The 57671-nt window shown below is 41.4% G+C and carries 39 protein-coding genes and 2 pseudogenes (1 of these 41 running past the window's edge); 20 read left to right on the plus strand and 21 right to left on the minus strand.

Annotated features, from left to right (window positions below; translation table 11 throughout):
* Positions 1-95: 95 nt before the first annotated feature.
* Positions 96-308: pseudogene (locus tag V7K56_RS20395) on the minus strand (Uma2 family endonuclease); the annotation flags it as partial.
* A gap of 161 nt (positions 309-469) precedes the next feature.
* Positions 470-721, minus strand: a complete 252-nt coding sequence (locus V7K56_RS20400) for a Uma2 family endonuclease (protein WP_442940117.1) — start codon at positions 719-721, stop codon at positions 470-472.
* Between the two features lie 118 nt (positions 722-839).
* Between V7K56_RS20400 and V7K56_RS20405 the strand changes: the two genes are divergently transcribed.
* Both V7K56_RS20405 and V7K56_RS20410 read left to right on the plus strand, forming a co-directional pair.
* Positions 840-2183 (plus strand): adenylosuccinate synthase, encoded by a 1344-nt coding sequence (locus tag V7K56_RS20405; RefSeq protein ID WP_334912994.1) that lies wholly within the window; start codon positions 840-842, stop codon positions 2181-2183.
* Between the two features lie 80 nt (positions 2184-2263).
* Positions 2264-2881 (plus strand): 50S ribosomal protein L25/general stress protein Ctc, encoded by a 618-nt coding sequence (locus V7K56_RS20410; protein WP_334912996.1) that lies wholly within the window; start codon positions 2264-2266, stop codon positions 2879-2881.
* A gap of 727 nt (positions 2882-3608) precedes the next feature.
* Here the strand turns inward: V7K56_RS20410 and V7K56_RS20415 are convergent.
* The 4 genes from V7K56_RS20415 to V7K56_RS20430 form a co-directional block, all read right to left on the minus strand.
* A complete protein-coding gene (locus V7K56_RS20415) occupies positions 3609-4250 on the minus strand; it encodes an HD domain-containing protein (protein ID WP_334912998.1) in 642 nt (213 codons plus the stop codon).
* Between the two features lie 231 nt (positions 4251-4481).
* A complete protein-coding gene (locus V7K56_RS20420) occupies positions 4482-4919 on the minus strand; it encodes a 2TM domain-containing protein (RefSeq protein WP_334913000.1) in 438 nt (145 codons plus the stop codon).
* Positions 4920-4928: 9 nt separating this feature from the next.
* Positions 4929-5357: a DUF6220 domain-containing protein gene (locus V7K56_RS20425; RefSeq protein WP_334913002.1), complete on the minus strand. Its 429-nt coding sequence runs from the start codon at positions 5355-5357 to the stop codon at positions 4929-4931.
* A gap of 10 nt (positions 5358-5367) precedes the next feature.
* Entirely contained in the window at positions 5368-6030 is a 663-nt protein-coding gene (locus tag V7K56_RS20430) for a DJ-1/PfpI family protein (RefSeq protein ID WP_334913004.1), read from the minus strand.
* A 103-nt stretch (positions 6031-6133) separates the two neighbouring features.
* On the opposite strand from V7K56_RS20430, the gene V7K56_RS20435 reads away from it, so the two are divergent.
* The 3 genes from V7K56_RS20435 to V7K56_RS20445 all read left to right on the plus strand — a co-directional run bounded on the left by V7K56_RS20435 (position 6134) and on the right by V7K56_RS20445 (position 9074).
* Positions 6134-6610, plus strand: a complete 477-nt coding sequence (locus V7K56_RS20435; RefSeq protein WP_334913006.1) for a hypothetical protein — start codon at positions 6134-6136, stop codon at positions 6608-6610.
* A 290-nt stretch (positions 6611-6900) separates the two neighbouring features.
* Entirely contained in the window at positions 6901-8430 is a 1530-nt protein-coding gene (locus tag V7K56_RS20440; protein ID WP_334913008.1) for a bifunctional aminoglycoside phosphotransferase/ATP-binding protein, read from the plus strand.
* A 137-nt stretch (positions 8431-8567) separates the two neighbouring features.
* On the plus strand, positions 8568-9074 hold the full coding sequence (locus V7K56_RS20445; RefSeq protein ID WP_334913009.1) for a hypothetical protein: 507 nt from the start codon (positions 8568-8570) through the stop codon (positions 9072-9074).
* Positions 9075-9142: 68 nt separating this feature from the next.
* Here V7K56_RS20445 and V7K56_RS20450 read toward each other — a convergent pair whose 3' ends face one another.
* From V7K56_RS20450 to V7K56_RS20460, 3 genes are all read right to left on the minus strand, one after another.
* Entirely contained in the window at positions 9143-13612 is a 4470-nt protein-coding gene (locus tag V7K56_RS20450; protein WP_334913011.1) for an NACHT and WD40 repeat domain-containing protein, read from the minus strand.
* Positions 13613-13776: 164 nt separating this feature from the next.
* A complete protein-coding gene (locus V7K56_RS20455; RefSeq protein ID WP_334913013.1) occupies positions 13777-14784 on the minus strand; it encodes an SPFH domain-containing protein in 1008 nt (335 codons plus the stop codon).
* A gap of 173 nt (positions 14785-14957) precedes the next feature.
* Positions 14958-15392: an NfeD family protein gene (locus V7K56_RS20460; protein ID WP_334913015.1), complete on the minus strand. Its 435-nt coding sequence runs from the start codon at positions 15390-15392 to the stop codon at positions 14958-14960.
* A 255-nt stretch (positions 15393-15647) separates the two neighbouring features.
* On the opposite strand from V7K56_RS20460, the gene V7K56_RS20465 reads away from it, so the two are divergent.
* Complete coding sequence (locus tag V7K56_RS20465; protein WP_334913017.1) at positions 15648-17807, plus strand: protein phosphatase 2C domain-containing protein; 2160 nt, start codon at positions 15648-15650, stop codon at positions 17805-17807.
* A 528-nt stretch (positions 17808-18335) separates the two neighbouring features.
* Here the strand turns inward: V7K56_RS20465 and V7K56_RS20470 are convergent.
* Positions 18336-22070, minus strand: a complete 3735-nt coding sequence (locus V7K56_RS20470; RefSeq protein ID WP_334913019.1) for an EAL domain-containing protein — start codon at positions 22068-22070, stop codon at positions 18336-18338.
* A gap of 462 nt (positions 22071-22532) precedes the next feature.
* On the opposite strand from V7K56_RS20470, the gene V7K56_RS20475 reads away from it, so the two are divergent.
* From V7K56_RS20475 to V7K56_RS20500, 6 genes are all read left to right on the plus strand, one after another.
* Positions 22533-23426, plus strand: a complete 894-nt coding sequence (locus V7K56_RS20475; protein ID WP_334913022.1) for an NmrA family NAD(P)-binding protein — start codon at positions 22533-22535, stop codon at positions 23424-23426.
* 15 nt (positions 23427-23441) lie between these two features.
* Entirely contained in the window at positions 23442-24362 is a 921-nt protein-coding gene (locus V7K56_RS20480) for a helix-turn-helix domain-containing protein (RefSeq protein WP_334913024.1), read from the plus strand.
* 116 nt (positions 24363-24478) lie between these two features.
* The gene (locus tag V7K56_RS20485; RefSeq protein WP_334913026.1) at positions 24479-24625 is read left to right on the plus strand and encodes a hypothetical protein; all 147 of its coding nucleotides are present in this window, start codon (positions 24479-24481) and stop codon (positions 24623-24625) included.
* Positions 24626-24756: 131 nt separating this feature from the next.
* The gene (locus tag V7K56_RS20490) at positions 24757-26430 is read left to right on the plus strand and encodes a DUF1565 domain-containing protein (RefSeq protein ID WP_334913028.1); all 1674 of its coding nucleotides are present in this window, start codon (positions 24757-24759) and stop codon (positions 26428-26430) included.
* A gap of 419 nt (positions 26431-26849) precedes the next feature.
* The gene (argZ, locus tag V7K56_RS20495; protein ID WP_334913030.1) at positions 26850-28961 is read left to right on the plus strand and encodes a bifunctional arginine dihydrolase/ornithine cyclodeaminase; all 2112 of its coding nucleotides are present in this window, start codon (positions 26850-26852) and stop codon (positions 28959-28961) included.
* A 33-nt stretch (positions 28962-28994) separates the two neighbouring features.
* On the plus strand, positions 28995-29519 hold the full coding sequence (locus tag V7K56_RS20500; protein WP_334913032.1) for a DUF2085 domain-containing protein: 525 nt from the start codon (positions 28995-28997) through the stop codon (positions 29517-29519).
* A 328-nt stretch (positions 29520-29847) separates the two neighbouring features.
* On the opposite strand, the gene V7K56_RS20505 is transcribed toward V7K56_RS20500, so the two are convergent.
* The 3 genes from V7K56_RS20505 to V7K56_RS20515 form a co-directional block, all read right to left on the minus strand.
* Entirely contained in the window at positions 29848-31536 is a 1689-nt protein-coding gene (locus V7K56_RS20505) for a B12-binding domain-containing radical SAM protein (RefSeq protein ID WP_334913033.1), read from the minus strand.
* A 101-nt stretch (positions 31537-31637) separates the two neighbouring features.
* The gene (locus tag V7K56_RS20510) at positions 31638-33899 is read right to left on the minus strand and encodes a pentapeptide repeat-containing protein (RefSeq protein WP_334913035.1); all 2262 of its coding nucleotides are present in this window, start codon (positions 33897-33899) and stop codon (positions 31638-31640) included.
* Entirely contained in the window at positions 33872-35257 is a 1386-nt protein-coding gene (locus V7K56_RS20515; RefSeq protein ID WP_334913037.1) for an NB-ARC domain-containing protein, read from the minus strand. The genes V7K56_RS20510 and V7K56_RS20515 overlap by 28 nt, the downstream gene beginning before the upstream one ends.
* Before the next feature lie 473 nt (positions 35258-35730).
* Between V7K56_RS20515 and V7K56_RS20520 the strand changes: the two genes are divergently transcribed.
* From V7K56_RS20520 to V7K56_RS20535, 4 genes are all read left to right on the plus strand, one after another.
* On the plus strand, positions 35731-36132 hold the full coding sequence (locus tag V7K56_RS20520) for a hypothetical protein (RefSeq protein WP_334913039.1): 402 nt from the start codon (positions 35731-35733) through the stop codon (positions 36130-36132).
* Between the two features lie 245 nt (positions 36133-36377).
* A complete protein-coding gene (locus V7K56_RS20525; RefSeq protein ID WP_334913041.1) occupies positions 36378-36617 on the plus strand; it encodes a hypothetical protein in 240 nt (79 codons plus the stop codon).
* The gene (locus V7K56_RS20530) at positions 36614-36892 is read left to right on the plus strand and encodes a hypothetical protein (protein ID WP_334913044.1); all 279 of its coding nucleotides are present in this window, start codon (positions 36614-36616) and stop codon (positions 36890-36892) included. The genes V7K56_RS20525 and V7K56_RS20530 overlap by 4 nt, the downstream gene beginning before the upstream one ends.
* 405 nt (positions 36893-37297) lie before the next feature.
* On the plus strand, positions 37298-38575 hold the full coding sequence (locus tag V7K56_RS20535) for an FAD-dependent oxidoreductase (RefSeq protein ID WP_334913046.1): 1278 nt from the start codon (positions 37298-37300) through the stop codon (positions 38573-38575).
* Positions 38576-38824: 249 nt separating this feature from the next.
* On the opposite strand, the gene V7K56_RS20540 is transcribed toward V7K56_RS20535, so the two are convergent.
* The 8 genes from V7K56_RS20540 to V7K56_RS20575 all read right to left on the minus strand — a co-directional run bounded on the left by V7K56_RS20540 (position 38825) and on the right by V7K56_RS20575 (position 47770).
* Positions 38825-39091 carry a hypothetical protein gene (locus V7K56_RS20540; protein ID WP_334913047.1) on the minus strand — a complete coding sequence of 89 codons (267 nt, stop codon included), beginning with the start codon at positions 39089-39091 and terminating at the stop codon, positions 38825-38827.
* Between the two features lie 87 nt (positions 39092-39178).
* On the minus strand, positions 39179-40459 hold the full coding sequence (locus tag V7K56_RS20545) for a glycosyltransferase (RefSeq protein ID WP_334913049.1): 1281 nt from the start codon (positions 40457-40459) through the stop codon (positions 39179-39181).
* A 411-nt stretch (positions 40460-40870) separates the two neighbouring features.
* The gene (locus V7K56_RS20550; RefSeq protein WP_334913051.1) at positions 40871-42130 is read right to left on the minus strand and encodes a glycosyltransferase; all 1260 of its coding nucleotides are present in this window, start codon (positions 42128-42130) and stop codon (positions 40871-40873) included.
* Positions 42131-42344: 214 nt separating this feature from the next.
* Positions 42345-42812, minus strand: coding sequence for a DUF2141 domain-containing protein (locus V7K56_RS20555; protein ID WP_334913053.1), 468 nt, complete (start codon positions 42810-42812; stop codon positions 42345-42347).
* A 77-nt stretch (positions 42813-42889) separates the two neighbouring features.
* Positions 42890-43873, minus strand: a complete 984-nt coding sequence (locus tag V7K56_RS20560; RefSeq protein WP_334913054.1) for a glycosyltransferase family 2 protein — start codon at positions 43871-43873, stop codon at positions 42890-42892.
* 221 nt (positions 43874-44094) lie between these two features.
* Positions 44095-45102: an NAD-dependent epimerase/dehydratase family protein gene (locus tag V7K56_RS20565; RefSeq protein WP_334913056.1), complete on the minus strand. Its 1008-nt coding sequence runs from the start codon at positions 45100-45102 to the stop codon at positions 44095-44097.
* Between the two features lie 206 nt (positions 45103-45308).
* Positions 45309-46487, minus strand: a complete 1179-nt coding sequence (gene devC / locus V7K56_RS20570; RefSeq protein WP_334913058.1) for an ABC transporter permease DevC — start codon at positions 46485-46487, stop codon at positions 45309-45311.
* A 74-nt stretch (positions 46488-46561) separates the two neighbouring features.
* On the minus strand, positions 46562-47770 hold the full coding sequence (locus V7K56_RS20575; protein ID WP_334913060.1) for an ABC exporter membrane fusion protein: 1209 nt from the start codon (positions 47768-47770) through the stop codon (positions 46562-46564).
* Positions 47771-49178: 1408 nt separating this feature from the next.
* Here V7K56_RS20575 and V7K56_RS20580 point away from each other — a divergent pair.
* From V7K56_RS20580 to V7K56_RS20595, 4 genes and pseudogenes are all read left to right on the plus strand, one after another.
* A pseudogene (locus V7K56_RS20580) lies at positions 49179-49440 on the plus strand (hypothetical protein).
* 391 nt (positions 49441-49831) lie between these two features.
* Entirely contained in the window at positions 49832-55285 is a 5454-nt protein-coding gene (locus V7K56_RS20585; protein WP_334913061.1) for a beta-ketoacyl synthase N-terminal-like domain-containing protein, read from the plus strand.
* 118 nt (positions 55286-55403) lie between these two features.
* A complete protein-coding gene (locus V7K56_RS20590; protein WP_334913063.1) occupies positions 55404-57131 on the plus strand; it encodes an SDR family NAD(P)-dependent oxidoreductase in 1728 nt (575 codons plus the stop codon).
* A 146-nt stretch (positions 57132-57277) separates the two neighbouring features.
* Positions 57278-57671: the 5' end (the start) of a PfaB family protein gene (locus tag V7K56_RS20595; protein ID WP_334913065.1), read on the plus strand. Its footprint extends 4358 nt past the window's final position; only the first 394 of its 4752 coding nucleotides appear in the window; the start codon lies at positions 57278-57280; the stop codon falls past the right edge of the window.

The following is a 57671-nucleotide window of genomic DNA, read 5'->3' on the forward strand; positions in this document are numbered from 1 at the left end:
CCTCAACAGTCGGTCTTGCTTCAGCGCACCTTCAATATTCAGCATCATCCTTCCCTACCACTGCTGTCTATTCTCTCTTATTTCCCGACAAGTCTCATATATTCGCCCATCTTGGCTTGCGTCTGGCTCAAGCTATCAGATGGAGACATTAGCTCTAAAACAAAATCAGGAGCTATGGGAGGAAATTTCTCGCGCTGTTCGCGACTGAGTGCATTCCATCTTTCTAACTGTATCCAGGATACATCGGGGGAACGGTCTGGGCCGTTGGGAAGTTTAAAGCAAGTGGAAGAATCGAATACTTCTCCTAGTGGGACTTAGGCAAAAAACACCGATAAAATGACCTCAAACGTATATCTCAAAGGGTTTTGACATTGTTTTGCTTGGTTTGTTAATATATCTGGGTTTCAGGCGTTTTCGGACATTTGGTGTATTTCCCTTACCCCGCAAGGGTTTGAGGTTTATTTATTCCTCAAAAATGTTTAAGTCCCGCTAGTTGGGTTTGTTCGTTCCATAAGACAAATCGGGTAGTAAGTTTGGCATTGCATTTTCCAGTTTCTCCTCCTGTTGGTGGCATTACAATTAATTCTCCCTTGGCGTTGCGCTCAAATTTGACATCAGGATTATCCCGACACAGTTGGTAAAATTGGTCATTGGTAAGTTTGATAACGTTATTAAAGTTGATGGTAATCGCTGTCATAGCAGGGTGACATGATAGATCCACAATGTAATTTGCTGTAGGGGCGCACGTCTGTACGCTCTTACTACAATTAGCTTGACATGATTCAAGCAATATGTTAATAATAATAGTTTGTGGAAACTTTACTTCTTAAGATAAGCTCTTGGCTAACGTCATTGTCATAGGTGCCCAATGGGGCGATGAAGGAAAAGGTAAAATAACTGACTTACTCAGCCGTTCCGCAGATGTTGTCGTGCGTTACCAAGGGGGTGTCAATGCTGGACACACGATTGTAGTTAAAGGTCAGACCTTTAAACTGCACTTGATTCCCTCTGGGATTTTGTATCCAAATACCGATTGCATTATCGGTTGTGGCACAGTCATCGATCCACAGATTTTGATCGCAGAACTCGACCAACTAAAAGAGTTAAATATTTCCACTGACCACCTGCTGATATCTGAGACAGCCCACGTAACGATGCCTTATCATCGATTGATTGACCAAGCATCTGAAGAACGACGGGGAAGCTATAAGATCGGCACAACAGGTCGGGGCATTGGGCCGACTTATGCTGACAAATCTGAACGTACAGGCATTCGAGTTTTAGACTTGATGGAGCCGGATGGGCTACGCGAGCAGTTAGAGTGGACGATTAATTATAAAAACGTCATTTTAGAAAAGCTTTACAACTTGCCGCCTCTAGATCCACAAGAGGTGATTGAACAGTATTTGGGCTACGCAGAACGCTTGCGACCTTACGTTGTTGATACATCGTTGAAAATATCTGATGCGATTTGGCGACGGCGCAATATTTTGTTTGAAGGCGCACAAGGTACGCTCCTAGACTTAGATCATGGAACTTATCCCTATGTCACCTCCTCTAACCCAGTGGCGGGTGGGGCTTGTGTTGGTACTGGGGCAGGGCCGACAATGATTGACCGGGTAATCGGGGTGTCGAAAGCCTATACAACCCGTGTGGGAGAGGGGCCATTTCCCACTGAATTGGATGGAAAGTTAGGAGAACTATTGTGCGATCGCGGTGCGGAATTTGGCACAACCACCGGACGCAAACGGCGCTGTGGCTGGTTTGATGCCGTCATCGGTCGCTATGCCGTGCGGATTAATGGCATGGATTGTATGGCGCTGACCAAACTGGATGTTCTCGATGAATTAGAGGAAATTCAAGTTTGTGTCGCATATAACATAGATGGTCAACGCAGCGAACACTTCCCCAGAAGTTCTCGTCAATTTGCTAGATGTCGCCCCATCTACAAAACCTTACCGGGGTGGAAAGTGTCAACAACCCACTGCCGCACCCTGGAAGACTTACCAAAAGCAGCATTGGACTATCTAAAATTCTTAGCCGAATTGATGGAAGTTCCGATCGCGATCGTCTCACTAGGAGCCAGCCGCGATCAAACCATAATCGTAGAAGACCCCATCCACGGGCCCAAACGCGCTTTATTGCACCCTGACGGCACACCTGCTACCCTACTTAGTGCTTAGTGAGTGCTGTTAGCGGTAGCGGGGCGTTTAGCCCGTGCTGAGTACTAGGATTTAATGACAACTGACAAAGGACAACTTTTATGGCTATTACAGTCGAATCTCAAAAACGTCCAGAAGGCAGCAAGCCAAAAGCTTTGCGCCGTTCTGGACTCATACCTGCCAATTTGTATGGTCATAAGGGTACAGAATCCATTTCTTTTACCATTGATGCCAAGACTGTTGAGCGCTTGCTCAAGAGAGCTTCCGTCAATAATACCTTGATTGATTTAAACATTACCGATGCACCTTGGCGCGGTAAAACCTTACTGCGGGAACTTCAGATTCACCCCGCAAAAGGTACGCCTTACCACCTCAGCTTTTTTGCAGTTGCTGGTCACGGCGACACCACTGTAGAAGTACCACTGCGTTTTGTGGGAAGTGCTGTTGGTGTTAAACAAGAAGGTGGTTTTTTAGACACTGTTATCACTGAGTTGCAAGTGAGCTGTGCGCCAGAAAACATCCCGGAAATAATTGAAATTGATGTCTCTAACCTGAAAATTGGAGATAGCTTGCGTGTTCACGAGTTAGTCTTGCCTCAAGGTGTCACAGTTCTTGGTGATACGGAGCGAGTTGTAGTTAGCGTCTCGCAGCCTCAAATCAGCGCTGCTGCTGAAGATGAGGCTGAGTTAGAGAGTGAAACAGCCTCTGAAGCTACGTAAGTGTGTAATAATTTTTGATGATAGCCAGGGGGAAACTCCTGGTTTTTTTGTATTTGAACCCGCACAGAGAAGTTTGAGCGGCGGCTTCCGCCGATCAAAACTTCGGTAGGCGCAGAGAGCGCAGAGCAAAGAGATGACAGAAGTATAGCAAAGCGCTGAGTAGTGTAGTGGCTTCACCTGAGCGATCGCCTTCTGTTACCTGTGCGTAAGTCCTAAGTCTTTCTGCTTCTTGGGATCGCAAATTTTGAGTCTGTCCCCAGGTGGGTTGATATCATGTCCGCCTAATTAGTTATAATTCGCGCATCTGTGCAAAAACCAGAAAATCCTCTTTCTCCCTGCTCCCAGCAAGAACTGCGGTCTTAATGATAAGTTTTTAACCGGACACGATATGAGCCATCAACATTACTGTTAAAGGCGTCAGACAAACATCCAAAGCTAAAAAACTGGCGTTGCTGAATCAGAGTATGAATTGACATTTTTGATATAACTAAACAACGATTCTTTGCGCCTTTGCGTCTTTGCGTGAGACTAATTCATACTTTCAATCAGCAACGCCAAAAAACTGGTGAGAATTTTTTTCATAAAATAGCGCAGAGGTAGCTGTTTTTAATTGGGTGTTAGCAAAAGTTGTCGTTAGCAACATCAAAGTATTTGGTCAAGTCTGGGATTGCTACCCTACAAGAACGCTAAGAGCAAACGGAGCGATCGCAAGAACCCCTCGAGATCATCACTCAGCAAATGGGCTGCGATCAAGCATCTCGTTCCAACTGGGTGAGATAAATCCATGTACGCAACTACGACCGACTTCTGCTAACCAGGTTAATGCAGCCGTCTGAGGTTTTCGTTTGACTTGATTAGTTAATAATTCGGTCATCGCTGTATTGAAGCCGAGCCGAGGGTATGCTTCAATCACTTGCTCTACGGTTTCTGAAGCAATGTCAGTAATCCTGATTCCCAAAACATCTGCACTTGCCCCCAAATGTACCAGCGCAATTTCTGGCTGTTTCCGGGAGGCAATACCCACAGAGGTGTGAAGCGCAATTGCGTCCCAAACCACTTCCGCTTTCTCGTCAGACAAACCATGTTTTAAAGCAAAGGCTCGTGCCGCATCCGCTCCATCCACTTCAAATCGTTGTTCCCCCTCAAAGCGATCGCTCAACCCCAAGTCGTGCATCACAGCACCCAGGTAGAGCAACTCCCGATCACACTTTACCCCGTCGCGTTGACCGAGCAAATCACCGAACAGAAATGTTCGAATGCAGTGATGGCACAAAAAGCTTGGAGACACTTCTGCAACCAGTTGTGTGGCTTTGTTGCATATCTCACTGTCGGGAATTGAGTGATTCGTTAAGGGACTAATTAAGGACATATTTGCTTCCTTGAGTAACGAAAAAACAGGTTCAACATCAGCATTAATGATCGGCTTTGTTGCATGAATAGGAAAAAATGGTAAATTTTACACCAATTCTCTAAAATAAGGCAACAGATCTGACCATGAAGACAAAGGCGAAGTATAAAGTTCGCAATTGGAACTTGTATGATTGAGCACTCAAACAACGAGGCAGTATCAGCTTCTAGTCTCTGGGCGTGAGACACGATTTTACTTGTGCTTCCAGCTTTGGAAGACTCGCCTATTGGCTTGACCTTGTGGTTGGTAGAAGAATCTCCACGTATCCAAACCACGAACCATCCCCCAAAGAATCAAAACGTATAATGACCAAGGAACACTGAACCCGGTTAAGAAGTTTATTGCGACCAAACAGGCATTGATAATGATATATCTACTCGTTCTAGCTCGCAGTCTTGAGCGTTGACTGGCATCAAACTTTCGACGGTTCTCGGTTGCTTCTTGCTGATTGAGCCACTTGTTTTCTGCAAGTTCAAGGGTTTCGGGAAGAATCTGGAGTTCTTGTACAATTTCTAGCAACTGAGCGTAAGATAACTCAGTTTCTGAAGTATAGTGCTGCGCCACCGCAATGTTCAAAATTTGTTGCACCTCTTCCTGGCTATACAAGCGGGTTAGGAATTGTGACATCATTTCTACCTCTCAAATCTTCTCAGTTTGAGAATGGACGGGGGACAAAGCGCGCGATATATGATGCACCAGGCTTGAGGAGACATAGAACAATGTGAATCCAATCAGCGGATGAAGCACTTCTAGATGGAGGGGAGTCTTAAGATGAATGCTGGCAAATTGCAGTCCCAGCAGCACAGGTAGACTCACAGCAAGCGATCGAATTCTAGTTGAGACTGGCAGCATCAACGCTCCACCCAGCAACAGTAACGACAGCCCGCTGTACCCCCGCACCAGCCACACATGAATTGTCCACCAAGCAGGATCAGTGAAATAGGCAATCCCAACCGTTATCACCTGAGCAACCAAGCAAAGGTTAAAGACGATTGCAGTTCCATAAAAACAGATTCCTAGCCAATCAAAAGACCTGCGATCGCGATCAATTTCTGAAATTGTAGTCATAGCGAGTTGCCTATTTTACTTTTAAACCCATCGTCCCCATTGCATAGGCAATCGCCTGATTGACCAACTCAGATCCCGCTTTTTCAGGTGAACCAACATCGAATGGCGGAGCGGGATCGTACTCCATTAGTAGTTGAGTGATTTTGGCAGTTTCCTCGCCGTAGAGGGCTTTGGCAAGCACTAGACCAAAATCAATACCTGCTGTCACTCCTCCACCCGTGATCCGATTGCGGTCAATCACGACTCGCTCCGTTCCAACCTCAACACCCAAAAGAGCTAACTGTTGGCGTGCCATCCAGTGTGTTGCAGCGCGATAGCCGTAGAGCAGTCCTGCCTTTGCCAGAAACTCAGACCCACCGCAGACAGAGGTAACAAATTTGGCGCTGCTTCCTTGCTGACGGAGAAAGTCTAGCACTTGCAGGTCGTCTACAACTGCTTGCTGTCCCATGCCGCCGCCGATACAAATCACGTCCAGTAGCGGGCAATCTGCAAAGGTGGTGTCGGGCACGATCGTCATGCCATCATCGGTTTGGATCGGGTCTAGCGTTTTCCAGATGCGATGAATTTGGACATGGGGTAGCCCACTGAAAACTTGCTGGGGCCCAACAATATCTAACGCAGTCATGCCGGGATACATAACCAAGCCAATGATGTGCTTTTGCAAATTAGACATGAATCAATTCTCCGATTAACGCTTGCCATGAAATCTATCTTTATACTAGAAGTGGCAACCGACTACGCCTAGTACTCGATCGAGTACTCTATGAGGCACAACAATGACTTCTTTGGAGCTTTTGTTTGAAGCTATTTACCAGATCGAGGATGAAGCTGACCTGCGATCGCTAGTCAATGAGATAGTCATAGTATCCTGGGTATTAATTGTGATATTTTGGTTAGCTCGTTGGCAAGGCATCGCAGATGCACAACGAGACGCTGGTCAAAACTCCACCTTACCTGTTGTAGCCTTAATTACACCTGAAGAAAAGTTTGCTATGGGACGCAAACTTGATGATATATTTGCAGATCCATCTTTGAAAGGTTATCGCATTATTGGCGTTGGCGTAGCCCGCCGGAGGCATCGAGGTCTATTCGACGACTTGCGAGGCAGAGAAGATAATGATATCAGCAATACACAGCAGCCAAGGGTTTGGCGCTTAATCCTAGAACGTGGCGGCTGGATTTATTTATTTCGAGCATTACCCTCAAACGCAAAACCGAACGCTCCGAATTCAAAATTCAAAATTCAAAATTAATGATCCCCATAAATAAATTTAGGGGCTTGGGCTTGTATACTTTTCGTTTTCGGTCAGGGGGGATTACTTCGCCATAGCTCGTAATGACGAAATTACGTTATTTTTGCGTAAGTCCTGATCATTCTCAATTGACCAATGACCAATGACTAATGACAGTCTTCACAGAAAGTAGCGCAATATGTAAGCGCATTAGCTTATCAGCACTCAATTGGTAAATTGTGTAATAATTCTTGATGATAGCCAGAGGGAAACTCCTGGTTTTTTTGTATTTGAACCCGCAGAGCAAAGAGATGACAGAAGTAACTCTTCCAGCTTTTATTGAACAAATGTTGCAACCGGGATTTTATCCCCATCCGGTAACAGAACCCATTCAACTAATTCAAACTCACATTTCTTATGTGCTGTTGACTGGAGATTACGCCTATAAACTGAAAAAAACTGTGAATCTTGGCTTTTTGGACTTTTCTACCTTAGATAAGCGGCAGCATTTTTGTCAGGAAGAGTTACGGTTAAATCAGCGGGGTGCTGGTGAACTGTATTTAGAAGTTTTGCCCATAACTCTGGTAGGGGAGCAATACCAGTTAGGGGGAACTGTTGAGCCTGTAGAATACACGCTGAAGATGCGTCAGTTTCCTGAAGAGTCGCTATTAAGTACACTGTTTGAACAGGGTAAGTTAAATGAGACACTCCTAGATGAGTTAGGACGTGTGGTTGCTCAATATCATGCCGAAGCACAGACTAATGATTACATTCGCACTTTTGGCGAAGTGCCAAATATTCGGGCTGCCATTAATGAGAATTATCAGCAAACTGAAAAGTATATTGGTGGCCCCCAGACTCAGGCGCAATTTACAGAAACAAAGCAATATACAGATAACTTTTTTGCCGAACGTCCAGAATTATTTGCCAGCAGAATTCACAACAATTATATTCGTGAATGTCACGGAGACTTACACCTAAGAAATATTGCCCTTTGGCACGATAAAATTTTATTGTTCGATTGCATTGAATTTAATGAGCCGTTTCGCTTTGTCGATGTGATGTACGATGTGGCATTTACGGTGATGGATTTGGAAGCTCGCCAGCGTAAAGACTTGGGTAATGCATTTTTGAATGCCTATATAGAGCAAACTGGAGACTGGGAAGGCTTACAAGTGCTGCCCTTGTATTTAAGTCGTCAGGCTTATGTCCGAGCAAAGGTGACATCATTTTTGCTAGACGATCCGAGTGTACCCGCGATGGTAAAAGAAGAATCAACAAAAACTGCCGCTGACTATTACAAACAGGCTTGGGAATACACTAAACCAAACTTGGGACAACTAATTTTGATGTCGGGGTTGTCGGGTTCTGGCAAAAGTACTACAGCAAGGTCTTTAGCCCGTCAACAAGGAGCGATTCACCTGCGTTCTGATGCGGTGCGGAAGCATTTAGGGGGAATTCCTTTGTGGGAAAAGGGTGGCGATGATTTGTATACACCGGAGATGACCGAGAAAACTTACACACGGCTGTTGTCATTGGGGATTATCCTGGCTAAACAAGGTTTTTCGGTAATTTTAGATGCCAAGTATGATAAACAACAATTACGGCAAGAAGCGATCGCACAAGCTACAAAACATCAACTTATCCTTCAGATTATTCAATGCACAGCACCGCTTGAAGTTCTAAAAGAGCGTTTGAACAATCGCACTGGCGATATTGCTGATGCCACCGCCGATTTATTAGCCTCACAAATCAAACAAGCTGAACCTTTTACTGAAGAGGAACAACCTTATGTAAAGATTTGGGATACAACTCAGCCACAACAGGCACAATTAAAATAATTCGTAATTGAATTGAAAATTACGAATTACGTTAGCGTAGCGTTAGGAGTCCGCGCACTCTTTCAGAGAAGCAAGCTACGCTTTTAGCGTCTCGTAGAGAGCGTCATTAGTAATTAGTTAAATAAGTTTTTTATTTTATGGCAGACAAAAAGAACGACTTATTCAGTATTTCTCCTGGTTTCTTTTCTCAACTATTATTTGGGGCATTTTTAACACTTATATTAATAATGACAGGCTCTGCACCAGCCCTGAGCATCTTCTTAGGAATCATGGGCGGTTTCATCTTAAGCTGGATCGCAAATTTAACCGATAATAGCCCCCAGGCTCCAGCTGTTGCTTCCTCTGATGGTGTTGATGCAGGACTGAAATACTGGTTATTTTTCATGCTGGGCTTTGTATATTTGGGCTATCCAGCACCTATGAGTATTTTGCTAGGTGGATTAGGCGCTTTAGCTGGAGGCTGGATTACTGCTTGGTGGGGAAGTAAGGAAGAAACTAGAACTCAGTTGCAAGTTGAAGAATCAGAAGAGACCGAAGTTGAACCAACAAATGAAAGAATCAACAAACGGCAAATTAGAAGAGTCGGTCGCCGTTACCGCCGCGCTCCTGGAAGTGCTTTCAATTTCAGATTTTGGGAAAGGTAATAATTTAGGCATTGGGCATTGGGCATTGGGAATTGGGCATTAGCTTACCGTCAAGTATCGCCTAAAAACTATTCCACATTTTCCACTGCACCTAACGTTTTGAGAGTGGCAATTTGGGCTGAGGTTAAACCTTTAACGCCTGTGATATTCATGCCAGCATAGGGTTTGTTGTCAAGTGTCTTGAAACAATTACCCGATTGAACATCCCAAAACTTAATTGTTTCATCCCAACTACCACTTATTATAGTTGCGCCATCATTACTAACTGTAACTGACCAAACTGAATTATTATGTCCTTGGAGAGTTTTTAAACATTCTCCTGTGTAGATATCCCAGAGTTTAATAGTTTGGTCAGAACTGCTACTAACTATAACTAAATCGTTAACAATAGCCATTGATAACACTCGATTAGTATGTCCTTGTAATATCTTCAAGCACTTCCTGCTCTCGATATCCCATATTTTGATTGTTTGGTCGTCACTGCTACTAAATAAAGTTTTCCCATCAAGACTAAATAATATAGAATTGACAGAACTGTCATGTGCTTGCAGAATATTAAGACATTCCCCTGTATGGATATCCCACAATCTGACTGTTTGATCATCACTGCAACTAGCTAGAACTGCATTATTATAACTAATTGCCACTGACCATACTCTACCTGTGTGACCCTGTAGATTATGAATACATTCACCAGTAATAATATTCCATAGTTTTACTGTACTCTCCCCAGTACCAGCAGCTATAAGTCTACTATCAGGACTGATAGCTACTGAATATATTGAGCTATTATATTGTCCTTTTTGTTCTCCCATAATAGTCCAGCACTTTCCTGTATGAATATCCCAAAGCCTGACTGTACTGTCACCACCACCACCGCTAGCTAAAAGGGTACATTCGGAGTTAATTGCTACTGACCACACTCGACTATTATGTCCTTGCAAACTTCTAAGATAGTTTCCAGTTTTGACATCCCAAATTTTTATTTGACCATCATCTCCACTACTAGCTAAAATTCTATTATCTTTACTTAAAGATACAGAATAAACCATACTAGTATGTCCATGTACAGTGTTAAAATATTCTCCTGTAGAAGTATCCCAAAATTTTATTGTTGAATCACTACTAGCACTAACTATAGTGTTAGCATCAGGACTGATATCTACTGCCCAAATAGAATTTTGATGTCCTTGTAATATTTTTAGGCATTTTTTTGTATTGATATTCCAAATCTTTACAGTTTGGTCAACGCCACTACTAATTATAGTTTTATCATCAGAGCTAAAGGTTATTGATAGTATTTTATTAGTATGCCCTTGGAAAATTTTCTCGCATTCTCCGGTACTAATGTTCCACAGCTTAATTATTGTGTCATCACCACCACTAATAAGTTTTATTCCATTAGAGGCGATTGCCACAGATAATATCCGACCTGTGTGTCCATGCAAAGTCTTTAAGCATTCACCTGTTTGGAAGTTCCATACTTTTATTGTTTCATCCCAACTACCACTTGCTACTATTGAACTATCAGAATGAATTGCAACTGAGTAAACTGTTTTTGAATGTCCTTGTAGAGTTCTTAAACATTCTCCTGTATGTGTGTTCCAAACTTTTAGTGTTCTGTCATTGCTACCACTAATCACAATTGACGTATCAGAGGTAATTGCTACAGAGTAGACTCGACTGGTATGTCCTTGTAAAGTTCTTAAGCATTTACCTTTACTTATATCCCAGATTTTTACGGTTTTATCATCACTACCACTAATTAGAAATTTGCCATCATTACTAATAGCTACCGAACGTACCCAATCTGTATGATCTTGCAATGTTGAAATATGCTTACTGTTTTCAACTTGCCATAAGCGAATTGAACAATTTACTTCTCCTGTAGCAAATAACTTACCATCAGGGCTAAATGCTACTGATAAAACTCTTCCCAAGACTTGGGTAAAAAAACTTTCATTTAAACTTGCTTTGGTGAGTGTAAGACCTCGCAAACTCACGCTACTAAAATCAGCCCCTTTAATCACCGCACCGTTTAAATCTTTACCTTCTAATGCCGTCCTATCCACCTTCACTAAGACTGTCGCTGCATTCCCCCCAACATAATCAACCTCATCCTCACTTTTCCCTCGCGTTCCCTCAATAATCTTAATTACCGACTCCTTAGCCTCAACATCAATCATCCCCACCAGCAAGTCCATCACCGCTTTCGTCAAAGGTGCTTTACCAAAAGTCACCCTCAACTTCTCCAACGATTCGCTTATAAATCCCTTCAATGCCGCAGTTGGCAAAATCTCCCCAGATGCATCTACCTGACGGCTGAAACAAGAAGACCAACTATAATCAACAGGCGCAACATCATGATTTATCTGGAATCGCACCCGCGCTAACTCCGTAAAATCACTCGCCAACGCTCCCAACTCTGCCGCAAATTTATACGCTACAAAAAACTCTAACAAAGACCGATGCGCTGGAGTATAATCACCATCAGCATTGCGAATGAGCATTGTTTGCCCCATCATGTCATAATGCCAGTGGTCTAAATCCTTCTCTTCTTGCACCACCGAACCAAATAACCGCCGAATTCTGTCAGGGAACAGCCGATAATTGAGGCTCATTTGGTCAGTAGACAGCATTTCCCAAGAAAGTTCGCACAAAAAGTATAGCTTTTCTGCCAAAGAAGTAAAGGTGCGATCGCTCTTAATATCCCGTTCCATTTTCCGCCGCACCGCGTACAAGTAAACCCGCGACATATCCACAGGTTTACCCGCCTCAATATCTGGCAAAGCTTCCAAAATTAACTCTGTCATCACCGGACGACGGGCTAAATCCAATAATTGCGGATTTCCCATTACTTGTTCAACCGTTGCAGTTTCTGTTTGGTGCGACAACACCAGCCGAATTTGCTCGTCGTTAAATTTTTCCAGTTCCAACACTTCAAACTGGGGTGTTTCCCCCGTCAACTGCTTGGTAGAAGCTTGCAACTCGGCATTAAGTAAAGCGCGTCCTTCCTTAGCGTCGGGAAAATGTTCGGTGCGACAAGTCAAGACAACCTTAGCACCGGGAACCACCACTTTCGCCAGTTCCCAAAAGTTATTAATCATCTGCTGACGGTCAACTTTTGCTGCCATTTCGTCAAAACCATCAAAAATTAGCAGCAATTTGCCCATGCCGTTCAACTGGTCAAATACTTCGCTAGTTAAACGAATATTATGTTGTGTAAAAAAGAACCCCGCCAAGACGTTCTCAACATTTATCGCTTTGGCAAAATCTCGTAGCGTAATTACCAAAGGCAAACGGGGACGCTCAACACCGCGTTTTTGAGCATCTCGGTAACGTTGCAATGCCACCCAAGCATAATGGAAAGCAAACCAGGTTTTCCCCGTACCAAATTCTCCTAGTATAGAAATATGCTCTTTGGCGGGATCGTCCAACCAGACATCAATATAACCATCAATCCAACCATCGCGATCGCTATAATGACTAATACCGATGCGCTGCTTAGTATCGGGGTCAATTTCCTCTTTTGTGCAGGCTAAAGGAACATATTTTGTATCTATTTGCCGCCGGGTAATTTCTGCTTCTAACCAATCGAGATAATCGCTAAAATCAGCATCTTGGTCAATGAGTTCGTCAAAAGTATAACAACCTAAGTGGCGATTTTCCTCTTTTTCCACCTCATTCCGCGCCGCGCGTGCAATCCGTCTGGCTGTTACTAACCAACCTTCATCAGTTCTCTGCTGCTCCACAGAAGAACGCAAAACAGCTACATCCTTGAGTCCAACTTCCCCCTCAATTCCCCGGATTAGGATGCGGTCATATCGGTTACGCCGAGTTGGTACATTAATAATCCACTCAAAATATGAATCACCCCAAACTTCATACTTTTCAAAGCGGTAGCCCAAGGTTTCAAACCAGCCGCGCATTTGTTGGGCTAAAGCTATGGCTCGACATTGATTTTCGGTGTGTGTTTCAGCCTCCAGTAGTGCGGGGGAATTTTGTGCCAACCGTGCTATTTCTGCCCGAATACCTTCCAGCGTCGGCAACCTGTCGAGTAGTTCTTGGATATTTGCAATGCGTTTTTGCAAAGAGCCAATTTGTTGACTCATAAGTGTATCTGCCGGGTTGCGAGTGCGTTTAGCAACTTCCGCAAACACAATATAAAACGCGGCAATTTCCCGTCTAATGTCAATTCCCAAACTTCTAATGTCATCACCCAACGCGTAGGTATCAACCCAAGCATCAACCTCAGAAAGCAAAATTGAGGGGTTATTATGGTCAAATGCTTTGCGGAAAGCCTGTTTTATTGCTTCTTGGCGAAAAAGTTCTAACAAAGGCTTGGGTTTCCCAACACCGTACTCTACCAGTGCATAAGCATAAACCCCACTAAAATCCGCTGGTGGATGCTCTGGATCGAGGTTAAACTGCTGAAGTAATTTAATTACAGTCTCATTGCGCTGAATTTTTTCCTTAATTAAAGGATTAGCGATCGCAAGAATAGCGTTGATGACCTGTTCTGGGTTAATTATCATCATTAGTCATTAGTCATTGGGAATGGGGCATGGGGCATTGGGCATGGAAAAAGAAGAGGCAGGAGGCAAAAGTTCTTTAATTTTGAATTTTGAATTTTGAATTTTGAATTGATTTGTCCCCCTTGTCCCCCTGTCTCCTCTGCTCCCCTGCTCCCCATTCCCCATTCTTAACTAGAGCGGTTATTTTCTAAACCTGGGATTTGTTTAGAAAACAATTCGTTAGAGTTAACCTGACCATCTGAAACGACAGAACGTATGCCCTCTAAAGCAGCAGGAATGGAACGCGGATCTATAAAAATCACCTTGCTGCTATCGCTTTTACCAATTGTCGCGCCCATATCGAGATAACCCAAGGCAAATAATACTTCCACTGCTTTATTGGCATTGGGGTTATTGTGGAGCTTTTGGGCAATAATTTCTGATGACTCTGCGATCGCCTGGGCTTTCAAAACCTGTTGCTGACGTTCTGCTTGAGCTTTCAGAACGATCGCCTTTTGTTCGGCTTCCGCTTGTAAAATTACCGATTTTTGACGAGCTTCCGCATCCAGGATTTGCGCGTCAGCTTTACCTCTGGCGCTATTGACAGCAGCTTCGCGATCGCCTTCAGAAGTTAAAATTGCTGCCCGTTTGCGTCGTTCTGCTGACATTTGCAATTCCATCGATTCTCGCACTGCCTGAGACGGAATAATATCTCGCAGTTCTACCCGTGTCACTTTTACACCCCAAGGATCGGTAGCAACATCCAAATCCCGTAATAAAAGCTCACTGATATGGGAACGAGCAGTAAAAGTTTGATCCAACTCCAGTTGCCCCATTTCAGCGCGAATTTGAGTTAGCACCATATTTATCATTGCCGACTGGAGATTTTCTACCTTGTACCAGGCTTTTTCCATATCCACGATGCGCCAGTAAAACACAGCATCTACCTCAATGCCAACGTTGTCGCGAGTAATGCACTGTTGAGGAGGAATATCTAAGACTTTTTCTTTGATAGTTTCTCGGTAGACAACTCTATCTACAAAAGGAATGACTAAGTTTAGTCCTGGTTCCAGTTTTTTGTTATAACTACCCAATCTTTCCACCAAAGCTTCATTGCCCTGATTAACGACTTTTACCGAACTTGCGACAGCAGAACCACCAAGAGCTAAAAATACTAGTAAAAAAAACTGTTCCATTGTAAATCTCCTAATTTTTATTAATAAAGGGAGTGCACCCCTTCTCTGCGAGACGCTACGCGAACGGGGAATTCAAAATTCAAAATTAATAATCTCCATAAATAAATTTAATAGCTTGCATCCTTTTTTACTTCGGTCAGAAGAACTATTGAATTTTGACAAATGACAAATACTTAAGAATTCAACAGATTTTCCGGTACAACAATCAAAGTAGTACCTTCCCTCCTAACTACATAAACTCTTTGATGGGGTAGTATGGTAAATTTGTCATCGTCACATCTTGCTTGCCAAGAATTTCCCTCATACCGCACTCGCCCTGTTTTTCCAGGCAGAATTTCTGTTAAGGTTTCAGCTATGACTGCATCCCGAATTTTTGATTTGCGTTGTCTTGGTTGCAAAAACCGACGAGAAAGCACGATTAGGGCTGTGGAAAGCAAAAGCCAAACCATAATTTGCAACCATACACTTCCCATACCCACTCCAGACAGCAGCGCCACCACAAAAGCGCTAATTCCCATCATGAAGGCGACAAACGCTGATGGTAAGAACAGTTCTGTTAAACACAAAACTGCTCCTGCCATCAGCCAGATTAAGGTAAAACTTGGCATAGCGCCATCCTAGTCTCTACATTATTGACGTAAATGCATTTCTACGATTAGATACAGCCAGACGTAAGTTATTTACAGAAAACAAAACTGAGTATTTATACTAACAATCTTGCTTAATTTCAGTAATTAAAGTGTAACTAGCAGTACACAAGTTCAGGTACATAAGTTTAGTTTATTCTAGCTTTAATTCATTGCCAGCTAAAGTTAATCGAAGTTCATGTATAAAAAAGAATTCTGACTTCCGACTTCTGTTTTATGATTTCTACTCAACTAATAATTTTTTGTATAAATCCACGCTGTAATAGCCCCATTAATCCGATGGGAGATAGCGTTTGTGCCAGTTGCCAAACTCCTTTAGTTCACCGCTATCTGTGGGCGACTGGCTCATTGTCTGCTCAAATCCCACCAGGCACAAAGGTAGCAGATAGGTATGAAGTAATTAAACAACAGATTTGGCTGGATACTCAACCGGGACTGCCGCCAGATGTACCTGAAGAATTGCCAACGGAAGTAATTCCTTATTTACAGTTATATCAAGAGCGGTTGCATCTGCCCCAAGCTTATGGGTTTGCTAGTAACCTCAAGGAAGATACAAATAATATTCTCTTATTGGAAAATGCGCCAATAGATAAAACAGGAAATATCTATCCAACTATTGTTGAGGCATGGCAGGAAGCCACGGCAGTACGACAAGTTTATTGGTTGTGGCAAATTCTCCAACTTTGGATACCTCTAGCAGAATTAGGATTTAGCCGCAGTTTACTAGTAGCAGACAACTTGAGAGTCGAAGGTTGGTGTGTGCGACTGTTGCAACTCTACCAAACACCAGCCGATGAAAAGCTGAGTTTACAAAATCTGGGGAAATGTTGGCAGTTTTGGGTATTTTCTGCAAAAGCATCAGTAGCTAAAGCGTTACAGAACATTGTCCAGCAGATGTGTGAAACTGAGATTGAGTTAGAGGCGATTAATATTCAACTCAATAATTTACTACTAGCAGCTGCGGCAGAATTGCCATTAGTTTTAAAGGTGGCAGGCTCTACAGATATTGGCCCAATGATGGCGCAAAATGAAGATGCTTGCTATCCCAATAGTTTGAGTGATTTAGATAAAAAACTCCATCCCTTTGTGGATGGAGTTTTTGGGCATGGGGAAGAAGTTACCAATGCCCATTACCCCTTATCCCCAGAGGGGACCCCACCTTCCCCAATGCCCCAAGCGGTGGGGCAACTGCCCGTCTCCACCCACAAGGGGATGGAGTTTCCCGCCGCTTTCGATGAACCTTTATTGCGCCGCTTGTCGATTGTTTGCGATGGTATTGGCGGACATGAAGGCGGTGAGGTTGCGAGTCAGTTGGCAGTGCAGTCTGTAAAGTTGCAAATTCGCGCTTTACTAACTGAGGTGACAGAACAAACTGTACTTTTTCCACCTGAGTTGTTGCAAGAACAATTAGAAGCAAGCTTACGGGTGGTAAATAATCTAATTTGTGCCCGCAATAACGAACAAAAACGCCAGGGCAGAGAACGCATGGCTACAACTATTGTCATGGCGTTGCAAGTTCCACAACAAGTCCAGACAAGTACTGGGTGGCAATCAAATAATACCCATGAGCTTTACTTGGCTAATGTTGGTGATAGCCGTGCCTATTGGATTACTCGCAATTATTGCCAGCTACTGACAGTAGATGATGATGTGGCAACGCGAGAAGTACGCCTTGCTAAAAGCTTGTATCGAAAGGCACTTTTTAGACCAGATGCTAATGCTTTAACTCAAGCATTGGGGACAAGAGATTCAGAATCTTTGCGTCTCAAGGTTCAGCGATTTATTTTAGAAGAAGATGGCATTTTGCTACTGTGTTCTGATGGTTTAAGCGATCGCAACTGGGTGGAACAATCTTGGCAAGATTATGCAATACCCGTGTTAACAGGGCAAATGACAGTTGAAGATGCTGTCCGCAACTGGATTAACTTGGCAAACGAAAAAAATGGGCATGATAATACATCGGTTGTTCTCACTTATTACCGTGTCTCTCCAGAATATTTAGTACCTGTGACTTTGGCGTTGCCAGAAGAGATTATAGAAGCAGAAATACAGGAAGAAGAACCAGAGGAACTAGAAGAACTAGAAGAATTAGAAGAACCAACTTCTTTTACAGAAAGTTCGCAAACTTTGCCAGATTTGGATCTAGATTTGGATCTTTCAGAAGAACCACCCCTTAGCCCAGAAGTTCCACCAACTTTAATTACAAAACCGAAGCGGGGTAAACGTTTGGTAATGCTGGGGGGAGTGTTAGCGTTACTTGTGGGGGGTACAGGTCTAGGATTATTTGCTTGGTGGCAAATTAATCCTCAAGGATTTCAGCAGATGTGTCGGCAACTTCCCCAAAAAATGCAATCAGTTTGTCCGACTGGGAAATAGGTTATACCAAAATATTCTAATGTTGATAAGAAATATTCCAGCATTGATAAGGAATATTGTAATGTTGATGAGGAATATTACAATGTTCCTTATAAATGTCGTAATCTTGATGAGGAATATTCCAATATTGATAAGGTATATTGTAATGTTGATGAGAAATATTACAATATTCCTTATGGATGTTGTAATGTTGATGAGAAATATTGCAATCTTAATAAGAACTACTTGTACATTCAGAGTGATAGAAAAGAAAGTGGCGATCGCTATTGACTCAATATACAGCAGTTTTCTTTTGCATGAAGTACAAAGCTATAGGTTTTGAGGCAGGAGGCAAGTGGTCACTGAGCATAGTCGAAGTGACCATCTGCCCCCTGCCTAGTACAGCACGGCGTAAATAAGCAGACCATTGAAAAGCTCTTTAGAGCTTAATTCCATAAAACTTTTGAACGCCAGTTGCTTCAAGTCGGCAGAGCCGCCCAACGCACTGGCTCCTTTTGACTTTTGATTTTTGACTTCCGCGCAGCGGTACTAGCCTAATGGGCAAGGTAGTGCAATGCCATATCCCTGTGCGTAATCAATTCCTAGTGCTGTAATTCGCTCTAAAATCGCCTCATTCTCTACAAATTCAGCAATCGTCTGAATACCCATTACACTGCTAATTCGCGTGATTGCTGTGACGATCGCATCATCCACAGGATTCTCGACAATGTTACGAATAAAGCTGCCGTCAATTTTGAGATAATCCACAGGCAGATACTTGAGATAGGCAAAGGATGACATCCCTACCCCAAAATCATCTAATGCGAAGCGACAGCCCATCTGTTGAAGCGACTGAATAAACTGCCTAGCTTTGATCAGGTTGGCGATCGCTACAGTTTCGGTAATCTCAAAGCAAATGCGTTGGGGTGAGATGGGGTATAGGGTAAACTGCTCATACAAGAAGTCAATGAATTGATCGTCGTTGATGCTAGAGCCAGAGAGGTTAATCGCATAGATGCTTTGTTCATCGCCACCGAGCGTTAGCCAATTTTTGAACAGAGTCCGAATCACCCAGCGATCAATCAGGTGCATCAAGTTGTAGCGTTCTGCTGCTGGAATAAACGCCATTGGCAGCACTAAATTTCCCTGCTCATCCCGCAGCCGCAGCAGCACTTCATAGTGGTCGCCGTTTTGATCGCTCGGAGTAATAGCGGCAATCTTTTGAGCATAGAGACAAAACCAATTGTTTTCCAAAGCTTTAGAAATACGACTGACCCACTGCATCTGGCCACGCTGTTGCAGTCGCTCTTGGTCGTCAGTCTCAGCAAGGTATACGCGGTTGCGCCCCCGGTTCTTCGCGGTATAGCAAGCTGCATCAGCCGTACTGATAATTTCTGTAAGGCTCTCGCTATTCGTGTCGATACCAACCAAGCCGATACTTACTCCAATTGAGAATACCTGCTCTTGCCAAACAAACCGGAACTCTTGAACACACTCACGCAGTTCATTGGCAACTCGTAAAGCTTGCTTGGGCATACACTGATTGAGCAATATTCCAAATTCATCGCCCCCTAACCGTGCCAGTGTGTCAGTTTTCCGAATCTTCTCCTGCAATAGGACAGTAATTTGACGCAGTAATTCGTCTCCAGCCAGATGACCACAGGTATCATTGACAATTTTGAAGCGATCAAGATCCAAATAGCACAACGCATGAACCTGGTAGTCTAACTTGGAAAGGGTCAATGCATGTTCAACCCGCCGCTCAAACTCCTGGCGATTCACCAATCCGGTTAAGGCATCATGGGTTGCCTGCCAGGATAGCTGAAGTGCAAGTTGGCGATTCTGAGTCACGTCATGAAACACCATAACGGCGCCAATAACTTGTCCTTCACGATTGCGAATCGGCGCAGCTGAATCTTCAATCACAATCTCTTGAGCATTTTGAGCAATTAAGACGGTATGGTTTGCTAAACTTACAATTCGATTTTCCTCTAATGCTTGCTCAATTGGGTTCTGAACTGGCTCCCGTGTCGTTTCATGCACAATTCTCAAAACTTCTACTAACGGCAACCCTTGTACCGATGCTTGACTATATCCAATCAGAGATTCTGCAACCGGATTGAGATATTGAATCCTGCCAAACACATCTGTGGTAATCACTGCATCTCCAATCGATTGCAACGTCACCTGAGCTAATTCTTTTTCTTGAAAAAGTGTTTCTTCGATTTGCTTGAGAACTGTGATATCCCGTCCTACCGATTGAAATTCTATAAAGCATCCTTGCTCGTCAAACAGCATTCGGTTATGCCACTGAGTCCAACGCATCCCATCTTCCAGAACTACGCGATTCTCAATGATGACTACAGGATTATCACTACTCATTGAAGCTATTAATTGAGCAACTCGCTCGCGATCTGCTTCAAAGACAATCGGTTGATAGCAGGTGCCAATCAATTCCTCTGGCGATCGCCCAAAATAAACTGCAAAAGCTTGATTGACAAAGGTGAGCATACCATCTGGTAAATATCGGGTAATGAGTTCAGTCTGATCTTCTACAATCGCACGGTAGCGAATCTCGCTTTGTTTGAGAGCTATTTCTGCTTGCTTGCGTTCTGTGATGTCTAGAATAGCTCCATACAGTCTAATAGTCTTACCTTGAGTATCATAAGCTACCTCTGCTCTCGATTCCAGGTAGCGCAATGAGCCATCAGGTCGGACAATGCGATATTCAAGATTGAAAGGATTGCCATTGGCGATCGCTTGTAGGAGATGCCTCTGCAACACTGGTCGGTCTTCTGGGTGAAGCATCTGGAGAAATGCAGACTGTGTCGGTGCTAATTGAGTAGGATTTAAACCAAAGATGCAAAAGGTTTCGGCTGACCAAATTTGTTTTTGAGACTCTAAGTACCATTCCCAACTGCCCAGATGGGCAATCTTTTGAGCAGTAGCTAGCAGCGTTTCACTGCGTTGGAGTTCTTCCTCGACTTGTTTGCATTCGTTGAGTGCGACTTGCCGTTCTGTAACATCTTGGGCAGTCCCATAGAGGCGAATTACTTTTCCATCCGCGTTGAATTCTGCATGTCCAATCTCCTCGATATAAATAGTAGACCCGTAAGTTTGAGATGCGCGCAGAATGAGTTTGTAGGATTCCCCAGTTGACATTGCCTGCTCAATTGCTTGGGCTAATTTTCCTGCGTCTTCTGCCCAAAACAGTTGCAGATTTTCTTGGTAGTTCGGCTCAAGCAGTGCGGGATCTCGATTAAAAAGGTCAAATAGCTGCTTTGACCAGGTAATTTTGCCAGTGGCAAGTTCAAACTCCCAATTACCGAGACGAGCAACTCGCTGAGATTCTTTAAACAAGGCTTCACTCTTGCGTAGTGTTTCTTCAACACATTTGAAGTCAGTGATATCCACTACCAGCCCATCCCAAACCACACGACCATCCTGCAACTGGCGTGGTGTGGAACGAAAATGTAACCATTTCATCTGAGCACTGGGTGTTTGGATTCGCAGTTGTATATCAAACACCGACAGATGCCGCCGAGATTCCTCGACTGCTGCCTGGAAAAGTGGTACGTCTTCTGGGATAAACTGGCGATAGAGCAAACTTGAATCCTTCAGTGCATCTTCTGCCCTGACTTCCATTAGTTCTTCAATCCCCGCGCTGATATAAGAAAAGCGATCGCTACCATCAAATTCGCGGATTATCTTATAAATTGCCCCATTGGGCAGATTATCGTCAATTCGCCGCAATAGAGCTTCCCGCTCTTGTAGTGCAAGTTCTGCCTGTTTGCGTAAGCGTACTCCTTCAAAGAAGCAAGCTACGCGTAGCGTTTCGTAGAGAAACTCGTCGTAGATATCGCTAATTTCCCCCTTCAGTTCTCGATTGGCTGCCTCCAGCAGTGCAGAACTGGGTAGAGCAAGTGCTTTTGGTATCAAACGTATAAGTTCACAAGCTGTGTACAGTGAAATTATGGCTGTAATAGCTTTAAGGCAACCACTCAACCAATAAGTTGGATACCAAAGCGTCCAAATCTCCATAAGGTGGGTAGTGCCACAAATAACAATAAATGTTGCAAATAGTAGAAATATCCAGTTAAAGGGTAAATCTTGGCGCTTGCGGACAAAATAAAGTAGCGCGATCGGAATAGTAGAATAATAAGCAAGGGCAATTAAGCTGTCAGATACAATATGGAACACCATTAATTCCGGTTTCCAAAGATAGCAATCACCGTGGGGAATAAACTGTTCATAACCAAAAAGGCTTTTCCCAAAATCCAGCATCACGTTATTTCAAAAACAAGTTGTTTGCTCTAAATCTTAGTTATTTATACTACAAAAAATTATTCAGTATTAAGTAGCTTGTCGCCATAAGCATCGCGGATACTCAATCATAATTGGCTTACTCCATAATGGCAAAAGTTCCATCTTCGCCAAGTATGCCACATAAAAATTGCTGTGCTATTTATTACAACACTACATAATCTGGTAAAGAGACTTGCAAAAAAATACCTACCCTTGAGAGAGGGGAGACAAGGGGACTAAGTTTACTCTTGATGACAGAGACGTTTTCGATTTTCGGTAGAAAATAATTGAGAATTTGTTTGAAACAATTAGTTAAGCAGCAAAATTCTACATTTTGGATACAATTACCGATGATTCGGCTAACTTTAAAAATAAAAAATTATTTACCATAAATAGAGAAATTCAAATTTCAACTTAGAAATAGTTTGTGAGTAAATATTTATGAAAGTTATAGTCACAGGTTCTTTAGGAAATATTAGTAAACCACTGACACAAGAGTTAGTGAAAAAAGGGCATCAGGTGACGGTTATCAGCAGCAAAGCCCAAAGGCAGAAAGATATTGAAGCTCTGGGCGCAAAAGCTGCCATTGGCACAATGGAAGACGCTGGCTTTCTGTCAGCGACTTTTAAAGGCGCAGATGTCGTTTATGTGATGGAATCGCTTGCCCCCGATGCTTTCTTCGACCCGAATGTTGATGTGATCGCGGCTATCACCGAGATTGGCAAAAACTACAAACAAGCCATCGAACAATCGGGCGTAAAACGTGTCGTGCATCTGAGCAGCATCGGTGCTGACAAAGGAGTTGGCTTGCTCCGGTTTCATTACAATGTCGAAAATATTTTAACAGAGCTGCCGCAAGAGGTCTTTATTAAATTCGTGCGCCCAGTCGGTTTTTACACTTACATGTATACTTTTATCCAAACTATCAAGTCACAAGGCGCGATTGTCGGCAACTATCGCGGCGATGAAAAAGAACCGTGGGTCTCCCCTTTAGATATTGCTGCCGTGATTGCTGAAGAAATTGAAAAACCTTTTAATGGTAAAGAAATTCGTTATATTGCAAGCGATGAAGTTTCGCCAAACGAAATCGCTGAAATTCTGGGCGAAGCCATCGGAAATTCTGATCTCAAATGGCTGGAAATTTCCGACGAACAATTTTTAAATGGTCTATTGGAATCAGGAATGAAACCGCAAACTGCACAGGGTTTTATGGAAATGAATGCTGCTAGGCGTGGCGGCAGATTGTATGAAGACTATTTCCGCCATAGACCAATATTGGGTAAAGTAAAGCTGAAAGATTTTGCAAAAGATTTTGCGGCTGCTTACAACCAGTAATAATTACATTGCGAGATGACAAACACACAACCGCGTAGATTCAAAACGATTACTGAATATCATCGGATGCTGGAGCTTCCTAAACCTGAGCATCCTTTAATCAGCGTGATTAACTTAGAATCCATTAAATATACGCCTCCCCAAGAATTAATAAATCTTGTCTTTGATTTCTACGCAATCGCGCTCAAAAGAACACCGAACACTAAATATAAATACGGTCAGCAGGAGTATGATTTTGATGAAGGCGTAATGTTTTTTATGTCGCCCGGTCAGGTTTTCGGAGTGGAGATTGATAAAGATGCAGCATCAAAGCGTAGGGGATGGTCACTACTAATCCATCCTGACTTTTTATGGAATACATCGCTAGCCAAAACGATCAAGCGATACGAGTATTTCAACTATTCGGTCAATGAAGCTTTGCATCTCTCGGAAAAAGAAGAAGCAATCATAAACGATCTTATCAAAAATATGGAGCAGGAATATCGTTCCAATATTGATAACTTTAGTCAGGATGTGATTGTTTCACAACTTGAATTACTGCTTAATTATTCAAATAGATTTTATCATCGGCAATTTATCACCCGCAAAAAAGCGAGCAGTGATTTGTTGGTGAAACTGGAGGATTTATTAAACGAGTATTTTGACAGACAAAATGAATTACAATCGGGAATTCCAACCGTCAAATATATTGCCGATAAATTAAACGTATCGCCGAATTATTTAAGCGATATGTTAAGAACGCTGACGGGACAAAACGCCCAACAGCATATTCACAATAAATTAATCGAAAAAGCCAAAGAATCGTTATCCACAACATCGCTTTCAGTCAGCGAAATCGCGTATCGGCTCGGTTTTGAACATCCGCAGTCGTTTAATAAATTATTTAAGAATAAGACAAGCGTCTCGCCACTCCAATTTAGAAACTCGTTTAGTTAGACTGTCAGAATTGACGGTTGTGTTGCAAAAAGAGGAACGGTAGATGATAAAGTGAGAACTCTGAATTCTTCTTCAATAGATATTGAGGGTGTCGTTTTCAGTTTAGATGCTCTACATTGCCAAAAAAAACTTGCAAGCTAATTATTGATGGTGGCAATGACTATGCGATCGCAGTTAAAGCAAATCAAAAAAACTTGTATCGCCAAATTCGACATCATACGGAGAACTTCAATTCCCATCCTTTTGGATTAGTTGAGTACTAGTGAAACCCAAAAGCATCCACATAATTTTTTAACTTTGCAGTCAGAAGTACTTAAAGTTACTTAATGCATCAAATACTACTTACTTTCATAGTTAGCGTTAGGATAGCTATGTATTTTATGAAAGTATAAATATGGCTCAAACTTTTTACGTAAATCCAGTATCAGGCAGCAATACCAACTTAGGTACTCAACAAGCCCCCTTCAAAACTATTACGCAAGCCCTCAAGGTAGCTACTGTTAATACCAAGATTCAACTGGCAAATGGTAATTACAATGCTGCTAGCGGTGAAGTCTTTCCGTTAACGATTCCGTCTGGCGTAACAATTGTGGGTAATGAAACCAATAAAGGCAATGGCATTTTGATTGAAGGAAGTGGCAGCTATCTGAGCCGTACTTTTGCTGGTCAGAATGTCACTTTTGTACTGCTAGATAAAGCTGAACTCCGAGGAGTGACTGTAACAAATTTGGCTAGTCGTGGTAGTGGTGTTTGGATTGAATCAACTGCCCCTACTGTTGCTAATAGCACCTTCATCAACAATAAGCGGGAGGGAGTATTTGCTACAGGCGATGCTAATCCAGTTGTTTTAGGTAATGTGTTCAGTGAGAATGCAGCTAATGGAATTGCGATCGCTAAAAATTCTAAAGGTCAAATTGAAAATAATACCTACTTCAAAACAGGTTTTGGCATTGCCATTAGTGATACTGCATCACCCATCCTTCGAGATAACAGAATTTATGAAAACCGTTCTGGGATTGTCATCTCTGGTAGCGCCCGTCCCGTATTGCGTAATAATGTCAGTGAAAATAACACTGATGATGGTATCACAGTGATTGGAACTGCTCTACCGGATATCGGCAGTACCAATAATCCAGGGGGCAATACTCTACGCAATAACGGTAAATTTGATTTGCAAAATGTCAGTTCCAACAAGCTGATTTCTCTAGGAAATAAAATAGATGCGTCTAAAGTTACCGGAAACATAGAGTTTGCAGATAGTTCGATTCCAACCCCAACACCAACTCCAACACCAACTCCAACTCCAACGCCAACTCCAACTCCAACTCCAACTCCAACATCAACTCCAACGCCAACTCCAACGCCAACATCAACTCCAACGCCAACTCCAACACCAACATCAACTCCAACGCCAACATCAACTCCAACGCCAACATCAACTCCAACGCCAACTCCAACACCAACATCAACTCCAACGCCAACACCCACTATTGAATTAACCGATATTGCGAATCATTGGGCAGGTGGGTTTATTCGGGAATTAGTCAAATTGGGGATAGTTAATGGTTTTCCTGATCGCACATTTAAACCTGATGCGACGATGACACGGGCACAATACGCCGCAATACTGGTAAAAGCTTTCAACCCACAATCAAACCGTGCAGCGATCAAATTCAAAGATGTACCAGCAGACTTCTGGGCATCCAAGGTAATTCAGCAGGCATATCAAGGTTTATTTCTCTCTGGTTTTCCCGACAATACATTTAGTCCCAACAAAAATATCCAGCGCGTGCAAGTGATTGTCTCTTTAGTGAATGGACTGGGGTTATCTAGCAATGGTACGGCAACTATCAAAGTTTTCGATGATCAAGCCAAGATTCCTGAATATGCCAAGGATGAGGTGGCAAAAGCTATAGACAAGGAAATTATCATCAATTACCCAAATCTGAAACAACTCAATCCTACCCGCGATGCTACACGTGCTGAGGTAGCAGCTATAGTGTATCAAGCTTTGGTAGATGCTGGTCGTGTAGCAGCGATCAATTCGTCTTATATAGTGACTGCTTGAGGGAGGCAGGGGGAGAAAAAAAGCCTAACTGAACTGTATTGGTTAGCCTACGACAGTTTTGGGAACTTTTAGCAACCCTTACTGGAGTCAATACCTCAACCTTTGACTCCCAGAAACTTCATCACTGTCTAGGCAAATCCAGCCTAGAATGATCGCTTTTTCCACATCACGAGGCAATCGCTACCAATATTTGCTACTTTTAATGATGTTTTTACTTGCCCCACTTTCTTGGAAACCTAAATTAAATTAGGCTTTCTTAATTTTGAATTGGGATTATACCATAGAATTGATAGTTGAAGCCTTTGCAAAGTCTTCAACTATCAAAAGATAGAAACTTTAGTAGCAGATTTTGCCTGTAGAAAAACAAAAGTCTGTATTCAAAGTAAGCTTGTAGCATACAAAACGCTTGTAAGATTTTTATGACTTCCCGGATTCGCTTTTTAATGTGCCCTCCTGACCACTATGACGTAGACTATGTGATTAATCCTTGGATGGAAGGGAATATTCACAAATCATCGCGCGATCGCGCCGTAGAACAGTGGCAGGGACTACATCAAATCCTCAAAGAACACGCGATTGTAGATTTAGTACCACCTGAAAAAGGCTGGCCTGATTTGGTTTTTACTGCCAACGCTGGCTTAGTTCTGGGCGATAATGTCGTCCTCAGTCGCTTTTTGCACAAAGAACGTCAGGGAGAGGAGCCTTTCTTCAAGCAATGGTTTGAGGCAAATGGTTATACAGTCAATGAACTTCCCAAAGATTTGCCCTTTGAGGGAGCAGGAGACGCACTGCTGGATCGAGAAGGACGCTGGTTATGGGCGGGATACGGTTTCCGCTCGGAATTAGATTCTCACCCTTATCTAGCTAAATGGCTGGATATTGAGGTGTTATCCCTGCGATTAATAGATGAACGTTTTTATCACCTAGATACCTGTTTTTGTCCCTTAGCAAATGGCTATTTGCTATACTATCCCGGCGCTTTTGATTCTTACTCCAACCGCTTAATTGAAATGCGAGTTGCATCAGAAAAGCGCATCGCAATAGAAGAAGCTGAGGCAGTCAACTTCGCTTGTAATGCGGTGAATGTGGATAGCATCGTCATCATGAACAAGACGAGTGATGCTTTGAAAACCCGCCTTCAGGATGCAGGTTTCCAAGTGCTGGAAACACCACTTACGGAATTTCTCAAAGCTGGTGGTGCAGCTAAATGCTTAACTTTGCGGGTTACAGAACCAGTTAGGGATGAAATTCATGCCAATGTCTCGGTAGAAAGCCGCGTCATTCGCATGGAAGGACATTTGCTAGATGCTGGCTTAATTAACCGTGCTTTGGATTTGATTATAGATGCTGGGGGAAGTTTCAAAGTCCTGAATTTCAACTTGGGAGAACAACGCCAAAGTACCTCAGCCGCGGAGGTGAGAGTTTCAGCACCGTCCCATGAGGTGATGGAAGAAATCATCTCCCGATTGATTGATTTGGGTGCTGTAGATTTACCCCATGATGAGCGAGATGCCAAACTAGAGCCTGTGATTCAAGATGGCGTTGCGCCCGATGATTTCTACGTTAGTACAATTTATCCCACCGAAGTGCGAATTAATAGTCAGTGGGTGAAGGTAGAAAATCAGCGGATGGATGGTGCAATTGCTATTACTGAAACTCCCACAGGTTTTGTTGCTCGGTGTAAAATCCTTCGCGATTTAAAAGTTGGCGAACAGGTAATTGTAGACGTTTTAGGTATCCGCACCATCCGCAAAACTGAATCGCGGGAACTCCGCAGTACCCAAGAATTCAGCTTTATGTCGGCAGGAGTTTCCAGCGAACGACGGGTGGAATTAGTCGTTGAACAAGTGGCTTGGGAATTGCGTAAAATCCGTGATGCTGGTGGTAAAGTAGTTGTCACGGCTGGCCCTGTGGTAATTCACACTGGTGGCGGCGAACACCTGGCGCAACTAATTCGGGAAGGATATGTACAGGCGCTGCTGGGTGGAAATGCGATTGCAGTTCACGACATCGAGCAAAATATCATGGGCACTTCCTTGGGTGTAGATATGAAGCGGGGTGTCGCTGTGCATGGTGGACATCGCCATCACCTGAAGGTAATTAATAGTATCCGCCGTTATGGCAGTATTCCGAAAGCTGTGGAGGCGGGAGCAATTAAAAGTGGCGTGATGTATGAATGTGTCCACAATAATATACCTTTTGTGCTTGCGGGTTCGATTCGGGATGACGGGCCTTTACCTGATACCCAAATGGATTTGATTCAAGCACAGGAGCAATATGCCAAACTCCTAGAAGGTGCAGAGATGATTTTGATGCTGTCATCGATGCTGCACTCTATTGGGGTGGGTAATATGACTCCGGCTGGTGTGAAAATGGTATGTGTAGATATTAATCCAGCTGTAGTGACAAAGTTAAGCGATCGCGGTTCTGTAGAATCTGTGGGTGTGGTGACAGATGTAGGTTTGTTCCTCAGTTTGTTGATTCAGCAGTTGGATAAGTTAACAAGTCCTTATGTAAATAAGGTACGTTAAGAAAATAAACCGCAGAGGCGCAGAGAAAGGGAGATGACAAGAGTAGCTTTCAATGAAAAGTTGCAGATTAATTGGGTGAGTTTAATTGCTGATTTCTTGTTGGTAGGGATGGTTTTTGGCCCGCCTATCGCTCCCTTTTTGGCTGCGTCTGGAGTGTCTTTGCTTCCTGGGATTGCGGACATCATTTATTTCATGGGTAATCATGTCTGTCCGCAACCAGCTATGGGGTTAGATTTAGCACCACCGTTTATTATGGCTGTGTGTATGCGCTGCTATGGCACTGTGACGGGTTTGCTAATTACTCGTCTGTTGTATAGCGTAACTGGTGGTAAGGGATTTTACTGGTTAAGTCAGTATGGCTGGAGTGGTGCAGCGATCGCAACTGTGCTAATGATGGCTTATCCTTTGGAATTAGCAGCACAGGTTTTTGGTTTGTGGAGTTTTAATAACTATCTGGTTACACCTTTTGGGTTAATTACAGGTTTGGCGTGGGGATTGTTTACTATGCCAATCTTGCATGGGTGGCAGGGTGCTAAAACTAGCTTGACCCAATTGTAAATTTGCTCGAACAACTTGTAGAGTGGATTAATTTTTGTAAGTTAAAACAATCGTATTGTAAGTTAAAATAATTGCATTGCAGCAGGTTGCATTTAGATAGCACGGCGATACAAATACAAAAATGCAATTTTAATGCGATCGCACCATTCTGGAGTTTAGACTAGTTCGCGGTGCAAAACTAAATTTCCAAAAAATAAGGATACGGATTTAAGATACTTCCAGGAACTAAAACCAAGGTTTTTAGGCTTTATAGAATGAGCCTTCTGAGTTTCGCATCGGGAACTAGACTAAAGCAAGCAAAAAAATGAATTTAATTTTGCCCAACTGCTTAAATATTGGCAAAATCTTCTAAGGGTGCGATTGCATATTTTCCCCGTTCATCTTGATTAACTAAACCTAAAGCAAGTAAGTCTCTATCAATAAATAACTTTGTAGCTTTATCACCTCTATCAATCTTAGTATTAATCAAGTGCATTGTGTAGAAGATAGTATCGTAAACCCGTTGGGGATTCATAGCAGTTGTAATAGGTTGATATTTGCTAACTGATTCACACAGTCGGTAAACACCGTGTTCTTGGGATTGGGGGTAGTCATAATGCTTGACAGATCGTGGTAAAAAGTATCCAGCAGTAATTGGCCGTTTTCCTGACGGACGTACACAGGAATAGCTGCAATCACCAACCGTATCAGCAGCTATACTCCCAGGCATAAATCGTAGAACATTAAAATTTAAAAAATCTGGGTTGCACTTTTCGATGCCAAAGTTAATTGCCTGGATATCGTCTGCAAAAGTCGTCGGTTCATAACCGATAATATCAGTTTTATCGTCGTTTAGTTGAGCTTTTGGTAATCCCAAAATCAAAAAATAACTACTAGGTAATCCAGCTTTATTCATATCTTGAAAAACTTTGGCAATCTTGGCTGGATAATCAAATGCTTGCTTAATTTGACTGGCAACAGAGCCATTAAATTTATGGCTGGCTAATGACACTTCTGGTAACGTATGCTCAACCCCAAAAAACATATACACACAGTTATGTTCTACTAAATAACGCATCTGTTCGTAGTTGATTTTATCAATTCTAGTATTTGAACCCCAAACAAATCCTTCTTCTCTCAGAATCTCTGCTTCCCTTTTTGCAGCTTTATCGTGAACTGTAAAAGTATCGACATCTAAATAAACTGCTTCATAATTACGTTCCTTTAATTGCTTTAATTGCCTCCGAAATGAGGCTTCGCTTAATCTCACAACATTATTACTTTCGCTACTTTTATTACAGAAATAACATGCCCAAGGACATCCTCGCTGAGTAAATAGTTGGGCTGTTTTTAATTGCCTTCCATCTGAAAATTTAAAAATATTCATATCATGTACTTGTGGTATATGAATGAAACCAAAATTTTGGTCAATATCATCAAAATTATTGATTCTTGGTGCAATGGCAGAATGAAAAATGGCATTTCTACTATCGTCAGGAGTAACGCGATGAAATTTACCGTTTTGATTCATGAAACACAATCCCGGCAAGTATTTCATCTCTTCATAGAAAGTGCCTCTGGCAACGGCATGAGCAATTTCTACAATTGATTCTTCCCCCTCACCATTACAAAAGGCTGTAATCCAAGGTGTAATGCAGGCAATATCTTCAACACTTTTAGTTGCATAACCACCAACTAAAATTGGCACGGTTTCCCTGCCATGTTTCTGAAGCTGTGCAAAAATTTTTCTACTATGCTCGTCAATTTCGGGCCATTGAGTTGTCAAACAACCAGCAAATATAATTAAATCAACATTTATAATTTCATTTAAAACATTATTAATACTCAAATCAAGACGTTCTAAATCTAGTTGTACAACTTGACTAAATCCAGCATTAACTAAACTAGAAGCTAAAACTGGCAAGGCTTTGTTTGCACCATTAAAACTTCTGTGTTTGATAAATTCGCCAATCAATAAAATTTTAATTGAATTAATATGAGCGAATGTTTGTTGACTTTTAGTTTGAGATATTAACACTATTACACGCCTAAAATTACTGTTTTTTGATGGTGTAATACCCTGGTAATTGAAAGTGATGCCCTGCTTATAGTAGGTTGGTTGGAGCGATAGCTCAGAGTCTATTCAACAGCACCCAACATTTTTAAAGAAGCTTTTTCAGCATCGGTCAAGCCTGTGGTACCGCTAATATCCATGCGTTCGTACAAGCGATCCGGTTTAAGCGATCGCCATCGACTACAATTTTGCATATCCCACAGTTGAATCTTTTCGTCTTCGCCGCCACTAGCCAATAACTTGCCATCGGGAGTAAAAGCTAGAGAACGAATCGCTGCTGTATGTCCCAATTTCAGGGTTTCTAGACACTCACCTGTGCTAACTTCCCAGAGAATGACCGTAGTATCAGCACCAGCACTAGCTAAAATTCGCCCATTGGGACTAAATGCCACTGAGTAGACTTGTTGATCGTGCTCTGTTAAAGTTTGAATACATTCGCCTGTGCTAAGATTCCATAACTTTACAGTTTGGTCTTCGCTGCCACTGGCTAAAAGTTGCCTATCTGGACTAAATGCTACTGACCAAATCATGTCTTTATGGTCTGTGAAAGTTTGGATACATTTTCCGGTGGCAACATCCCAAAGCTTAATTTGACTGTCAGCGCTACCACTTGCCAGAGTATGACCATCAGGATGAAACGCCACTGTCCACACCCAATGGCTATGTCCTTTAATTTTTTTCAGGCACTCACCGTTAGAGATGTCCCAGATGCGAATGCTGCGGTCTTCGCTACTACTGACTAGGGTTTGCCCATCAGGACTAAAAGCAACTGTCCACACCCAGTTACTGTGTCCTGTGAGGGTTTGAATGCATTTGCTGTGGCGAATGTCTGTGATGTCCCAAAGTTTGATAGTATTGTCAGCACTACCACTAGCGAGTATTTGCCCGTTGGGATGAAAGGCTACAGAACGAATCCGTCCTTGATGTTCTCTGAGAATGTGGTATTCTCCTGTTTGTAAGTTCCACAGACTAATGGTGTAGTCATCCCTTCCACTGGCCAGGATTTGACTATTGGGACTAAATTTTACTGAATAGACATCACGGGTATATCCTTGCAACACATTCAGGCAATTACCTGTATTTACATCCCACAGCCTAGCTGTTTGATCGTCACTGCAACTGATCAAAGTGCGGCCATCTGGACTAAAGGCGATCGCCCACACCTGGCTATAATGACCTTGTAAGGTTTTCAAACATTCAGCCCGTTGGATATCCCAGAGTTTAATAGTTCTGTCTTCACTACCACTGGCCAGGGTTTGCCCATCGGGACTAAATCTTACTGAGTAAACTTTTTTACTATGTCCTTGCAATATTTCCTTGCATTTACCTGTGTTTGCGTCCCACAGTCTCAGGGTGAGGTCTCTACTACCGCTGGCTAGTATTTGCCCATCAGGACTGAAGGCTACAGAAAGAACATCACTGCTATGACCATTCAGGGTTTTCAAGCATCTACCTGTGTTGATATCCCACAGCTTAATTTTGTGGTCGGCACTGCCACTGGCAATTAAAGGACTATTGTTAGTAGTTGTAGACGGTCTGAAGGTAACTGACCACACCCAACCATCATGACCAAGGAGTGTTTGTTGGCAAATTCCTGTAGCAATATCCCAGATTTTAATAGTTTGGTCTTCACTGCCACTAGCTAAAAAAGCACCATCTGGACTAAAAGTTACTGAGTAAACTTTGTTGGTATGTTCTTTGAGTGTGTGCAAACATTCGCCTGTTTGCACATCCCAGATTTTAATTGTGTAGTCAGCACTACCACTGGCGAGGAGTTTACTCTCTGGGCTAAAAGCAAAAGCCCAAACCCAGCCACTATGGCCTGTATAAATGCGAAGTTGTTTAGTATCAGAAGTGCGCCATAGCCTAATTTCTCCGGTCATTAAACCTGTAGCAAACAATTTGCCATCAGGACTGAATCTCACAGAAACGATACTAGACATGGTTTCTGTGAATACGGAACCAGTTAAATCAGCATTGGCAAAGCTAGTGTCTTGTAAGTTGACACCTTTGAGATAAGCTTGCCAAATAGTCAGACCAGAAAAATCACGCCCGCTTAAATTAATCTCAAAATCGTGCTGGGATTTATCTATCTGGAGTTGTCGCAGTAGATTTATGAAGTTACCAGCTGCATAACCTTGATTTGGGGGCGGCTCTTGCTGTAAAGTCGCAAGCATTCGCCGTAAATAAGATTCTAGTTGTGTTGTTGTACCAAAAGCTTTGATTAGCTTTTGCTTAACGGGTTCTAGTATTAGCCGTTCTTGTGTATGCCGGATATAATCAAGTGATCGCACCTGGATTAAAGGGTGGGCGTTAATAAAGTCCAATTTTTTTTTTCGCTCAATTCATCAGCAAACTGTTCGATGTGGCGTTTACTGATATATTCCATCACCACAGATTGCTGGCGGAATCTGCTGGCGGTTGGTTCTTTTTCAATTAGCGATCGCCGTAACAATGATTCAACAACTTCCAGTATTTTGGACTCGGTATCTGTGGTTTTGAAATCATTTTTCAGTTGTGTCAGAGAAACATATTCCCGATGAAGCGCTAGCCGATACATCACTTGTTTTTCCAATTCTGACAAGCGTTTAAATTGCGTATCTAAAAGCGTGCGAATATCTCCGTAGACAGCGTTTGCTTCCTGAATTTCTTTTAAAAACTCTGTAATGTTATTGCTAAATAAGCCATAAACTGTAGTGGCGACTATCTTTAAAGCTAAAGGATTGCCAGAATATCTTGTGACTAGTTCTTGCAATTGTTCGTCAGTACAATCGCATCCTTTATCCTGCAAAATTTCTCTAGCTTCTTCTAAATTCAGGCTAGATAATTGCAAAACTTTAACTGGCAGATTTTTACCTTCTAAGGCAGCTACTTCTTTTGGTTTTTCCCGACTAGTTAGTAATAAACAACTATTATGTGATGCTTCTGCCACCTTTTTAAAAAAGTAGCCATAGTTTTCATATCCAGGTTCATATTCACCAGCCCATTCTTCAGTTTTGCCTTCGCCACTACGTAGCACTGATTCGACATTATCTAAAATCACTAGGCATCGATATTTTCTTAAAGTATCAATTAGTGACAGTATTTTGTCATTTTCACTACCTGTTAAGTAATCTTCTGAATCATTAGGTAAAAAACGTAAAAGTTGGGTGAGAATGTCATCTAATGATGGGGTATTACGGAGTGATCGCCAAATCAGATAATCAAACTGCGGCTGGACTTTTTTGGCAACTTTAGCCGCGATCACAGTCTTACCAATTCCACCCATTCCCAACACTGCTACTAACCGACACCGCAGTGGATCATTACCGACTATCCATTCCTCTAAATTTTGAATTTCTCCATCTCGACCCCGAAAACCGTCTACATCGACTGCTTCACCCCAGTCTTCTTTTGCAGAAATCACGTTTTCATAAGTACCTTGGTACTGAGCATATAGCTTCTGTTTCAGGTTATAAATTTTTTTATTACCGCTCCCTTCTATACCTAATTTGCGGTAGCTTTCTCCTAATCTTTTTCTCACCGCCGCTTGAGAAATCTCCAGTTTCTTGGCAATTTCCGCACCAGAAGAATTTTTTAATGCTAACAATAAGGCATCTAGCTCTGCTTTCGTCACACCACGACTATTGGCGACTCCTGTAATGAAATCATCAGGAACCAAAGGCATATCAGCTGCGCTGTTCATCTCATCTAAGCTCCACACAATCTCAGCTCCACACAATATATTTGAGTTATCAGTATGTGAGAATATTTTTTTATAGCATGACTCTCAAGTTTAGAAAAGAGCTTTATTTAGCATTTTGGTAGATTTTACAGTAACTACACAATTTGCTAGCTATGCTATTTCAGTTTTTACTCAGTGTCTTGCTATATTTTTATCCCAAAAAATAAAAATATAGTCTATTTTTGTCGGGTAAAACCATCTAATTAAAATCTTTTTTGTATAAAAACCTACTTACAGTATAACTTTTTATATCTACGTGAGATAAATTCTCGGCAAAACTATATATATATTTACAAGATTGGATGTTTATTAAAAAATATTCCTTGTAAAGGCTTGCTTTTTTAAAGTAGATATGCTTATCTTATACATAAGTATCTATATGTGAGATACAAATATAGGTCTAAACTCAACAGCCAACATTAGGGGGAACTAACATGACTAGCTTCTCACGACTGCCAGACTTTATCAGGAGTTCTAACACCATCAAAACCGTCTTGAAAATAGAAGGACAATCCTCAGAAACCTTACCTACATTGAAACCACAAGAAAGAGGCAGCCCAGAAATTTTAGGAAAACCCAAACACTTGTATGCAGTTGAGTTACCGTTAGTCTTTTCTCACATGAGCATTCTGCTGATTGAAACCTTGTCGGAAACTCAACACGGCCAGTTAACTATTTCTAGTAAAAAGGGGAAATACGAAGCGATCGTAGAACTGAGTGGTCATATTAGCCACCGTCACAAGTTGAGTCAAGAAGAACTGCAAGAAATCCAACAATTACACGAACACATTCTTGAAACTTGGATAGCTTGTAGGCATTTCCACAATCGGAAATAACGCACCACATCGCCACAGCTATCTACAGTTAAGAAGACTGCTAGCTTGGTGAAGTCATTAAATTCAATATCTATTTTCTGAAGACATTTGGCTTTTGATAAATGAGAAGTTTACAAGCCGGTGGTGTATTCTTACACACCCGGCTTTTTGCTTAGGTTTTTTTTCCCGGAGTAAGTTCTATGAACAGTAACAAACATGATAAAAAGTCTCTTGCTCAACTCTCATCTGAAGATAGGAAAAAAAGTATGAAAACTAATCACAAAGACAACCAAAATCCGCTTTTAACTTTGACTGGAAGAGGATTGAAGTATTTTATGTTGACTTTGGTTGGTTTTGCGATCGCTTTGATTGTGTTTCACGTTTTCGGCGCTTTCTCTCTCGTTCAAATCCTGCTATCTATTAGTGTCTGGATCTGGTTTGGACGAGTTGCAGTCTCGTTATTTTGTTTGTTTGCGATCGCCATGATTTTTGAGTCTTGGCGTTGATACAAATTTACGGTGTTGCTTCAAATAAAGCCTTTGGTTTATTTCCATTCAGCCAAAGGCTTCAAATTACAGGTACAGGAGGTCATATCATGTCAGATAAAGGTAACGGCATCAATGGTGAAACACTCTCACCAATTTTGGTGATCTTAGTTGCAGGCTCGATATCTTTAGCAATTGTCAATAAAGATAATCATCCTGCTTATTTCGATCTCGTGAAAATAGCAATGGTCTACAGTTTTGGCTCTCACAAATCTAAAGGTAAACCAAAAGAGTAAGTCCAAATTGAGATGGACAAGTTTTTCTCAAATCCTAGCAATTACCTAAAACTTGTCCTTTTTTCACCTGACTATTTATTCTCCCAGCAACATGGTCAGCCCTATTTCCGCCGAAATAGGGCTGACCGCTTTTTTCCACCATTTAGTCGTAGTTTCCGGTGCGAAACTAAATTTCCAAAAAATAAGGATACGGATTTAAGATGTTTCCAGGAACTAAAACCTTGGTTTTTAGGCTTTATAGAATGAGCCTTCTGAGTTTTGCACCGCGAACTAGTCTAAACTCCAGACCATTGGACTAACAGCCTTAGTCAAACTCAAAGTCACTAATTAGCGATCGCTAGTATTTCTGGTATTTACAATATTAGAATGCCAATTCAGTAACCAACTCGTCGAACTCACGTTTATATGAATATTGTAATTATTGGTGCAGGCCCAGCTGGTCTATTCTTAGCCCATCGATTACTCGCCCTTAGCCGAAACTATACGGTACAACTATATGACTCTAACCAAAATCCTACTGATTTAGAGTATGCAGACAGTCGAGGATTCGGCTTGGGATTAGGCACAAAAGTACAGCAATGGTTGAACAGTATTGAAGGGTTACAAGAGAAGTTAGTCTCTCAAGGGGTAGAATTGACTGCCGGCGGACTTATTTTAATTCCACGTCGCGATCTGTGTGCTTTACTTGTACAGCTACTGACGCGTTATGGCAATCGAACCTCTGATGAAAGTTCACGGCTATCTGTAAATTTTAACGTTCCAGTCGTGGATGTCGATCTGGCGCGTCGTGAGGTCGTGATTGAGAGAGAGTCTGGTCATGAAACAGTAGTATATGATCTACTAGTGGGGGCAGACGGGATTAACTCGACCATCCGAAATGCCTTAATGCTTTCAAAACCAGACGAAATCGATTTTCAACAGTTCCAACGACCGCATCTGTGGAAAGTACTGCAACTCTCGATGCCACCAGAACTACAACAATCTCCACCTCGTATCATTCGACTTCAAAAGCGAAACACTCAATTTGGGCTTGTTTTTGGTGGCTGCTTACCGCGAAAAGATGGCGATTTGACTGCACTGATTTTCTGGCAACCAGTAGGCAGCAGCGATCAGATTAATCCTTATGGAATTACAAGCCCAGAGGAATTAGAGCAGTTATTGCAGGAGATGCTCCCAAAAAACTTGCCAGCACCTAAACTTAATAAAGATCAAGCTGCGGCATTCCTGGCAGCCCAACCGGGGCATGAATATTGGAGTCGATGTCGCTACTATCATGACTTGCAAGGTCAGGTAGTATTGATAGGGGACGCTGCACACTCTATGTTCAGCCTTTTGGGACAAGGTTGCACCGCAGCGATTAAAGATGCAGCTGTCCTTGGCTCATTGCTTAGGGAGCACGGCGATCAATTGTCGCTTGTGTTACCTCAGTTTTCTGCTCAACAAGTCGAAGAAGGTCATGCTGCTTCTGATCTTGGACTGATTGCATTAATCTTTTACCACCGTTGGCTGGGGTTTCTCTACAAAGTCATCACGTTGCTATGGGTTGTTCTACTCAGACAACCAACCATCTTTGCTCGCCTCAATCAAGTGGATGCTAGCTATGTGCAAGTACTCCACGAAAATAAATTTTGGATCTGGCTTGCTAAGAAACTGCTTTCAAATCCACCCAAAGTGGCAAAATAAAGTTGTTCCAAGCAATTGTCGGTGGATTGATAATATTGTTGTTGCTAAGGCTATAACCTCATTCTTTCGTTAAAGAATCGTACCTTCTGACTGTCTTAGTTAATACACAATAACGAATTTGAAAGCTTGAACCCTACCATAATCGTTAAGGGATAATACCATTTGACTTTCAGGTTGATACAAATAGGCAGCAGGGGGAAAGAGTTAGAGACAAATCATTTGTATCAAGTGCTTGAAATAAGTTGAACTTCACTCATAACTTGCATCAATTTCTGGACAGAATTCGTTGTGTTGTAAGATTCGGATCATCTTTCGCCCAGGATGTTTGAACAACACATCAAACTCACTATTGGGCATTCTCAATTTTTCAGGAATGAGATAGGTTTGGATTGGTTCTGTTAGCACTAACCCATGCCCAGGAAATAGAATAATGGTAATTTCACCAGCACATAGACATCCTAAAACTCGTGCAGGGACACGCACATAAAAATACGAACTGTCTTCTTTATGGTGCATATCACGATATTAGCATCAGCTAGTAATGTGCTATAACTATTTAGCGATCGCTAATACTGTAAATACTAGCGATCGCCATATTTTTTATCACTGTGGTCTTATACTGGTTGTACTTACTTCCACCTTCTGCGCTCCTTCAATGATTTGGTAAAGTTTGTGTTCAAATTTCTGCATACACGCTGACCAATCAAAATCAAGTATGGAAGGGCGAGCGTTTCTAGTCATATCTGCTTTCAAACTGGGATTTTCTAGAATTGCAATTACCTTTTGGGCGAAATCTGTAGGATTGTTAGGTTGGGCGAGGAAACCGTTACGACCAGGAAATACCTGTTCTGAGGTTGACGGTGCAACAACAGCAACCAGAGGGGTTCCCGACGCTAGCGCTTCGTTATTTGTCGTGCAGAAGTTCTCGGTGACGGAGGGATTGACAAAAATATCTGCTCTAGCAAACCAACCTAGAAGTTCTGTACCGTGAGATTCACCCCATACAGTAATACCCGCTCCAAACTTTTTAGCACGCTCACGGATCTCTTTATCTAGCGGGCCACTACCAACAATCACCAGATGGACATCAGGAATTTTGGCAGCTATGACTGGAAATATATCAAGTAATTGGTTGACATTCTTTTCAGGTGTGATGCGTCCGACAAACAAAAGAGTTGGTCGGTTATCGTTGGGAATTGGATCGTAACAAATGTTTCGCGGGTGAAATTTTTCGCAATCGATACCTTGATAAGCGACGTATTCAGCGCGTTGGCATTTCAATTCTTCGTATTTAGTCAGTTGTTCTTTAGAAGAGAAGTAATTGAAGTCATAAGACTCACTAAATTGCTTGACTAAAACGGGAATAATGGGACGAATCAAACTGAAGAACCGCTCTCCAAAGTAATATTTGATATAGGCAACGATATCTGTATGGAAGAGTGATATTATTGGTGTCCCTGTTCGTTTTGCATATTGAGTGCCGATAGGGCGACCATAACCTTGCAAGAAAAATGAGTATAAACCTCTCATTTGCGCTGCTTCTTCAACCACGATAATATCAGGCTGGAATTTCTCCAGCAACTTGGTATCGCTCCAGTGCCGATAGTTCAACGGTTGAGGAAGAGACTTGTAGAATATCAGTGGTTCTGTAGGGAATGCGTAAGCAGAAAAATTGGGGAAAGATTGAATTTCCTCTAAACCTGGCATGGGGCGATCGCCAACATTTTTGGGGTAGTGATCGTTGATTTGGGGATGGATTAAAAAAACCTCATGTCCCTGTTCTAGCAACCAACGAACTCGTTGGTGAACTGCAACGGAAACACCAGTCAAGAAAGGAGCGTACAACCCTGTAAACAGTGCAATGCGAAGTTTTTGCTTAGTCATAATAAAGGGGAATATTTCACAAAATTGCTGGTTGTTAACTTAGGATTTACGCAGCAAATGTTTGATGAACATCCTGATTATTTAGCTCAGAAATTCCCACTAATACAGTTAGACTAAGGATTTACGCATTGTCAAATAGCTGAAATTGTCGATTTTTAAGCGGATGTTTGTCAATCTGGATTTAAACTATCAAAACATCCAAAATACTCAAGTCAAAATTCCCCTTAATATATTTGTCTAAACCCTTGTCAAAAATATAAATACGTTTTGGTAATTAACAAGTAAAAACGTATATGTTTACAAAGGTTATAGCTAATATAGTTCTACTAAATATAAGATAATACAATTTGAAGACTAGGGAATGTTTAGTGTAATAACTTTCATGCCCTAGTTGATATTTAGCGATTTAATTCAAAGAGAAACCTTGCTATTAATAGGCTGATCCAACCATTGATAAGGGCGATATTCCACTAGACGGACATTCCAAGGCCCTTGAACTCGATAGCTAACACCGCGCCAGGTGACTGTTGATGTCCACAGGGATGATAGCATCGCTAACCCATAAACCCACTGTGTTAAGGGAATCCCAATCAACATTTTGATGATTGTAGCAGCTGATAATTTGGCGATCGCCTGGTTATTAGAGCGAACCATTCGCTGTATCTCTAATTCCAACACCAGCATTACCAAGAGTAATCCGACAGTGTAGACTCCATAGCAGACTAACAACAGAGCCGCAACTTCCCATTTTGCCTCTAACAACGACTCTAGAACTAACACGCTTAGTAGAGTCGGAAACAAAATGCTAGAAACAGCTTCACCAACAAGAGCCAACCAACGGGGATGATACAGTCGAGAACAAAGGATAAGGCGCTTGAGATAGTCTATTAAGTTGAATAAATCAGTCTCTTCACGATTGACTATTAGCAGCGAAGGCACAAACTTTACCTGAAAACCATGTTTTTTGAGGATGTCGTGCATCATAAAATCTTCGCCTAAAGCTTGTCCCCACTTATCTAGCAGTTCTGTTTGGCGAAGTACTTCTGTTTTCACAGCCAAAGTTCCACCCCAAGGAATCTGGAAGATAAACATTTGCACTACCGTGGACACATTGCCGACATACCGCACTAAAGAACCCCAATACCTACCAGTTGGTACGTACCAACGATTGCCGGTTGTTGCGCCGACTTTCGCATCGCCTAGAGGACTGACTAATTCTCGCAGCCAATTTAAATGAACTATAGTATCAGCATCTACTAAAGCAACCACCTTATAAGAATCGTCCAACTCACGGATAGCTTGGATTAAAGAACTGCATTTGAGACTACAACTGTTGCGTACTATTCTTAAAGGGCTGATTTGAACATTAGTTGCTTCTTGCTCAGTGATGGTTTCACTAGCAATTTTCCAAGCCGGATCTTCGTGACTATCAACGATTAATTTTAAATCATACTGTGGATAGTTTTGATTTAGGAGCGATCGCAAACATCTAGGCAAAAACGGATCGGCTCCACGTAAGCAAAGAATTACTGCTGTTTTGGGCAACTGGTCATCTGGTAATAAGTTTTTTTTAGACGAGCGCAGATACCATATAAAGACAAGCGTGAAACACACCTGAATAACCAGCCAACCCATCAAAGACTTAGACAGAAATATTGCCAAATCTTCCATTAAATTTTTAGTCTCCGACAGAATGAGGGATTGGGGATTGGGCATTGAGAAGAGACAAGGTAGACAAGGAAGAGGGGGGAGATAGGAGAGAAGTTCTGAGCGCCGGAAGCCGGCGCTCAGAACTTCGGGGAGAGACTTGTTTAAAAATTCACCCTTGTCACCCTTGTCACCCTTGTCCCCCTTGTCCCCCTTGTCCCTCTACACCCCACTCCCTTTATGAATCAAGTGAATATTTCATGATGATGTTAACTGTTGTATTTTTGTTTACAACAAAACTGGCATCACGAAACTTTGGTGTACCTGTTTGTATGGACACAGTTGGATTTTTGGAAATTCCAAAACCTTCTTTGGGAATACCGAAAAAGTCTTTATTGAGTTTGCGATCGCCATTTTGATCGTCAACCACAGCGACAGCATAAGTTCCAGGTTTCAAACCGGAGAATTTTTTTGTTATAGAACTGCCAGTAATCTGAGCGCAACCACTTTGAGCTTCACTAGTACTACTCATTGGAAATCCTTTTTCATTTGCATAAACTCGAAAGCAAATCTCACCTTTTTGATGATGTATTCCATTTACTACAACGTTAAGTGTTGCAGTCGGTTCTGCATTCGCTGTTTTAGCAAAACTGATGCTTACTAAAGTAGCAAGCAAAACATGAGATAGTTGAGATAGTTTCAGCATAGTTTTGTGTCAGAATAGGTGATTTTGGGGTTGATAGAAAGCTGTGTTAATCAGCTTTTATTTCTGAACTAATTCGTTCAAAGCGTAATTTGCTGTTCTTTAATTGATACTGGTTGCCAACGTTTCCAAAGTCTTTGCAGCGCTATTAGTAAATCTTTCAGCAAAAGATATTCTGTTCCTTTTAACTGCTGATATAAACTTATATGACAACACAGCCGCTCATATAAACTCAGAGGACAACACCAGATGGAGAGTATATACTCCCAAATCATTCTCCAATGTGGTAATAAAATTTTCCCTTTCTTTGCTGAATCAAACCACACTGTAAACCCATAAAAATCAGGCAGCATACTCAAGAATGATTTTTGATTTGTATTTGTTAACAACAAATAATTGGGAAAAAACATACTCATTGATTGTTGCGGATGACTTCTGACGAAAAACAGGTATTCAGGAATTTCATAAAATCTACCGAGAACACCAAGTCTTAACAAGAGAATTCCATCTGCATTACCATAACCACCCATAGACGGTATCTTTTTCAAAGCACTAGTACGAATGACCCCGTAACATTGATAACATAAATGCTTGGTCAGCAATTCGTGAAAACGCTTTTGTGGTTTTAGTGCATCTGCCTTGACTTTGATATTGTAATTTTGGATAAAATTCCCCTGTTCATCAATGAAATATGCCTGGGAGTGACACAAGATTATGGTAGGATCTTGGTCAAGTACGTCAACACACTTCTTGATAAAATCTGGAGAATGTAAATCGTCATGGGCTGCCCATTTAAAATACTCACCCGAAGACAGTTTCAAGACGCGATCAAAGTTACCAGCACAACCGATATTTTTGTCATTGCGGTAGTAACAAATACGCTGGTCTTGCTCGGCATAAGCTCTACAAATTTCCTCAGTTTTATCTGTAGAGGCATTATCTGAAATAATTAGTTCAAAATCTTCAAAGGTCTGAGCCAAGAGTGAATCTATAGCTTCTTTGATAAATTTTTCACCATTGTATACAGGTAATCCGATGCTCAATCGTGGCTGATTGTTACTCATAGAAAACATGTATTCGGAAAATCTATGGATTATTTTCTGCTTAATCGTAGTGAGGTAAACGCAACGTAAAAAGTCAGAATTCAGAATCCAGAAGTCAGAATTAAGAATACTTTGATAGCAAGCTTAATGATCTCAAGTAAATCCAGTGTCTTCTAGCTTATTCATTTTGCAATCATTCTGAATTCTGACTCGTGACTCCTGAATTCCCAAAAATATGTGAACTATTTCATCAAGCTTTGAATATCTGTTTTTTGCAGCCATTCATGTGTTTGCTGCATACCTAATTCTAGGTCAACTGCTGGTTTGTAATTTAACAAATTTTGGGCTTTGGCAATGGAACAAGCGTAAGGACGAGTCATAAAATCTATAGATTCTGGTAGAATATCAACTTTTTTCCGAAAAAGTTTTTGTCCTTGAACGCGTAGCTTTAGAAACAATTTGATTTCATCTTTCGATAATGAAAGGGGTGCTTGTAAATCTTCCATTGCTGCTAAACGCATAAAATACTCTTTCCACGAAGTTTCTTGTCCATCAGTGATATTAAATATTTCACCGTAAATTTCTTTTTCTATTGCAAGAAAGATGCCATCAATCAGGTTATCTATATATACATGATTAATTACTCCATTAGCATCGTTGGCACAAGCAAATAATTTTTGGCGCATCATCAGAATTGGTCTGACTATCCAGGGAATACTTCCTGGGCCGTAAACATCTCCAGCTCGAATCACAATAATGCCGAAATCTGAGGAATTATTCAGTTCTAAAAGTGCTGTTTCGGCTTCTATTTTTGTTTGACAGTAGGGATTATTTTCGCCAGAAAGTGGTCCAGATTCTGTAACACCATCAGGATAGTTGAAACCATAAACCATTACACTAGATAGATGTACAAATGTTTTGACCTCAGCCTGTTTAGCAGCTTTAGCTATATTAATAGTACCGCCAACATTGACATCACGAAAATGCTTAATTTCACCAGCTTCTTCGACAATTTGCTCTGTATGTAAAACGATATCTACTCCCTGACAAGCCTTTTGAGCAATAGTAGAATCGGTGATATTACCAGTAATTACCTCTACACCTAAATTCTGTAATTGTTTGTTCTGTGCTGTAGAACTTTGTTGTAGTCCACGAACCTTCATCCCTTGCGCTATGGCTAACTCGGCTGTACGCAAACCGACAAATTCATTAATCCCAGTAATGAGGAGAGTTTTGTCTTTGAGGTTCATAAAATCGAAATTATTGTTAATAGGTGAATTTGAGTTTTTAGATAAAAGACTTGAAGTAATACCAAATTGGAATTTTGATAAATACTTTTAATCTAAAATCTAAAATTGGTATAAAAAGAAATTTTCTGTAGGGAGGCTGCGCTAATATTTAGCTATCAGTGTATATCGTGGCAAACTAATCAGTTTATTTTGCTGCTAGTAATCATTTAGAAGATATCTCCTGGATCTGCCGAGCGGAGTTTGTTGATAGCAAGCGCTCCTGATGTTATGCACATTAAAACTGCTGAAGTTAAAACAAGTACCGCATTATTAGCGGTCATAATTATTGGCAATTTAGTTGCTTCTGCTGCAAAATTATATAACAATACAGAAGTAATAATTCCTGGAATATAACCTAAGATTGCCAAAATCAAAGCTTGCTGAAATACTACATTGAGTAAATAGCTATTGGTATAACCTATGGCTTTTAAAGTGGCATAAGCAACGAACTGTGTAGCAATATTACTGTAAAGAATTTGATAAACAATAACTACACCAACAACCGCAGCCATTGTTAACATCAAGTTAAGGATAAAACCAATGGGTGTTCTGATAGCCCAATATTTTTTTTCAAAATCAATGAAGCCTTGGCGTGTAAAAACTTGGACATCATTAGGCAAACTTGCTTGTAAATTTTTCAGTACTGTTTCTGCATTAGTACCAGGTTTGAGGGAAATCAAACCAATATCTATCATATCTGCTGGACGAGTATTAGGATTTATCCTCAAGAAAGTTGAGTCACTAACAAGTAAATTACCATCTACCCCAAAGGAAGGCCCTAATGTAAATAAACCACCAATTCTTACTCTATAACCAATTAATGAGTTGAAGGGAAATATTTCAATTGTCTGTGCAGTCTCTCCCGCATTAAATTTTTCAGCTATTGGGCCAAACTCTGGGCGAGAACCCCGGTCAAAAAGCACAACATCAGGAGTTTTGAGTTTGTCTAAATTGTTCTCAACTTCTGGGATGTTCATCACAGGTCTACCTGGATCGAAACCAATAACATATATTGAATATTTCTCACTAGTTGCCGGATTTTTCAGCTTGGCAAATTGCAAATACATGGGGCTAACTGACTTTACACCATCAAACCCCAGAGATTGGTATAAACGAGTCCGCGAAAAACTTTGATTTGAAGTCAAAGATTTATATTGCGAACTAACTAAAAATAAATCTCCTTTGAGATTCTGATGGACTGCGGTTGCACTGGAATAGAGGGCATCTTGAAAACCAAGTTGCACAAACATTAGCAGCACAATAAAGCCAATACCGGCTACAGCTACTAATAAACGAACTTTTTGCTGGGCTAGCTGTAGCCATGCTAAAGGAATTTTGAAAATCATGAATTTATTTATTATTTGTCATTTGTTATTTGTCATTTATCATTGGTCATTTGTGAATGACCTATGGCTGATGACTAAATATGAATGGCGACATCCACTTGTAAGTTTGTTAAACGAGCAACCTTTTCACTATCTGCGGGATTATCGATGGAGATTTTCACTTCAACTATTCTGCGGTCTGTATCTGAACTAGGGTTGAGGCTGAAGATGTTTTGCTTGTCAACTTGCCAACCAATCTCTTTTACAGTTCCTTTTATTGTTCCAGTAAATGCAGTGCTGGTAATGGTGGCTTTTTGTCCTACACGCACTTTTTGAACATCGGTTTGATACACCTCTGCAATCACATACATTTGAGATGTTTTACCGATCTCAGCAAATCCTCTGTTGGTGCTGATGACTTCTCCGGTTTTGGCGTTAATTTTCAAAATTTTGCCATTTATGGGAGATTTGATGTAACTCAAATCCAAGTCGGCTTTTGCTTGTTGAACAGAAGTTGTTGCACTGTTAACTTCAGTTTGTGCTACTTGAACATCTACACCACGCACTTCACTAATACTGGTGAGTTGCGCTTGTGCTTGCTTGCGTTGTTCTTGGTATGTGTCTTGAGTCCGCTTGAGGGTGGCTTGAGCTTCTGTTAGCTGCTGTTGTGTAGTCTTTAGTTGCAAAGCTTTGGTATCTGCTACAGAAGCCGCGATCGCACCTTTTTTATATAATTCCTGATAGCGATCGTTCTCTGCTTGAGCATTATCTACTTCCGCTTGGATGCGGTCGATTGTCGCCTGTTGTGTCGCAACGTCTCCTTTATATTGTGGCTCTAACCGAGCGATTACAGCCTTTTGAGCATCGACATCTCCGGTTTTACCTCCAGATTTCACCTGCGCTAGTTTAGCTTTGGCAACTTGGAGTTGGTCTATAGCCTGTTGCAATGCGGTTTTAGAACGGCCATAATTTTCGAGGTAGGCCAATAATTGCCCTGCTTTAACTGTATCTCCTTCTTTCACCAACAGTCTGTCTACTCGTACCCCATTATTAGAAGCAGGAGCAGTCAAAGAAGTAACTTCACCTTCTGGCTCTAAGCGTCCCAAGGCAGTCACAGCAACTTTCACAGGCGTGGCAGCTTTTGGAGGAATCGCTTGCGATGTTACAACTTTAGGTTTAGACCAATAGGAGGCCAAACTATAGAAAGTGATTAATCCAGCCGCTAAAGTCAGAGAAGCTGCTAAAATTAGTTGCGATCGCCCTACGGGTTTTGTGAATAATCGACTTTCTTTATTTACTGCCATATTTTTATTCCAATTCTGCTTTTTTAGGGGATATCCTGGTTATATTTAGTCGATTAGAATAGACTCATACCAATTCAAAATTCAAAATTCAAAATTAAGAAAGCCAGACAGAACAAAGGTTTGGGAGTATGTATCTGTCGCATTCTTTTTTCAAATTGGTATCATCCGCAAATTACCAAGAGTGTTTTTCCTCTAGGTTTTTTACCTTAAATCAAGTGGATGGATCTAAATTGGTTTTATACGAATTGTTGTACGCTTTTACCGCCCAAACTTACTATTGTGGCGTGAAAATTAATGGCGTTTTACTTCAAAGCTTCCTAAGTTATATCCTAATTTGATATCTAATCCAGTAACGTAAAATACAATAGTGCTAGTCAGCAAACTTAACTTTCAAAAACAACGAAGCGCTAAAAAAATAAGATGAAAACTTGGAAAAACTTGTTATTAAGTATGGACTAAAGTTTAACTCTTGTCAACTAATTTGATTTGTATAAGTCTTGATTCTCTCACTAAAATATTTCATCATAGTAAGATGATGTGCTGAAAAATGTATCGATTGCTAATCTCTTCTTTAGCAATTGAATCTTTACAAATAGTTCGTTATTAAGCAGATTTGATATTACTAACAGATTATTATTATCAAGGTTGTGTAATATAAGACATTCTTCTAGCGATTTCTAGTAGGGGTAATTGATGAATTGCCCTTACTTAAGCTATTAGCCCTGTAAGGGACTTGTAAAGCGGGTTAGTTGGTAGATGAGATGCATACTTTTTACTGGAGATTCATTTAACCTATATTATGTTTATCAAGCAACATATTAAAAATTAATATTTGCTTTATAAATAACCACTTTGTTTCTTAACTTGACTTATCTTAAAAAATAACCAAAAACTTCGACTCAATTATGATGCTTCTCTGATAAATAATACTCATAGTTGTTGAATTTATCTATGTATTCATTGAATTGTTACTTACTAAACAATAGATTTGTAGTGTTAGCTTAATCAAGAAAATATTTATGTTTAACCCGTAAATATCAAAACTTATCGCATATTTATGTAGTCATAAATTATACTTTTATGCTAAATTTTATTCAAAACTTATATCAGTAAGGATATATGGTTATTTATAAAATAACTTTAAAGGAATGATTTAGTTTCTGTAAAGTATGTTAGTATTTTTATTAATTCAATGCTTTAAAGTGGTTAGACAAACTAGTTATTTAATTGATATTTTTAAATAAAAAATAACTAAAGATAACTGCTTCGTCATTACCTAGCGATTGTTTAATTACTTTTTCAACTTGCATAAACTCGAATTAAATGTGGTGTCTTTTCTGTAACGAAATTGTCAACTTTACTGGGTTAAATACCATAAAGTATATTATCCCGGACGTTGAAACTAGCTATGACATTAATTGAGATACAGAACGTTGTTATTAACATCAGCTATGTTGCTGTGTTTAGGCTAGATAATCAAACGATTTCGGGTGAAAAAACGTTTCTGTTTCCTTAGCTACTCCTCAGTTTTCCTCGCTCCAGTAGGATACCATTGCTCAAAATCTCTACTATTACAAATGGATTGAATTCACTGTCAAGCAGCTATTACACTCCAAGACTATTTTACCAGTTTTAACAACGTGATCGCCTGTGCCGATTTTGGATTTTGAATTTTTTTGGTTCATCCTTCACTTATTGTGAGTGAAACAAATTTAAAAGATGCTCGTAACTATGCTCTCTACGAGACGCTGCGCGTAGTTTGCTTCTCTGTAAGAGTACGATTACTCACTAACGTAAATCTAAAATCCAAAATTGGTTGACCTATTGCCACAATATCAAGCGTCTAGCGTTGTCTAACATTTTTTCGCGATCGCAGTGTGCCAAAATCGCCTATAAATCTAAGGCTTTGTCAAGGCAGTATGTGTCGTGTGGTGTTGATTTCAAGATAAGCATTTAGCACAGATAGGATAGCTAGCTGCTTTACAAGATCAGAGATTTTCATTATTTAGTAGGCAACAGAAATTACTGTAGCTACACAATCCACAGTACTAACTATGCCCTATGTCTGCTTATTCAATTGATACTGCCTTAGCGGAGTTAGAGCGCCTTATCAATAATTGTGAAAAGGCTGTAATGAGGTCTATAGAGGAAAAAAACATGAAATCAGATAAATCAGTGTCAATCAACAAAATTAACAGACAATTACAACATAATCCTATCGCCATTGTTGGGATGGCTTCTTTATTGCCTCAAGCCAGGAATTTACGGGAATATTGGCAAAATATAGTAAACAAAATTGACTGTATTACTGATGTTCCTTCTACCCACTGGAGCATCGAAGATTATTACGATCCGAATCCTAGAACTACGGAAGATAAAACCTACTGTAAAAGAGGTGGATTTATTCCAGAAGTAGATTTTAACCCGATGGAATTCGGTATACCACCCAGCATTTTGGAAGTTACAGATGTATCGCAACTATTAAGTTTAGTAGTTGCAAAAGAAGCGATGGAAGATGCAGGTTATGGCGAAAAACGTGAGTTTAACCGCGAGATGGTTGGGGTAATTTTAGGCGTGGCGATGGCCAAGCAATTAGGAATGCCACTTTCAGCAAGATTGGAATATCCGATTTGGCAAAAAGCACTCAAAAGCAGTGGTTTATCTGATGAAGATACGCAAAAAATCGTTGATAAAATCAAAAGTGCTTACGTGAAGTGGGATGAGAACGCTTTCCCTGGAATGTTAGCTAATGTAGTCGCGGGTAGAATTGCCAATCGCCTGAATTTTGGCGGGATGAATTGCGTAGTTGATGCTGCTTGCGCTAGTTCTTTTGGTGCTTTAAAAATGGCGATTAGTGAGCTAATTGAGCATCGTTCTGACATGATGCTGACTGGTGGAGTTGATACCGATAACACCATCATGGCTTACATATCTTTCAGCAAAACACCGGCGGTTTCTCCTAGTGAAAGTGTCAAACCTTTCGATGCTAAATCCGATGGGATGATGCTAGGTGAAGGTATTGCCATGCTTGTCCTTAAACGCTTAGAAGATGCTCAACGGGACGACGATAAAATATATGCCGTAATTAAAGGTATTGGTACTTCCAGCGATGGGCGTTACAAGAGCATTTATGCTCCCCGCAAAGAAGGTCAAGTCAAAGCCTTAGAACGTGCTTATGAAGATGCCGGTTTTTCTCCCGCTACCGTTGGCTTAATGGAAGCACATGGTACTGGTACAATGGCTGGAGATCCGACAGAATTCGGTTCTTTAAAAGACTACTTTGATGGACATGATCACAAAAAACAGCACATCGCTTTGGGTAGTGTGAAATCACAAATCGGACACACAAAAGCGGCTGCGGGTGCGGCGAGTTTGATTAAAACTGCTTTGGCTTTACATCACAAAGTATTACCGCCGACAATTAACATTACCGAGCCAAACCCCAAACTCAACATTAAAGATTCAGCCTTTTATTTGAATACCGAAACCAGACCTTGGATTCGTCCAGAAGGGGAAGCACCCAGACGCGCAGGTGTGAGTTCCTTTGGCTTTGGTGGAACCAACTATCACGTTGTTTTGGAAGAATATGAAGCCGACCAAAACGACGCTTACCGCTTACACAGTGATGCTAGTGAAGTGCTGTTGTTTGCTCCTACGGTAGAGCAATTGTTGAGCAAATCAGAAGAGATTTTAGATAAGTTGCGATCACCAGATGCACCTGCACACTACGTACAATTAGTCAATGAGTACAAATCGCCACAAATTCCCCTTTCTGCTCCCAGATTTGGGTTTGTAGCCGAGAATCTCGAAGAAGCTTGCAAGTTGCTGCAAACTAGCATTGACTGGCTGAAACACAAAGGAACAGCAGCATCTTGGGAACATCCCCAGGGAATTTATTACCGCGCCTCTGGTATGGAGTTGGGCGGAAAAGTTGTCTCTCTATTTTCTGGTCAAGGTTCGCAATACTTGGAGATGGGCCGGGAACTGGTAATGAATTTCCCTTTGATGCGCCGTCTTCATGGTTATATGGATAGCCTGTTGCTCAAAGATAATTTGCAGCCGCTGTCAGAAATCGTTTTTCCTCATCCTGTGTTTGGAGAGGCAGAAAAAAATGTCCAAATTGCTGCCTTACAACGCACAGAATATGCTCAACCAGCTATTGGGGTGTTGAGTGCAGGAATGTACAGCATCCTGCAACAAGCTGGGTTCAAGTCAGATTTTGTGGCGGGACATAGCTTTGGTGAACTGACAGCGCTATGGGCTGCGGGAGTTTTGAGTACCGAAGATTACCTATTCTTGGTGAAAGCTAGGGGTCAAGCAATGGCGGCTCCGGAAGACCCGGATCATGATGCGGGTAGTATGCTGGCTGTCAAAGAAGACATCAGCAAAGTGGAAGCAGTAATCAGACATTTTCCGCAAGTTGCGATCGCTAATCAAAATTCTCCAACTCAATTTGTCTTGGCTGGCCCGACTGCAGAAATAGCGAGAGTCAGAGACGTTTTACACGAGAAAGGATATACAGCTGTATTGCTACCTGTATCAGCAGCATTCCATACACCACTAATCGCCTTTGCTCAGAAATCCTTTGCGATCGCTACTAAGTCTGTCAAGTTCCAAAGTCCCAAAATTCCTGTTTACAGCAACGTCACCAGTAAGCAGTATCCCAAAGAACCCCTAAATATTCAAAAAATCTTGGAAACGCACCTTTCTAATTCAGTGCTGTTTAAACAGGAAATTGAAAATATCTATGCGGCGGGTGGTACTTGCTTTGTGGAATTTGGGCCGAGAAGAATTCTCAGCAACTTGGTAAAAGAAATCCTTGGCGATCGCCCACACCTAACCGTATCTTTGAACCCCAGCACTCAAAAGAATAGCGATCGCTCCTTACGAGAAGCAGTTGTGCAGTTGCGAGTAATTGGTTTGGCTTTGAATAACCTCGATCCCTACCAACTTCCCCAAACTATCCCCCCAATTGAGACGAAGAAGACATTAAATGTCCGTTTAAACGGGATAAACTACAGATCCGAAAAAACGAAAAATGCCTTCGCTCAAGCTTTGGAGAACGGACACAAAGCTACATTACCTACTGTGACACCGAGTCATCCCACCCCTGAATATTCTGACGCGGCTCCTTTATTTACTAGTCCAGATCCAACTCCAACTCTCGCAGTGGGAAAAACCAACGGACATCATAAAACACCCCTAATCGCCACCCCATCAATGAACGGTGTGACTTCTCATCTCATCACCCAAACAGAGCAACAGATGAATCCTGTGACCCTTTCACAACCAGCCCAGGAATCTAAGATGCAACCAGTACCAGAAAAACTTACAAATTACGAACAACTTTTAGCAAGTTTAGAATATCTCCTGACACAGTTCCAGGAAAATCAAGCTGAGAATTTACAAGTTCACGGTACTTATCTCAACCATCAAATGGAATACGCTAAAGCATTTTTCCAACTGATGCAGCAGCAGAATTCTTTGTTGAGTGAAAGTAAATCAACAGCCGAAACTGCCAAAATGAAGCTAGTTGTCATGGAAAGCTTAGAGCGCAGCATGATGCAGTTTCACTCCCAACAAGGTGAAACCCTACGCATCCATGAGCAATATCTTCAAGAGCAGCTCGAATATACGAAAAACTTTTTCCAACTCATACAGCAAGAGTATTCTCAAATCATCTCTGGTGAAGGAGTAACTCAACCTCAAGAGAAACTCAGCAATTTCACTCCATTCACCACAGAAACAACTGTTACTGATGCACCAGTACCTCCTACTACCAAGATAGTAGAAAGCCAGCCTTTGCCTGTAACTGAGCCTGTAGCTAAAAATGGCTTAAATGTTACCCAAGCACCTCTGTCGGCTGCTGTAGAACCTGTAGTTGAAACTCCTGTATCCCCAGAGACACGATCAATCGCGTCTTTACTTCCCACTCCTCACTTCGCCACTGTCGAGACAGTAGAGCCTGTAGCCGAGCCACCTGTCCCAGTAGTAGAACCTCAAAGCGAGGTTGTAGTCAAAATTAGCTCACCTCCAGTCAATGAAATTGTTGCATTCACCCCAGAACCAGCACCCATAACTGTTGCACCTGTATCTGGCGCAACCATTGATGTTGTTGACTTGGATAAAAACCTCTTAGCGATTACTAGCGACAAGACAGGCTACCCAGTAGAGATGCTGGAAATGGACATGGATATGGAGGCCGATTTAGGGATTGACTCGATCAAACGGGTGGAAATTCTGGGGGCGCTACAGGAAATGTACCCCAACCTACCCAAACCAAACGTTGAAGAACTGGCAGAACTCCGCACTATCGGTCAAGTTGTAGAGTATCTGCAATCCCAGGCTTCTAGAAGTATTACTGTAGAAATTGCAATTCACGAAGTACAACAAGCAACCGAGATTGTAGTAGAGGCTGTACCCGTAGTTGAGGTAGTTACTTCACCGGAAGCAAGTATAGTTGTCGCATTCAACACAGAACTAGTTGTAACTGATGAATTTGCAGACTTAGGTCAAACCTTACTAGCCATCACCAGCGATAAAACTGGTTATCCAGTAGAGATGCTGGAACTAGAAATGGACATGGAAGCCGACTTAGGGATTGACTCTATTAAACGGGTAGAAATCTTAGGGGCGATGCAAGAAATGTACCCCAACTTACCCAAACCGAATATCGAAGAACTCGGAGAACTTCGCACCATCGGTCAAATAGTCGATTACCTACAGCAGTTAGCTGGAGGTGAAAAAAAAAAGTATGAGCCTGAGTTTGTCCAACAGCAGCCACCGGAATTAGAGCATAATATCCAACGTCATCCGGTCAAACTCAGAAGTCTAGTACAACCCGATTATTTGGATTTCACGTTACCAGAGGGACACATCGCTTTAATCACCGATGATGGTTCCCTCACTACTTTCAAATTAACCGAATCCCTAATCGCCAAAGGCTGGAAAGTAGTAGTTATCAGCTTCCCCCAATCGCTGATCGCCCAACAAGCGCCCTTACCCACAGGAGTAACCCGCGTTACCTTAGCAAACTTAAGTGAAGAACATCTTCAACAACAATTGCAAGCGATCGCATCTCACTGCGGAGCGATTGGGGCCTTCATCCATCTCCATCCGATGTTTGTAGGAAATCACACTGGAAGTGTTTCTTATAACGAACAAGAAAAGGCGATCGTCAAGCATGTATTCTTGATGGCGAAACACCTCAAACCTTCCCTAAACGAAGCCGCAAAGCATGGACGTAGTTGTTTCTGCACAGTAGCTCATCTTGATGGAGCCTTCGGTTTAGAGTACAAAGTTAACTTCGGTGCGATCGGCGCTGGTTTGTTTGGATTAACCAAAACCCTGAGATGGGAATGGCCAAAAGTATTCACTCGTGCGATCGACCTAAGCCCCAGACTTGACGCTAAACAGTCAGTACACAACATCATCGCCGAACTTCACGACCCCAATCTTTATATCAGTGAAGTTGGCTACGGCTCACAAGGACGAGTCACCCTCATCGCCGATTAAAAATTTCTTCTGTGTGCGTCTCTGTAGTTAGTTTAAAAAAAACCGCAGAGGCGCAGAGGACACAGAGAAAGAGATAGGAAACAACTTGTCTTAATTACGAATTAATATCAGAGGATTTATGACACAAACAGCCCAGCTTAGTCCATCATCTGTCTTTGTCGTGAGTGGCGGTGCAAAAGGGATTACAGCTGAGTGTACTATCAGATTAGCCCAACAGCAACCCTGTAAATTCATCCTCCTCGGTCGCTCCGAACTATTAGAAACCGAGCCAGATTTTGCTCAAGATTGTGATGAATCCGCATTGAAAAAATGCATCATGGAAAATCTTCTTTCCCAAGGAGAGAAGCCTACGCCCATGAATGTGCAAAAAATATATAACAAAATTACCTCCAGCCGCGAGATTAAAAAGACCCTAGCAGCAATTGAAAAAACCGGAGCTAAGGCAGAATATCTCAGCGTCGATGTCACAGATACGCAAACTTTACAGGAAAAACTTGCCACTGCTGTGCAACATCTTGGCCCAATTACAGGCATCATTCACGGCGCTGGAAACTTAGCTGATAAGTTAATTGAAAAGAAAACAGAAGAGGATTTTGAAAAAGTTTACACTGCCAAAGTTAAAGGTTTAGATAACCTGTTGGCTTGCATTAACCCTAATCAACTTCAGCATTTAGTTTTGTTTTCTTCTGTAACAGGATTTCACGGAAATATTGGACAATCTGATTATGCGATCGCTAATGAAATTCTCAACAAATCAGCGCATATCTTCAAGCAACAATATCCCTCATGTCATGTAGTGGCAATTAATTGGGGCGCTTGGGATAGTGGAATGGTAACACCGGAATTAAAGAAAGTCTTTCAAGAGCGGGGAATTGAAGTAATTCCGATTGCAGCTGGGGCACAAATGCTCGTTAAAGAAATGGGGAATGCTAATCATGCAACTACACAAGTTGTGATTGGTAGCAAACTGATTCCAGTTGCGACAGAACTAGATTCTCAACTACGAACCCATCGTGTTCGTCGCCAAATCATACTCGCAGATAATCCCTTTTTACGAGATCATACTATCGCTGGTTTTCCAGTTTTACCAGCAACTTGTGCAATGACATGGATGATTAATACCTGTGAACAACTTTATCCTGGTTACAGATTATTCAATCACAAAGATTTTAAAATTTTGAAGGGAATTACTTTCAATGAATCTTTAGCAAAGGAACATACTTTAGAAATAGAAGAAATTTCCAAAGTTAGTTTGGAAAACATTGAAGTTAAAGCAAAAATCTGGAGTAAAAACCTAAAAGGAAAAACTCATTATCATTTTAGCGCTCAACTCAATCTCCAGCGAGAAATCCCTATTGCTCCCATTTATGAATCAATTAATTTAGACCAAGATAACATTATCACCGCTACCGGAAAAGCTTTTTACCAAAATGGAGGAACTACATTATTTCATGGCCCTGCTTTTCAAGAAGTCAAAAAAGTTTTAAATATCAGCCCCGAAAAAATCACTACAGAATGTCTTTGGGAAGAAATCAGCCATCAACAACAAGGACAATTTCCAGTGCAATGGGTCAATCCTTATACGATTGACTTGAGTATGCACGGGTTATGGATTTGGACACAGCACTTTTATCAAGAAGCTTGTTTACCTGGTAAGGTGGAAATATATGAACAGTTTGCACCTACACCACATAACAAACCCTTTTACGTTTCTTGTGAAGTAAAAGCGAAAACAGCAACTAGTGCGATCGCTGACTTTATCATACATGACCGTCAAGGACAAATATATTCGCGTATGCTCGGCGCTCACGCAATTATTTGGTCAATGAAATCACTTAGAAACTAGTAATTTTTAACTTCTTCTCTGTGCAACTCTTTTGCCTCATACGTCAGCTATTTCTTTAGCAACCGTCTCTTGAAAGTTTGGGGAACAGCGTAAATCCTGCCTTTTAAATATCTCTTGCCTAATACCCAACCTTAAGGATATAAATAGTGGAAAAAATAGCTATCATCGGATTATCATGTCTATTCCCCGATGCTAAAAACCCGGAAGAATTTTGGCAAAATCTTGTTACTCAAAAAGATTCGATATCCTCTGCAACACTCGAAGAAATCGGAGTGAATCCGACAATCTTTCACAATCCAGTTAAAGGTACACCAGACAAAACCTATTCACTCAAAGGCGGATACATCCGTAACTTTCAGTTTGACCCTAATGAATACAATTTGCCATCAGAATTTGTTGCTAGTTTAGATAACACCTTCAAATGGTCATTGTATGCTGCTAAACAAGCAATTGTGCAGAGTGGTTATTGGGGTAATCAAACTATTCTCTCAAAATGTGGCATCATTTTAGGTAATTTGTCATTACCGACAAAACTATCTA

Origin of the sequence: Nostoc sp. (assembly GCF_036917535.1) — a bacterium.
GTDB lineage: Bacteria > Cyanobacteriota > Cyanobacteriia > Cyanobacteriales > Nostocaceae > Nostoc.

What these genes read in the sequence shown, in the direction of transcription:
- V7K56_RS20410 (WP_334912996.1), top strand. Translation starts at nt 2,264, where the DNA reads ATGGCTATTACAGTCGAATCTCAAAAACGTCCAGAAGGCAGCAAGCCA.
- V7K56_RS20415 (WP_334912998.1), bottom strand. Translation starts at nt 4,250, where the DNA reads ATGTCCTTAATTAGTCCCTTAACGAATCACTCAATTCCCGACAGTGAG.
- V7K56_RS20420 (WP_334913000.1), bottom strand. Translation starts at nt 4,919, where the DNA reads ATGATGTCACAATTCCTAACCCGCTTGTATAGCCAGGAAGAGGTGCAA.
- V7K56_RS20425 (WP_334913002.1), bottom strand. Translation starts at nt 5,357, where the DNA reads ATGACTACAATTTCAGAAATTGATCGCGATCGCAGGTCTTTTGATTGG.
- V7K56_RS20430 (WP_334913004.1), bottom strand. Translation starts at nt 6,030, where the DNA reads ATGTCTAATTTGCAAAAGCACATCATTGGCTTGGTTATGTATCCCGGC.
- V7K56_RS20435 (WP_334913006.1), top strand. Translation starts at nt 6,134, where the DNA reads ATGACTTCTTTGGAGCTTTTGTTTGAAGCTATTTACCAGATCGAGGAT.
- V7K56_RS20440 (WP_334913008.1), top strand. Translation starts at nt 6,901, where the DNA reads ATGACAGAAGTAACTCTTCCAGCTTTTATTGAACAAATGTTGCAACCG.
- V7K56_RS20445 (WP_334913009.1), top strand. Translation starts at nt 8,568, where the DNA reads ATGGCAGACAAAAAGAACGACTTATTCAGTATTTCTCCTGGTTTCTTT.
- V7K56_RS20450 (WP_334913011.1), bottom strand. Translation starts at nt 13,612, where the DNA reads ATGATGATAATTAACCCAGAACAGGTCATCAACGCTATTCTTGCGATC.
- V7K56_RS20455 (WP_334913013.1), bottom strand. Translation starts at nt 14,784, where the DNA reads ATGGAACAGTTTTTTTTACTAGTATTTTTAGCTCTTGGTGGTTCTGCT.
- V7K56_RS20460 (WP_334913015.1), bottom strand. Translation starts at nt 15,392, where the DNA reads ATGCCAAGTTTTACCTTAATCTGGCTGATGGCAGGAGCAGTTTTGTGT.
- V7K56_RS20465 (WP_334913017.1), top strand. Translation starts at nt 15,648, where the DNA reads ATGATTTCTACTCAACTAATAATTTTTTGTATAAATCCACGCTGTAAT.
- V7K56_RS20470 (WP_334913019.1), bottom strand. Translation starts at nt 22,070, where the DNA reads ATGCTGGATTTTGGGAAAAGCCTTTTTGGTTATGAACAGTTTATTCCC.
- V7K56_RS20475 (WP_334913022.1), top strand. Translation starts at nt 22,533, where the DNA reads ATGAAAGTTATAGTCACAGGTTCTTTAGGAAATATTAGTAAACCACTG.
- V7K56_RS20480 (WP_334913024.1), top strand. Translation starts at nt 23,442, where the DNA reads ATGACAAACACACAACCGCGTAGATTCAAAACGATTACTGAATATCAT.
- V7K56_RS20490 (WP_334913028.1), top strand. Translation starts at nt 24,757, where the DNA reads ATGGCTCAAACTTTTTACGTAAATCCAGTATCAGGCAGCAATACCAAC.
- argZ (WP_334913030.1), top strand. Translation starts at nt 26,850, where the DNA reads ATGACTTCCCGGATTCGCTTTTTAATGTGCCCTCCTGACCACTATGAC.
- V7K56_RS20500 (WP_334913032.1), top strand. Translation starts at nt 28,995, where the DNA reads ATGACAAGAGTAGCTTTCAATGAAAAGTTGCAGATTAATTGGGTGAGT.
- V7K56_RS20515 (WP_334913037.1), bottom strand. Translation starts at nt 35,257, where the DNA reads ATGAACAGCGCAGCTGATATGCCTTTGGTTCCTGATGATTTCATTACA.
- V7K56_RS20520 (WP_334913039.1), top strand. Translation starts at nt 35,731, where the DNA reads ATGACTAGCTTCTCACGACTGCCAGACTTTATCAGGAGTTCTAACACC.
- V7K56_RS20525 (WP_334913041.1), top strand. Translation starts at nt 36,378, where the DNA reads ATGAAAACTAATCACAAAGACAACCAAAATCCGCTTTTAACTTTGACT.
- V7K56_RS20535 (WP_334913046.1), top strand. Translation starts at nt 37,298, where the DNA reads ATGAATATTGTAATTATTGGTGCAGGCCCAGCTGGTCTATTCTTAGCC.
- V7K56_RS20540 (WP_334913047.1), bottom strand. Translation starts at nt 39,091, where the DNA reads ATGCACCATAAAGAAGACAGTTCGTATTTTTATGTGCGTGTCCCTGCA.
- V7K56_RS20545 (WP_334913049.1), bottom strand. Translation starts at nt 40,459, where the DNA reads ATGACTAAGCAAAAACTTCGCATTGCACTGTTTACAGGGTTGTACGCT.
- V7K56_RS20550 (WP_334913051.1), bottom strand. Translation starts at nt 42,130, where the DNA reads ATGGAAGATTTGGCAATATTTCTGTCTAAGTCTTTGATGGGTTGGCTG.
- V7K56_RS20555 (WP_334913053.1), bottom strand. Translation starts at nt 42,812, where the DNA reads ATGCTGAAACTATCTCAACTATCTCATGTTTTGCTTGCTACTTTAGTA.
- V7K56_RS20560 (WP_334913054.1), bottom strand. Translation starts at nt 43,873, where the DNA reads ATGAGTAACAATCAGCCACGATTGAGCATCGGATTACCTGTATACAAT.
- V7K56_RS20565 (WP_334913056.1), bottom strand. Translation starts at nt 45,102, where the DNA reads ATGAACCTCAAAGACAAAACTCTCCTCATTACTGGGATTAATGAATTT.
- devC (WP_334913058.1), bottom strand. Translation starts at nt 46,487, where the DNA reads ATGATTTTCAAAATTCCTTTAGCATGGCTACAGCTAGCCCAGCAAAAA.
- V7K56_RS20575 (WP_334913060.1), bottom strand. Translation starts at nt 47,770, where the DNA reads ATGGCAGTAAATAAAGAAAGTCGATTATTCACAAAACCCGTAGGGCGA.
- V7K56_RS20585 (WP_334913061.1), top strand. Translation starts at nt 49,832, where the DNA reads ATGTCTGCTTATTCAATTGATACTGCCTTAGCGGAGTTAGAGCGCCTT.
- V7K56_RS20590 (WP_334913063.1), top strand. Translation starts at nt 55,404, where the DNA reads ATGACACAAACAGCCCAGCTTAGTCCATCATCTGTCTTTGTCGTGAGT.